Here is a 54,109-nt window from a genome sequence, read left to right as displayed (position 1 = left end):
GCGCTTGCACGGCGTTCTCGAACAGGGTGGCGCGCTGGCCCCGCAGCACGATGTCGAAGCGGTAGGCGCGGCTGTCCAGCTGCACGAAGGCGCTGGTGTCCTGCAGCGCAATCAGGCCGCGGATCTGCTCCTCGCTGGGCACGATGCGCAGGATCGGGCAGGTGGCGATCAGCGGGTCGCCCTCGAAGTACATCTGGGTGATCAGGCGCTGGACCCAGCCGCTGCCCGAGATCGCGTAGTGGATGTGGGCCGGGCGCCAGTCGTTGACGCGGTTGCGCCACGGGTAGGGGCCGGGGCGGATGGTGCGGTAGGCGTAGTAGCCGTGGGCGTCGGTGAGCATGCGCCCGCAGCCGCCGAAGTTGGGGTCGAGCGCGCCGATGTACTGGTCCTTCTTGTGGCGGTAGCGGCCGCTGGCGTTGGCCTGCCAGACCTCGACCAGCGCGTTCGGCACCGGGCGCCCGAGCTGGTCGTGGACGTAGCCGTGCACGACGATGCGCTCGCCGATCGGCAGGCCGTCCTTGGAGGCGTTGAGGATCAGGTCGTGGTCGAGGGGGCCGAAYTCCTCGGCGCGGAACACCGGGGCGGTCACTTCGGACAGCGACTGCTGCAGCGAGATCGGCGCCAGCCGCGGTGAGCGCAGCACGCTGGTCTTGTACGCCGGCGTCAGCGCCGGCGGGTGCGACGTCGTGTCGCGCATCAGGTATTCGGCGTCGGGCGCGGGGGCTCTCATGGTGGCCAAAAACTGCAGAAAGTAAAACTCGGTGAGCGCAGCACGCTGGTCTTGTACGCCGGCGTCAGCGCCGGCGGGTGCGACGTCGTGTCGCGCATCAGGTATTCGGCGTCGGGCGCGGGGGCTCTCATGGTGTTCTGCATGGGGGACTCTTCCAGGTCGATCATGCCGTCACGGCGGCGGGCAGGCCGAGCAGCGCGCGGGCTTCGGCCACGCTCGCGGGTCGGCGGTCGTACTCGGCGCACAGCTGGGCCACCTGCTTCACGAGCGCGGCGTTCGACGGGGCGAGCGTGTCCTTGTCCAGCCGCACGTTGTCTTCGAGGCCGGTGCGGCAGTGGCCGCCGAGTTCCAGCGACCACTGCGCCAGCGTGCGCTGCGCGCGGCCGATGCCGGCGCCGGTCCAGGTGGCGTCGGGCGCCAGGCGCTTCAGCGTCCTGACGTAGAACTCGAACACCTCGCGGTCCACCGGCATCGCGTTCTTGATGCCCATGATGAACTGGATGTGCAGCGGCCCGACGATCTGGCCGGCACGCTGCATCGCAACCGCCTGGAAGATCATCGACAGGTCGAAGGCCTCGACCTCCGGCTTCACGCCGTACTGCTTCATCTCGCCGGCGAGCCACTCGACCAGCTCGGGCGAGTTGTCGTACACGCGGGTCGGGAAGTTGACCGAGCCGGTCGCGAGCGACGCCATGTCGGGCCGCAGCGAGAGCATCGCGCCGCGCTCGTGCCCGGCGCCGGAGCGGCCGCCGGTCGAGACCTGCGTGATGATGCCCGGCGCATGCTTGCGGATGCCGTCGAGCACGGTCGCGAAACGCTCGGGCGCCGAGGTCGGCGTCTCGTCGTCGTTGCGCACGTGCAGGTGCACGAGCGTGGCGCCGGCCTCGTAGGCGGCCTGGGTCGACTCGATCTGCTCGCTGATGCTGATCGGCACCGCCGGGTTGTCTTTCTTCTTCGGCAGCGAGCCGGTGATCGCGACGGAGATGATGCAGGGTGGCGTCATGGTGGGAGGTTCTATGAAGGTCAATACGTGATCTGCGCGACCGCACGGAGCTCGTCCGGCGTGGCAGTGCCGAAGCCGAAGAACTCCAGGTAGGCGGGGATCATCTCGAACAGCATGTCGGTGCCGACCTGCACCGGGCAGCCCTTGGCGCGTGCGGCGGCGAGGAGTGGCGTGATCGCCTGCTTCATCACGACCTCGCCGACGAAGGTGCGCGCGGCGATGCGCGAGACGTCGAACGGCAGCGGGTCGCCGTCGGTCATGCCGAGCGGGGTCGCGTTGACGACGAGGTCGAAGCCGGCCGGGTCGTTGGAGCCGGTGCGCACGAGGAGGGCCGGGTAGTGCGCGCGCAGGCGCGCTGCCAGCGCCTCGGCGGACGACGGGAAGCTGTCGAACAGCGCGAGTTCCGCGACGCCGGCCGCGGCGAGCGACGCCGCGATCGCCGAGCCGACGCCGCCGCTGCCCGAGACCAGTGCGCGCGCGCCAGTCAGTTGCAGGCCCTTGCGTTGCGCGCCGCGGACGAAGCCGGTGCCGTCGAACTGGTCACCGAGCCACGAGCCGTCCGGCCGGCGCAGCAGCGCGTTGCAGGCGCCGGCGATCGTCGCGGTCGGTGTCACCTCGTCGGCCAGCGTCAGCGTGGTGACCTTGTGCGGCATCGTGACCAGCGCGCCGCGCAGGTTGGTCACGCGCGACAGCGCCGCCAGCGTGGCCGGGTAGTCGTCGGGCTTGACGCCCATCGGCACCACGACCGCGTCGATGCCCTGCGTCTCGAACCAGGGGTTGTAGATCATCGGCGCCTTGAACGCCTCGGTCGGGTAGCCGAGGTGGGCGATGAGCTGGGTCTTGCCGCTGATCATGGCGATCTCCGTCGACGGGTTCAGGCGAAGGCGGGAGACGACGGCGTGCGCTGGCCGAGCATTTCCATCGGCACGTTGCTGGTCTCGCGCGCCGACCAGGCCGCAAGCGCCGAGACGACGGCCGCCGCGGTCGTGAACGCCGCCACCGGCATCCAGCCGTTCGGCCCCGGTCCCATCACCGCGGCGCTGATCGCCGGTGCGAAGCCGCCCAGCGCAAAGCCGAGCTGCGTTCCGATCGCCATGCCCGACAGGCGCACGCGGGTCGAGAACATCTCGCCGTAGAACGCCGGCCACACGCCGTTGGCGGCACTGTAGACCACGCCCGACAGCAGCAGGCCGAGCGCGAAGATCATCGGAATGTTCGCGGTGCTCAGGGCCCACATGTACGGCCAGATCAGCGCGGCCGAGCCGAGCGCACCGAGCACGAACACCGGGCGGCGACCGATCCTGTCGGACAGCATCGCCCACAGCGGGATCGCGCCGAGTGCCACCAGGTTGGCCAGCACCAGCACCGTCAGCATCGTCGCCCGCGGGATGTGCACGGTGTTGACTGCATACGAGAGCGTGAACACGCTGAAGATCGTGCTGACCACGGAGACCAGCGCGGCGAAGACGACCCGCAGCACGTCCGGCCAGTGGCTGGCGAACAGCTCGACGATCGGCAGCTTCGGCGTGGCGTGGGCGTTCTCCTCGGCGGCGAAGGCCGGCGTCTCGGGCAGCGTGCGCCGCACCCAGACGCCAACGGCCACGACGACCGCGCTCAGGAAGAAGGGGATGCGCCAGCCCCAGGCGAGCAGGTCGGCTTCCGGCAACGCGGACACCGGGATGAACACCAGCGTCGCGAGGATCAGACCGGCCTGCGTGCCGGACAGCGTGAAGCTGGTGAAGAACGCGCGCTTGTTGTCGGGGGCGTGTTCCAGCGTCATCGAGTTGGCGCCGGCCTGTTCGCCGGACGCCGAGATGCCCTGCAGCAGGCGCAGGATGACCAGCATGATCGGCGAGGCGATGCCGATCTGGTCGTAGGTCGGCAGCGCGCCGACCAGGAAGGTCGAGATGCCCATCAGCAGCAGCGTGAAGGTCAGCACCTTCTTGCGCCCGAACTTGTCGCCGACGTGGCCCAGGATCACGGCGCCGAACGGCCGCGCGATGTAGGCGACGCCGAAGGTCGCGAACGCGGCGACGGTGGCGAGCTGCGGGTCGATCGACGGGAAGAAGATCTTGCCGAACACCAGCGCCGCGGCGGTGCCGTAGATGAAAAAGTCGTAGTACTCGACCGCGCTGCCGATCCAGCTGGCGATGGCCGCCTTGCGCGGGGAGCGCACCGGCTGCGCGGTGGATGACGAGGAAAGGGATGTCATGGATGTCTCCTGAAGCTCGGGTCATCGAACCGTGACCACGAAGCACAATGTACTAACTAGTTCGTTTTCTTTTATGCGGGGAAACCCGCATTTGCCAGTAAAAAGGCGTTTCAACCCGCGTGCTAGGCTTGCCAAATGAACCAAGTAGTACAGGAAACGACCGAGGCAGGCGCTGGTGCGGGCGCTCGTCCGAAACGCGCCTACGACGCCCAGGGCTCGATGGCGGACATCCTGGCGGTCGCCACCGCGGAGTTCGCCGAAAAGGGCCTGGCCGGCGCGCGGATCGACGAGATCGCCGCCGCCACTCGCACCAGCAAGCGGATGATCTACTACCACTTCGGCAGCAAGGAGGGCCTCTACCTCGCGGTGCTGGAAGAGTCCTACCGCCGCATCCGCGAGATCGAGTCGCAGCTCCATCTCGAGGACCTCGAGCCCGAGGACGCGCTGCGCAAGCTGGTCGCGTTCACGTTCGACTACCAGCAGGACAACGAGGACTTCATCCGCCTGGTGATGAACGAGAACATGCACCGCGGCGAATACCTCGCGCAGAGCAAGACGATCCACCAGCTGAACGTGCCGGCGATCAACGCCGTGAAGAGCATCTACGAACGCGGCGTGAAGGCCAAGGTGTTCCGCCGCGGGGTCGACCCGGTCGACCTGCACATGTCGATCTCGGCGCTGTGCTTCTTCAACGTCGCCAACCGCCACACCTTCAGCCTGATCTTCGCCGGCTCGCTGGACACGCCGGCCGCCTTGCGGGCGCGCCGCGACAACATCGTCGAGATGATCGTGCGCTTCGTCCGGAAGTAGCCGCGCGTCACCGCAGCAGCGGCGCGAAGACGAGCCGCGCGACCGTCTCGGAGCCGGCCGGCGTCAGGTGGCCGTAGTCGCGCACCAGCAGCCTCAGCGATTCGGCGGAGTCGGTCATCGCCAGGCAGCCCTGCGGGTTGCACAGGGCGTCGATCAGCGAGACGAAGCGCACGTCGCCGCCCTCGGGATAGGCGGCGCGCAGGCGCGCATCGGTCCGCAGGATGGTGGTGTCGAGACCGTCGCGCAGGTAGCGCGGCCGGGTGTCGAGCGCGTGCGCGTAGCGCAGCGGCAGGGATGGCAGCCACTGCGGCGACGGACCCACGAGCACCATCTCGCCGCCGTGGTCGCGCACGAAGCGCGCGATCGCCGCCCAGTCGGTGCGCTCGTGGCCCTCGCGTTGCGCCACGAAGACCCGCCGCGGCCGGTGGCTGCGGATGTAGTCGCGCGCGGCGCGGTTGCTGGCACGGCAGGCCGCGGGGTCGATCGCGCCGGGAGCGAGATCGTCCAGCCGCGGCGGGCACGCACTCGCCGCGACGAGGGCGATCGTGCCCGGCGTCGCGACCCGGTCGAAGCCGTACCAGAGCGACTGCGCGTGCGAGTCGCCCCACAGCAGGAAGAGGCCGTGCCCGGCGCCGGCGGGCAGGCAGTCGGCATCGATCGAGGCCCGCGCCGACTTGGTCCGGACGTCGTGGAAGTTGCAGGCCTCGCGCATCGTCGCGTCGGTGTCGAACGGATCGCCGTCGGCGTAGATGTCGGCGAAGCGCTTGTCCTGTGCCTGCGAGGTCGGTCGGTAGTCGGCCGTGGCCCATGCCGCGCCGGCCAGGACCAGCAGGCTCGCGAAGGCCGCGGCCACCCGTGTCACCGGTACGCGGCGCTGCAGCTGGATCGGCCGTTCGACGGCGACGTACGTCAGCGTCGCCAGCACGACCGTGAGGCCGAGCGCCGCGCCGATCTGCGGCGTGCTCAACGGGTCGTAGTCGTTCCAGATCAGCGCGAACGTGAGCACCGGCCAGTGCCAGAGGTACAGCGGATAGCTGATCCGACCGACCCAGACCGCGGCCGGATGCGCGAGCAGCCGGTTGAGCGCCGCCCCGCGGCCGGCCGCGATCAGCAGGGCCGCGCCCAGCGTCGGCGCGAGGGCGAACGCGCCGGGGTAGGCGAGGTCGCGGTGGTAGAGCACGCAGGCGGCACCGATCGCCAGCACACCGAGCCCCGACGCGGCGTGCCGCAGCCGGTCCGCCAGGCGCGGCAGCCACACGAGCATTGCGCCGGCGAGCAGCTCCCACGCGCGGGTGTGCGGGAGGAAGAACGCGGCGGAGGGCGACTCCCGCGACAGCAGGACACACGCGGCCAGGGACGCGACGACGATCGCGACCGTGAGTCCGACACGCCAGCGCCAGAGCGCGAGCAGGGCCAGCGGCCACACCAGGTAAAACTGCTCCTCGATCGCGAGCGACCACAGATGGAGCAGCGGCTTCAAGGCCGCGTCGGTGTCGAAGTAGCCCGACTCGCGCCACAGGACGACATTGGAGCTGAAGGTCACGCCGCCGATGACATGCCGGCACAGCGTCGCCAGCTGCCTCGGCGACAGGGTCAGCCAGCCGGCGAGAAGCGCGAACGCCAGCACGACCGCGAGCGCCGGCAGGATGCGGCGCGCCCGGCGTGCGTAGAACCGGGCGAGCGTGAAGCTGCCGGTCGCGATCTCGCGCGCGACGATGCCCGTGATCAGGTAGCCGGAGATCACGAAGAACACGTCGACCCCGACGAACCCGCCGGGCAGCGCGTGCGGAAACGCGTGGTACGCGATCACCGCGAGCACGGCGACGGCGCGCAACCCGTCGATGTCCGCCCGGTAGTGCTCGGTGCGTGTCGGCGCGATGAGGTTCTCCTGGAATGACGGCGCGCATGCGCCCTGCTCGCAGGGTCGCCGGATGGGGCTCGCGCGGCTGTAGGGCGCTGCCGCGCCCGCCCGTCAGTGGGGAGCGGTCGCGCCGGCGGGGCGGGCAGGCGGCTCCGCGTTCGTTTCGAGCTGCGGCGCGGGCCGCGGCATCCAGCCTTCGGCCAGCTCCTGGTACAGCTCGGGCCCGAAACGCCCGCTGACCGTCTTCGACAGGAACGCCACCGCCATCAGGCTGATCACCATCTGGTGGCCGTTCACCATCTCCATCACGATGATCGCGGCGGTGATCGGCGATTGCGTCACGGCCGCGAGGAACGCCGCCATGCACAGCGCGATCCACGCGTGCGCGTCGATGCCGAGGCCGACCCACTGCGACAGGTCGCTGCCCACGGCGGTGCCGACCGCCAGCGACGGCGCGAAGATGCCGCCGGGCATGCCGCTGAAGTAGGTCGCCAGCGTCGCCAGGAAGCGCGTGATCGGCGCGTGCCATTCCAGCGTGATCTGGCCGCCGATCGCCTGCGAAGCCGCGGCGTAGCCGCTGCCGAACGAAGTGCCGCCGCTGACCCAGCCCAGGCCCGCGACGACCAGCCCGCAACCCGCCGCGAACCACAGCGGGTGCGCGCGCCGCCAGGCCCACAGGCCGAACATCGGATGGCGCTGGGGCCACAGCACCAGCCAGCTGAACAGCCCGCCGCCAACGCCGCAGACGATGCCGGCGATCAGCGTCGGCAGCCACACCGCGGTGCCGAGATCGCGCACCGTCAACTGGCCGAAGTAGGTGTAGTTGCCCTTCAGCGCGATCGCCACCAGGCCCGAGATGATGATGGTGCTGACCAGCACGCCGCTGGTGCGGCTTTCCAGCCGGCGACCGAGTTCCTCGACCGCGAAGACGATGCCGGCCAGCGGCGTATTGAACGCCGCGGCGATGCCGGCCGCGCCGCCGGCCAGGATCAGGTCGGACTGGCGCAGCGTGCGGCCGTTCGGCAGGAAGCGGTTCGCGAACTGCAGCACCGACGCCGCGACCTGCACCGACGGCCCTTCGCGCCCCGCCGAGAACCCGCCCACCAGGGCCAGCGAACCGAGCGCCACCTTCGCGCTCGCGACGCGCCAGGACAGCAGCGCCGTCACCGGCCGGCCGATCGCCGCGAGCCGCGTCGCCGCGACCACCTGCGGAATGCCGCTGCCCGCGGCGCCGGGCACATAGCGGCGCGTCGCCCAGACGACGAACACGCCGAGGGCCGGGCTGAGCAGGAATGGCGACCACCACCAGCGCCGCTGCAGCATGTCGAACAACGCCAGCGCGTGTTCGGCGAGCGTGGCGAAGGCGACCACCGCGAGCCCGGCCGCGCCGGCCGCGATCCACAGGACGGCGCGCATCTGCCAGCGCTGGCGCAGCCGCCGGTTCGTCAGCCACGCCAGGCCGTCGCGCGCTCGCATCGATCGGCCCCGCCGCTCTCGTCAGCCCGACGCCGTGATCAGCGCTTCACGTAGCGGATGTCCGCGCGACGGTTCTCGGCCCACGCCGCTTCGTCGTGGCCCTCGGACTTGGGCCGCTCCTCGCCGTAGCTGACCGGCTCGATCTGCGCCGGCTTCGCGCCCATCAGTTCGAGTTGCTTGGCCACGATCTGGGCGCGCTTGTCGCCGAGCGCCAGGTTGTATTCACGTGAGCCGCGCTCGTCGGTGTTGCCCTCGATGCGGATCTGCACCTGCGCATGGCTTTGCAGGAAGCGGCCGTGCGCCTGCACCAGCGGCTGGTACTTGGGGTCGACCGTGAAGTCGTCGTAGGCGAAGTAGACGCTGCGCGCGGCCAGCTCGCTCTTCGGATCGTCGAGCGGATCGAGCGTGACGGTGGCGACCTTGCTCTGCGCGGTGCCGGCCGGCGGCGGCGCGGGCGGCATCGTCGCGGCGCTGGTCACCGGCGGTTTCGGGGTGTCGAGCGGCGTGCTGCTGCAGGCGGCCAACGCAGCGGCTGCGGCGAGCGTGAGGGTGAGGGTCTTGAAGGTCATCGAGTTTCTCCTTGGGGATGGCAGCGGACGATGCGCCCGCTATTCGGTAAAGGGCAACGGTGCGCCGGCGAGTGCCGGGTCGAAGCCGCCCATGCACTCCACCAGCACCGCAAGGCCGTCATGGACCTGCCGGCGCTGCGCCGGGCTCATGCCGTCGAGCACGTCCGGCAGCAAGCCGCGTGCCGGGCCGGCCGATCGCGCCAGCGCCTTGCGGCCCGCCGCCGCCAGGTGCACCTGGACGATGCGTTGATCGTCGGGCGAACGGCCCTTGCGCACCAGGCTCGCGGCCTCGAGGCGATTCAACAGGTTGCTCATCGTCGTCTGGTGCACGCGCAGGCGCTGCGCGAGTTCGCCGACACTGAGGCCATCGGCCTGCGCGACCTCGTGCAGCGTCCACATCTGCGCACCGGGCAGGCCGGTCGCGCGCTCGACCACTGCCGAATGGTTGCCGGCGAGCCGGAACACCACGCGCAGCAGTTCGAGCACGTCGAGCGCGTCCGGCGCGGCGCGGCGCCGGCGGGTCGGAGCGACGGGGGCTTTCATTTGCGCAAAGTATATTGCCGCAAATGTAATCTCCGGATGTTGCCAAGTTGTTTCCAAAGGCCACATTTGCGGGATTGGGGTGCGTCGCGTTAGTCTGCGCGCCCGCACACAACGACGAAGAGACAAGGATCGCATGGACCCGGACTTGCTCGGCCCGCTCGTGGCCTGGCCCTTGATGCTGCTGACCGCGTGGTCCGCCGGTGAATGGGTCTTCCGGCACTGGAACGTGCCGCGCGTGTGCGCCTACGGTGCGGTCGGGCTGCTGCTCGGCGGCATCGGCGTGTCGCAGAACGTCGCGTCGCACATGGCGCAGGGCTTCATGGCGAACGTGGCGCTGGCGCTGACGCTGTTCGAGCTCGGCTACCGCATCAACCCGCGCTGGTTCCGCCACAACCCCTGGGTGCTGGCGGCCGGGATCGCTCAGGCGCTGCTGACCTTCGGCGCGGTGTTCTGGGTCGGCGGGCTGTTCGCGCTGAACACCGACCACCGGCTGGTGCTGGCCGCGCTGTGCGTCGCGACCTCGCCGGCCGCGATCATGCGCGTGACCCACGAGTTGCGCAGCGCCGGGCAGGTGACCGAGCGGCTGCTGCACCTGTGCGCACTGAATTGCCTGGTGGCGGTGCTGCTGCTCAAGCTTGTCGTGGGTTACTGGCACCTGGAGACCAGCGGCGACTTCGGCCAGGCGGCCTTCAACAGCATCTACGTGATCGGCCTGTCGCTGGTCGCCGGCGCGGTGTTCGGCTTCGTCGCGCCGCTGCTGAACCGCATCGCGACCAGCAGCAACAGCACCACCGTGACCTTCGCGTTCCTGGTGCTGGTGCTGACCGGCCTCGCGCAGAGCCTGCACCTGTCGCCGCTGCTGGCCGCGCTGGCATTCGGCGTGGTGGCGCGCGAACGGCGCCTGATGCTGAGCCACGCGCAGCGCAACTTCGGCGCGCTCGGCGACGTGCTCGCGGTGTTCCTGTTCGTCTACATCGGCAGCCTGCTGTCGTGGAGCGGGCTGCTTGCCGGCCTGGTGCTCGGCGCCGCGGTGCTCACCGCGCGCAGTGCCGCGCACACGCTGGTCAACGTCAGCGTCGCGCGGGTCAGCGGCACCACGTTCCGCAAGGGCGCGCTGACCGGGCTGGCGCTGATGCCGATGTCGGCGTTCGCGCTGCTGCTGCTGGAGGAGAGCCGGCTCTACGGCTTCGACCTGGCGCGCGACAGCCTGCCGGTGATCGTCGGCCTGCTGGTGCTGCTCGACGTGATCGGTCCGCTGGTCACGCAGCGCGCGCTGATGCTGGCGGGCGAGGCCCACCCGGAGGAAGCCTGATGCCGCTCGGACCTTTCGGACAATCGCAGGCGCTGTCGCTCGGCGTCGAGCTCGAGCTGCAGCTCGTCAACACCGTCGACTACGACCTGACGTCGGGCGCCAACGACCTGCTGGAACTGCTCTCGCGCAAGCCGTTCCCGGGCACCGTGACGCCCGAAATGACGCAGAGCATGATCGAGATCGCCACCGGCATCCAGACGCAGCACGCCCCGCTGCTGGCCGAGCTGCGCGGCATGCGCGACACGCTGGTGGCGGCGTGCGATCGCCTCAACATGGGCATCGCCGGCGGCGGGACGCATCCGTTCCAGCGCTGGTCGGAGCAGCGCGTGTTCGAGAAGCCACGCTACCAGCAGCTTTCGCAGTTGTACGGCTACCTGGCAAAGCAGTTCACCGTGTTCGGCCAGCACGTGCACGTGGGCTGCGCGTCGGGCGACGATGCGTTGTTCCTGCTGCATTCGCTGAATCGCTACGTGCCGCACTTCATCGCGCTGTCCGGGTCGTCGCCGTTCTTCCAGGGCGTGGACACGCTGTTCGATTCGGCGCGGCTGAACTCGGTGTTCGCGTTCCCGCTGAGCGGGCGCGCGCCGTTCACGCTGAGCTGGGACGAATTCGCGAACGGCTATTTCACGAAGATGGAAGCGACCGGCGTCGTCAAGTCGATGAAGGACTTCTACTGGGACATCCGCCCGAAACCCGAGTACGGCACGATCGAGCTGCGCGTGTGCGACACGCCGCTGACCGTCGAACGCGCTGCCGCGCTCGCGTGCTACCTGCAGGCGATCTGCCGGCGCCTGCTCGAACGCGCCGAGCCGATGCCGCAGGAGGACGACTACCTGGTCTACACCTTCAACCGCTTCCAGGCCTGCCGCTTCGGCCTCGACGGCACGATGGTCGACCCGCAGACGCGCGAGAGCCGCACGATCCGCGAGGACATCCTCGCGACGCTGCGCCATGTCGAGACCCACGGCGCAGTGCTGCAGAGCCTGCCGGCGCTCGAGGAGATCGAGCGCTGCGCGGCCAGCGCCGGCAACCACGCGACGCACCTGCGCCAGGTGTTCGCACGCACGCGCAACGCGCAGAGCATGGTTCAGGAAAGCACGCGCGCATTGCGCGCCGGGCCGACGCTGTGAACCGCTTCGGTCAACGCACGCGCGACGGGGCGCCGAGCACCAGCGTCCAGTAGCGGCCGGTGCCGCTCTCGCTGACGGTGCCGTCGCTGCAGGCCAGGCCGAGTTCGGCGACCTTCGCGCTCATCAGATTGGCGCAGTGGGCTTCGCTGTCGAGCCAGGCATCGACGACCGCATCGAGCGACGCGTAACCGACCGCCACGTTCTCGACCGCGGTGCTGAAGCGGTAGCCCATCGCATCCAGGCGTTCACCGAGGTTGCGGTTGAGGCTGTCGCGGTGGCTCATCTGGTCGAGCTTCGCCATGTCCTGCGCCTGCGCCGCCGCGACGGCGGCCAGGCGCGGGTTCCACGCAAGCGGCGCGGCATGGGTCGGCGCGCCGCCGGGCCGGTGGCAGACGGCGCCGCGCACGCGCGTGGCGTTCAGTCGTTCCAGCACCACATCGGGCGACAAGGTGGCACTGCAACGCGTGGTCGCAGCAACTTCTGGATGGACCGGGCGCGGAAAGAGCAAGCCCGCGGTCACAATCAGGCCCGCGGCGACGACGAGGGCGGGCTTGAACACGGGAGACGTCATGGCAGTGGCATCGGATCGAAGGACACCGGTCTTGAGCAAAATCGACGCCGCGCGCCGGGTGCGTCGTCCACGATGCGACAAAGATTCGATCGCCGGCCCCCAGTCGTGACTTATTGACTCCCTGGATCCGGTGGCGGCCCCCCTGTTCCCGGGATCGGAAATCGGGCACGCCGAATTAGATTCATCCCATGTCGCAAATGGTTACCAAACTGCCATGAACCGATCACGCCGCTGCGCGATATCGATGCTGCTGAGCGCCCTCGCCGCCCTGCCGTTCATGGCGATGGCGACGGCGGTCACTTCGGCGCTGCCGACCCTCACGCTCGACCGCTGCAGCTGGGACCATCCGGGCGTGAACCCGTTCATGGGCGACGTCGTGGCCGCGGTGGACCGCTACGGCGACATCCCGGCCGACGTTCGGGCACGCCTCAAGGTGCGCATGGAAAAGCGCGAGTACGACGATCTGGTCGAGATCCGACGCGACAGCATGATCGGTCGTGGTGGCTACGACTACGGCAACAGCATCACCGACATGCACTTCGGCACGCACCAGGTCTGCCGCACGGTGACGCGCAATTCCTGGACGCCGCAGATGCTGGAACGCGGCCTCGTCTACTGCGAGAGCGGGCACTGCATCCTGGTGCCCACCGTGTGCCGCAACGTGAGCCGCGTGACGCGCCGCGGCGTGGGGCCGGCGATGGCCGAGAACACGCCGCTGCTCGGCAGCGAGCCGCCGGTCGCCGCGCTCGCACCGCCGCCGGCCATGGACGACGCGCTGCCGCCGATCGACTGGGACGGCCCGACCGGTGCGGGCCCGCTTGAAGCCGGCCCGATCGGCCATGCGGACGGCGTGCCCGCACTCGCGGGTCCGGAGTGGGCCGGGCTGCCGGGGTCCGGCTGGTATGGCTTGCCGGTGATCGTGCCGGGCCTGATCGGTGGTGGTGGTGGTGGCTCGACCGTCGCGACAGCCAGGCCGCCCTTCGGTTCGGACGGCAACCCGCTGCCGCCGGCGCCTCCGGTGACGACGCCCGTGCCCGAGCCGCAGACCTGGGCGCTGATGCTGGGCGGCCTGGCGGCCGGCGCGTTGGTCCGCCGCCGCGCGGCGATCAGGCGCTGAGCAGCGGCTTCAGGTAGCGCCCGGTGAAGCTCGCCGGGCTCGCGGCCACGTCTTCCGGCGTGCCGGTCACCAGCACCGTGCCACCGCCGGCGCCGCCTTCGGGGCCCATGTCGATGATCCAGTCGGCGGTCTTGATCACGTCGAGGTTGTGTTCGATCACGACGATCGTGTTGCCGGCGTCGCGCAGCTGGTGCAGCACCTTGAGCAGCAGGTCGATGTCGGCGAAGTGCAGGCCGGTGGTCGGCTCGTCGAGGATGTAGAGCGTGCGGCCGGTGTCGCGCTTGCTGAGCTCGAGCGCGAGCTTGACGCGCTGCGCCTCCCCGCCGGACAGCGTCGTCGCGCTCTGGCCGAGGCGGATGTAGCCCAGCCCCACGTCGAGCAGCGTCTGCAGCTTGCGGGCGATGTTGGGCACCGCGTTGAAGTAGGCGTGCGCATCCTCGACGGTCAGGTTCAGCACCTCGGTGATGTTCTTGCCCTTGTAGAGCACCTCGAGCGTCTCGCGGTTGTAGCGCTTGCCGTGGCACACGTCGCAGGGCACGTACACGTCGGGCAGGAAGTGCATCTCGACCTTGAGCACGCCGTCGCCCTGGCAGGCCTCGCAGCGCCCGCCGGCCACGTTGAAACTGAAGCGCCCCGGGCCGTAGCCGCGTTCCTTCGCGGTGTTCATCTCGGCGAAGAGTTCGCGGATCGGCGTGAACATGCCGGTGTAGGTCGCGGGGTTGCTGCGCGGCGTGCGGCCGATCGGGCTCTGGTCGACGTTGATCACCTTGTCGAACGCGTCGAGGCCCTCGATCGACTCGACCGGCTCGGACTCGGCGTGGCTGTTGTAGAGCTTGCGGGCGACGGTCGCGTACAGCGTGTCGTTGACCAGCGTGCTCTTGCCCGAGCCGGACACGCCGGTCACGCAGGTCAGCAGCCCGACCGGAATCTCGACGCTGACGTTCTTGAGGTTGTGACCGCGCGCGCCGACGATGCTCAGTTCGGTCGGGCCGTCGCCATGCGCGCCCCAGGCCTGGCCGCGACGCGGCACGCGGCGCTTCGGCACCTCGATGCGCAACGCCCGCGACAGGTACTGGCCGGTCAGCGACGCGGGGTTGGCCGCCACCTGCGCCGCGGTCCCTTGCGCCATCACGCGCCCGCCGTGCACGCCGGCGCCCGGGCCCATGTCGATCACATGGTCGGCGGCCATGATCGCGTCCTCGTCGTGCTCGACCACGAGCACGCTGTTGCCGATGTCGCGCAGGTGGCGCAGCGTGCCGATCAGGCGCTCGTTGTCGCGCTGGTGCAATCCGATGCTCGGTTCGTCGAGCACGTACATCACGCCGGTGAGGCCGGAGCCGATCTGCGACGCGAGCCGGATGCGCTGCGACTCGCCACCCGACAGCGAATCGGCATTGCGGTCCAGGCTGAGGTAGTTCAGCCCCACGTCGTTCAGGAACTTCAGGCGCGAGCGGATCTCGCGCACCACCTTGTCGGCGATCTCGGCCTTCGCGCCCTGCAGCGTCAACGACTCGAAGTAGGCGAGGCACTCGCGCAAGGTGAAGTGCTCGACGCGGAAGATGGGTTCCTTGTCGGCGCTGGTGGCGTCGACCAGGAACACGTTGCGCGCCTCGCGCCGCAGCCGCGAACCCTCGCAGTCGGGGCAGGGCTTGGCGCTCTGGTAGCGCATCAGGTCCTCGCGCACCGCGGCCGAGTCGGTCTCGCGGAAGCGCCGCTCCAGGTTCGGCAGGATGCCCTCGAACGGGTGCGAGCGCCTGACGACGCGTTGCTTGCCGCGGCCGCCCTCGGCCTCGTAGACGAACTCGATGTCGGTCGTGCCCGAGCCGTGCAGCAGCACTTTGCGCGCGTCGGGCGGCAGGTCCTCGAACGCGGTGTCGATGTCGAACGCGTAATGCTTCGCGACGCTCTCGAGCAGCGAGAAGGTGTAGCCGTTGCGCCGGTCCCAGCCCTTGACCGCACCGCTGGCCAGGCTCAGCGACGGGAAGGCGACGACGCGGTCCGGATCGAACACGGTGGTGTGGCCGAGGCCGTCGCAGGTGGGGCAGGCGCCGACCGGCGAATTGAACGAGAACAGCCGCGGCTCGAGTTCGCTGAGGCTGTAGCTGCACACCGGGCAGGCGAACTTGCTGGAGAACAGGTGCTCGCGGGGCGGCAGCGTCCGCCCCGCTTCGTCAACGCCACCGCTGTCCATCTCGAGCGCCATCGCGCGCCCCTCGGCGATGCGCAGCGCCGCCTCGAAGCTTTCGGCCAGGCGCTGCTGCAGGCCGGGCTGCACCTTGACGCGGTCGATCACGACATCGATGTCGTGCTTCTCGGCCTTCTTGAGCTTCGGCACGTCGGCCGCCTCGTACGCGGTGCCATCGACGCGGAAGCGCACGTAGCCCTGCGCCTGCATGTCGGCGAACAGCTCGGTGAACTCGCCCTTGCGGTCGCGCACCACTGGCGCCACGATCATCAGCCGCGTGCCCTCGGGCAGCGCCAGCGCTGCATCGACCATCTGGCTCACCGACTGCGCCTGCAGTGGCAGGTGGTGGTCGGGGCAGTACGGCGTGCCGGCGCGGGCGTAGAGCAGGCGCAGGTAGTCGTGGATCTCGGTGACGGTGCCGACGGTCGAGCGCGGGTTGTGCGAGGTCGCCTTCTGCTCGATGCTGATGGCCGGGCTCAGACCCTCGATCACGTCGACATCCGGCTTGTCCATCAGCTGCAGGAACTGCCGCGCGTATGCCGACAGGCTCTCGACATAGCGTCGCTGCCCCTCCGCATACAGCGTGTCGAAAGCCAGCGAACTCTTGCCCGAGCCCGACAACCCGGTGATCACCACGAGCTGGTTGCGCGGGATGTCGAGGTCGATGTTCTTCAGGTTGTGCGTGCGAGCCCCGCGCACGCGGATCGCGTTGGCGACCTCGGGCACGACGGCGGTCTCGGTGGGATGAGGCATCGGTGAGTTGCGCAAAACCGACCATGATAACGGCCCGGCCCTTCGCGGGTACCCACCGCCGCCGGGCGGCCACTCAGGGCGCGGCGCCGTCCAGGTCCTGGAGCAACTGGTCGACGGTGGCCGCCGGCAGCGCGGCGACGTGGGTGTCGGGCGTGGACCAGGCGTGCTCGGCGTCGAAGCGCAGGGTCGCCGTCGGCGCCCCGTCGCGGTACAGGCGAAGCACGCGGCCCGCCTGCGCCGGCGCGGCCTCGTCGGTACGCCGCCAGCGTCCTACCGTGGCCGCGTCGAACTGCGCCAGCCAGCGCTGCATCTTCGGCGTCATGGGTTGCGCCAGGCCGTTGCGCTGCCAGTGCCAGCGTTGCGGCTCGGCACGGATCGACGCCAGCACCTCGGCCCACGACGCGGAGCGGCTCACCGGCTGGGCACTGGACTCCGCAAGGCCCTTGCCCGCTGCCGCGCGGTTGTCGGCGCTCTCCAGGGCGGGCGAGGGAATCGGAGCCGGTGCCGGGGCCGCCATAGGGGCCGCGGGCGAGGGCGCCGGCGGCGCCGCTGGCGGTGCAGGTTTCGCCGGCGCCGGCTTCTTCGCCGGCGCGGGTTCGACGCTGCGCAATCGGGCATCCGCCGCGCCGGCGGGCGGCGCGTCGCGCGGGCCGGGCTCGGCGCTTGCCGCCGGTGCCGGGCGTGCGTGCGGGTCGATGGGCTGGTCCCACCACATCAAGCCCACCACGGTGGCGATCATCACGCTGGCGAACCCGGCCGCCACCGGCGGGCGGGCCAGCCAGGCCCACGCCTGGGCCCAGCGACCGCGCGCCGCCGCGGATGCTGCGGCGGGTGCGGCGCTCGCGGCGGCCCGCGCCTGGCGCAGGATGGCGTCGCTCACGGCCGTCGGCGGCGCGGCCTGCGCGTCCGGCGCGTGGCGCAGCGCCTCGCGCAGCCAGGCGTCGCGCTCGGGGTCGGCCCGGTCATCCGGGCGCGTGGGCGCGCTCATCGCGGTCCGCTTCCGAGCGGCGCAAGGTGCGCGCCCATGCAGGTGCGCAGCTTGCTCATCGCGTAGCGCAGGCGGGTCTTCGCGGTTTCGAAGCCGACGTCCAGCGCGCGCGCCACGTCGTCGAGCGCGAAACCGTCGTCGTGGTGCAGCAGGAACGTGCTGCGCTGCGGTAGCGGCAACTGATCGAGGCAGCCCAGCAGCTGCTCGCCGGCGCGGCGCCAGAACGCCAGCTCCTCGGTGTGCGCCGCCGCGCCGGCCGGCGCCGGCCAGTGCTGCCACGCGGCGGAGGCGTCGGCGGCGGGCTCCCACGGCGCGCCGTCGTCGCCCTCGAACGCGTCGAGCGCCACCTCGCGCCCGCTGCGGCGCAGCAGGTCGACGACCCGGTGATGGGCCAGCGTGAACAGCCACGTGCGGAAGCTCGCGCCGTCCGGCGCCCAGCGCGTGCGCGCCTGCACGACCCGCAGCCAGGTGTCCTGGAACACCTCGTCGGTCTGCGCGTTCAACGCACTGCCGAGCAGCCGCCGGATGAAGCGGTACAGGCCGGCGTGGTGGCGCGCATAGAGCTGCTCGAACGCCCGGGCGTCGCCTGCGGCATAGGCAGCCATCAAGGCGTCGTCGGCGGGATCGGGGCGGTGGGCGTTCACGCGTGAAGTTTGCCTGAACGCGTCAGTCGCCCAGGACGCGGAGGATCTCGCGCCCGTAGGCCTCGAGCTTCTTCGCGCCGACGCCGCTGATCGCGCCGAGCGCATCGAGCGAGTCGGGCATCGACTGTGCCATCTCGGCGAGCGTGGCGTCGTGGAAAACGATGTAGGCGGGCAGGTTGTGCTCGCGCGCCACCTCGGCACGCCAGTGCTTCAGTGCTTCGAAGCGCGCCGTGGCCGCGGCGTCGAGCGGGATCGGCGGTGCCTTGTCCTTGGTCCGCGCGCCGCGCGTGGTCTTGCCGGTGCCGCCGCGGCGCTTCGGCGCGTCGCTCGGCTGGCGCAGCAGCAGCTGCACGTCGCCGCGCAGCACGTCCCGGGCGGCGGCGGTCAGTTCGAGGGTGTTGTACTCGCCCTCGGTGCGCAGGTGGCCGAGCGCGATCAGCTGGCGCAGCACGACGCGCCACTGCGCCTCGCTGACGTCGGCGCCGATGCCGAAGGTGCTCAGGCTTTCGTGGCCGTTCTGTGCGACCTTGTCGGTGACCTTGCCGCGCAGCACGTCGATCAGGTGGCCGGCGCCGAAACGCTGGCCGCGGTTCTGGTGGAAGCGGTAGATGCAGGACAGCGCCTTGCGCGCCGCCTCGGTCGCATTCCAGGTGGCCGGCGGGTTCAGGCAGTTGTCGCAGGCGTTCTGGTACGCGGCGCACGGGCTGCTCTCTTCGCCGAAGTAGGCGAGCAGGCGCACGCGCCGGCAGTCGTGCGCCTCGGCCAGCGAGAGGAGCGCGTCGAGCTTGCCGCGTTGCCCGCGCTTGAACTCCTCGGCAGCCGGGCTCTCGTCGATCATGCGGCGCTGGTTGACCACGTCGGCCAGGCCGTACGCCATCCACGCGTCGGCGGGCAGGCCGTCGCGCCCGGCGCGGCCGGTCTCCTGGTAGTAGGCCTCGATGTTCTTCGGCAGGTCCATGTGGGCGACGAAGCGCACGTCCGGCTTGTCGATGCCCATGCCGAACGCGATGGTCGCGACCATCACGATCGCCTCCTCCCGCAGGAAGCGGTCCTGATGCTTGCGGCGCACGTCGGCGTCGAGCCCGGCGTGGTACGCGAGTGCGGTGAGGCCCTCGCTGCTGAGCCACGCCGCGGTCTCGTCGACCTTCTTGCGCGACTGGCAGTAGACGATGCCGGCCTCGCCCTCGTGCTCGTCCTGGATGAAGCGCAGCAGCTGCTTGCGCGCGTCGTCCTTCTCGACCACGGCGTAGCGGATGTTGGGGCGGTCGAAGCTGCTGATGAAGACGCGCGCCTCGTGCAGCGACAGGCGCTCGATGATGTCGGCACGGGTCAGGTCGTCGGCGGTCGCGGTCAGCGCGATCCGCGGCACGCCGGGGTAGCGCTCGTGCAGCACGTTCAGCGCGAGGTAGTCCTCGCGGAAGTCGTGGCCCCACTGGCTCACGCAATGCGCCTCGTCGATCGCGAACAGGCTGAGCAGACCGCGCTCCTCCAGCGAATCGAGCTGCGCGAGCATGCGCGGCGTCGTCAGGCGCTCGGGCGCGACGTACAGCAGCACGAGCCGGCCGCCCATCATCTCGCGCTCGATGCGCTGGACCTCGTCGAGCGTCAGCGACGAGTTCAGGAACGCCGCATGCACGCCGGCTTCCTCGAGCGCGCCGACCTGGTCGTGCATCAGCGCGATCAGCGGCGAGACGACCACCGCCACGCCCTGCTCGCGGCGGTGCCGGGCGATCGCCGGCACCTGGAAGCACAGGCTCTTGCCGCCGCCGGTGGGCATCAGCACCAGCGCGTCGCCGCCGGCGATGACGTGGTCGACGATCTCGGCCTGCGCGCCGCGGAACGCGCTGTAGCCGAACACGTCGTGCAGGATGGCGTCGGGCGCGGTGGAGGCGGGTGTGGTCACGGGGCGGGGGCGCGGTAAACCCTCGATGGTACGGGAGCGGTCCCCGCCACCTGCGAAAGAGTGTCGGACGTTTGACGATTGCGCCCGCGCCGACACGACCGTCGGCAGGTGAATCAGTAGAGTCGTCGATCGATGACGGCCATCCCACCACGCCCCGGGCGCCCGCAGGTGCCCGGCCGCGGCATCCCGGCGCGGGTCTACCAGTCCGCCTTCGCCCGACCGTTCAAGTCGGTGGCGCTCGAGCACGCCTTCCGCGCCGAATGCGCGCGCCGTTTCGCCGGCCAGCGCCAGGCCATGATCGTGCTCGGCGCGTTCGCCTGGGTCGTGTTCGCGTACTGGGACCGCGACACGCTGATTCGTGCGAACAGCCCGGACGCGGCGTTCTGGCTCCTGCTCGGCATCCGGCTCGGGGTGTTCGTGTTCCTGATCGGGATGCTGTTCGCCAGCACGGTCGGAAAGTGGTTCGAGAGCGACGAGCGCGTCGCCTCGGCAACCTGCGCGATCGGGTCGTACATCGTGTTCGCCTGCGCCTACTGGCAGATGCGGCTGGTGCCGAAGGCGGATGCCGAGGCGTACTACGGCCCCGGCGTGATGGTCGTCGTCAGCTACACGCTCGCGGCCTTCCGGCTGCCGGTCAAGGCGATGACGTTGCTGCTCGTGGCCTGCCTCGTGTCGCCGACGCTGTGGATCTCGATCGAGGTGCTGTTGAGCGCAGCTGATCTGACCGGCGACCGCTACTACGTCTTCCGCTTCAGCAACATCCTCTGCGCGGCCGGGCTGCTCAGCGCCAGCCTCGGCCATCAGCTGGAGCGGTCGCAGCGCCTCACCTTCCTGCGCGAGTACGAGCTCGCGCTGTCCAACGCCGCGTTCCGGCGCCAGAGCCAGGAACTGCAGCAACGCAACGAGGAAATCCGGCTGTCCAGCCAGCAGGCGGAGGAGAAGGCGTTGGCGCTGATCGACCTGAAGGAGAAGTTGCGCGCGAGCGCAGATCGGAAGAATCAGGAGAAATCGCAGTTCCTGGCCGGGGCCGTCCACGATCTGCGCCAGCCGCTCCAGGCCATCGGCAATGCGCTGGAGCCCGCCCGTCTCTGCGTCGCGGAAGGCGACGCCGCGGCTGCGGCGCAGATGCTCGAACTGGCGCAGCGCGCGTCGGTCCTGATGGCGGAGCAGCTGGGCGCAATGCTGGAGATGTCGCGCCTCGAATCCGGGTTCATGCGCGCGGAGATCGAGACGGTCGACCTGGTCGCGATTGCCGAAGCCGGCATCGTGCAGCTCGCGGAGGGCGCCGCGAAGGAGGGCGTGCGGCTGCGCATCGAGAAGCCCGCTGCCCGCGTCTGGGTCGAGAGCGATCGCCATTTCCTGGGCCGCATCCTGCGCAACCTGGTCGGCAACGGCGTCAAGTATTGCGATCCGTCCAAGAGCCCGGGCTGCGAGGTGTGCATCCGCGTGACCAACCTGCCGGCGTGCGTGCGGCTGGAGATCGAGGACAACGGCCTGGGCATCGCGCAGGAGCACCTGGCCGACGGCGCGATCTTCAAGCCGTTCTATCAGGTGGGCAATCGGCGGCCGCAGGCGGACAAGGGCGTCGGGCTCGGCCTGTCGATCGTCAGTGCGCTGCTCGCGCTGCTGCCGGAGCACCACCTGGACATCGAGTCCGTCCCGGGCCGCGGCAGCCGGATGATCCTCACGATGCCGCATGGGTCGGCGCGGTTCGTCGCCGCCGCCGCCGACGCCGAGGCGGTGGCGGTGGCGTCGATGGTGCAGCTCGCCGGGGTGTACGTGGTGATGGTCGAGGACGACGAGCTGGTCGCCACCTCGATGGCGTTGCTGCTGGAGGCGCACGGTGCCATTCACGAGACGGTGGCGTCGTTCGAAGCCTTCGAGCAACTGCTGCCGGTGCTGGAACGCACGCCCGACCTGGTTCTCTCGGACTTCCGACTGCCCAACCACCGCACGGCGATCGACGTCTGCCACGCTGCGCGCCGGTTCGACCACCAGATTCAGATCATGGTGCTGACCGGCGAAGTCCTGTCGCCCACCATGCTGACGGCGTTGGCGCCGGCCGCCGTGTTCTACAAGCCGCTTCCGGCCGTCGAGCTCATTCGGGCGATCGATGCGATGGTGGCGCAAGCGCCCCACGCGGCGGCGGAATCGTGATGCCGCGGCGTGCCACCTCGACGATCAGCTCGGTGCGCCGGGCCACCTTGAAGAAGCGCAGCAGGTCCGAGACGTAGTCGCGCCGCACCGTGCCCTCGCTGATGCCCAGGCGGTTGGCGATCGACTTGTTCGGCAAGCCCTGGCAGACGTAGTAGAGCACCTCGCACAGGCGCGGCGTGAGCCCGAGGTCGGTGGCGGCGCCGGCGCTGCCGAGGCGGTTGCTGCCGACGATCGACGACGGCAGGTAGACGCCGCCGTTGAAGATGGTGGCGAGGGCGCGCCCAAACACCGACTCGTCGCCCTGGCCCTTCGTGATGAAGCCGGAGGCCCCGGCGGAGATGCACTGCATCACCGTGACCGGGTCGTCCCGGCCGGACAGCATGACCACCTTGACCGGCCGGCCGGCATCGCGGATCGCGGCGAGGGTTTCGATACCGGACATCTCCGAACGCAGGTCGATGTCGAGGAACACCACTTCGAAGTCGTGCTCGGCCATGCGCTGGATCGCCTCCTCGTGCGACCCGGCCTCGACGATGTGGCAGCGCGGCTCGGCGATGTGCAACATCATCCGGATTCCTGTTCGAACGAGCTGCTGGTCCTCGACGAGAAGAACCTTTGTCACCATGGGAGCGGTCGCCGGAGATGGTGTCGAGGGTTCTCGACGCCGAGCCGAGACCATACGCCCGCGACGCTGGCGGCGCTACCCGTCAAAGGTCGGATCGACAACCTCCACCGGTCCGCGACGCCTGCATCACCTGTCGGGTGGTCACTCCGGGGCGGCGAGCGCACATTCGATTCCGAGCATCGAGGTCTGTGCTCACCGTGCTGTGCGGATGGAGACCGGAAGGGCGAGGAGCACATGGAAAAGCGACGCATGGAGGGGCCGGGTGCGTCCATCACCGGCAAGGTCGTGCTGTTGGCGGTCGTCGCGACACTGCTGATTGCCGTCGTGTCGATCGCGGTGCAGGCCGCCAGCGAATACCGACGAGGCCAGCGCAGCGTCGAGTCGATGCTCGATGGGGTCGCGAGCGAATCGCTGCCGGAGCTCCGGGCGGCGATCGGCGAGTCGCGCCATGTCGACGTCGAGAAGGCGCTGCGCCGGATCGCGGCGATGCCCAACATCGTCGGCGTGGCGCTGGTGGCCGCCGACGGCACGACCCAGGCGTCCGCCCCCAACGTGAATCCGGTCCGCGCCGGGCAGACCGAGCGGTTGCTGCGGTCGTTTCCGATCGACCACGCGATCGACGACGACATGATGCCGAGTGCCGGCACCGGCCGGCTGCAGCTCGAAGCGTCGCTCGATGCGGTGAACCAGCGCGTGCTCGACGCGGTCGGCGTCCTCGCATTGACGGAGCTGTTGCGTGCCGGCCTGCTCGGGGGCCTGCTGGCGCTGGGCCTGCGCACCTTGGTGGCGAGCCGGCTGCTGCACATCGCTCAGTACAGCGCGAGTCTCTCGATCGAGAACCTGGAGGGGGCCCTGGTGATGCCGGCGCCACGCGGGCGAGGGGGCGACGAAATCGACCGGCTGGCGGAGTCGATCGACAACATGCGCATGACCTTGCGCCACGAGATCGAACGGCGCCTGACCTCCGAGTCGCAGTCCGGTCAACTGCTGATCCAGAAGCAGGCGGCGGAACTCGCCAACGAGGCCAAGAGCGACTTCCTCGCCAACATGAGCCACGAGATCCGCACCCCGATGAACGCGATCCTGGGCCTGTCGAAGCTGACGCTGGATGGCCCGCTCGACCCGCGGCAGAAGAACTACATGGAGAAGGTCCTGGCCTCGGCGCGGCTGCTGCTGCGGATCATCAACGACATTCTCGACTATTCCAAGGTCGAGGCCGGCAAGCTCGACATCGAGGCGGTGGAATTCAGCATCGAGAGCGTGTTGGAGAGCGTCGCCGACATCGTCGGCCTGCGCGCCGAGGAGAAGGGCTTGGAGCTGATCTTCGATCAGCCCGTCAGCCTGCCGCCGATCGTCATCGGCGATCCGCTGCGGCTGCGCCAGGTGCTGCTCAACCTGTGCAACAACGCGGTCAAGTTCACCGACCGCGGCGAGGTGACGATCGGCGTCTCGCAGCTGGGCCGCACGGAGACGACCACGACGCTGCGGCTGTGGGTCACGGACACCGGCGTGGGCATCGACGAATCCAAGTTCGACACCCTGTTCGAGCCGTTCACACAGGCCCACACCCACAGCGCCCGCCGCTACGGCGGCAGCGGGCTGGGGCTTGCCATCACCAAGCAGTTGCTCGGGCTGATGAATTCCTCGATCCATGTCACCAGCCGGGTCGGCAAGGGCAGCACCTTCGAGTTCACGCTCGAACTCGGGCTGCCTCCCCAGAGCCGCCGCCTGCTGTGGTCGGACGCGTTGCCGATCGCCGGGCGCCTGCTGGTCGTCGACGACAACGTGCCGGCTCGCCAGATGCTGGCTTCGATGGCGCGCCGCCTCGGCTTCGATGTCGAGGAGGTCGAGGGCGGGGAGCGGGCGCTGATCCGGGTGGCGTCGGCCGAGGCACAGAAGCGCCGCTTCGACCTGGTGCTGTTCGACTGGCACATCCCGGGCACCAACGTGCTCGGCTGCATCCAGCGCATGGCGATCGAAGTGGCCCACCCGCCGTGCGTGCTGATGGTCACCGCGTTCAGTCGCGACGAGACGCTGAAGAAGGTGCGTTCGATGCACATCAGTCTCGGCGCCGTGTTGACCAAGCCGGTCACGCCGTCCTCGCTGTTCGAGGCCTACGAGACGGCGCTGAGCGGGAGTTCGTTGCGCATGCCGCGGGTGGCGGCACCGCCGAGCCAGATCGAGTCGTACCGCGCGCAGCTGAGCGGTCGCCGCGTGCTGCTCGCCGAAGACGACGAGCTCAGCCTGCTGCTCGCCACCGAGCTGCTGCGGCGGGTCGACATCGAGGTGCTGACGGCACGGGACGGCCGGGAGGCCATCGCCCAGCTCGAGCGCTTCAAGGTCGACGGCGTGCTGATGGATTGCCAGATGCCCGACATGGACGGTTTCGCCGCCACCCGGTCGATCCGCCAGGAGCCGCAGTGGGTCGACCTGCCGATCATCGCGATGACCGCCAACACCATGACGGGCGACCGCGAGGCCGTGCTCGCCGCCGGGATGAACGACCACATCGCCAAGCCGCTGGACTTCGATACGTTCTACCGCATCCTGCTGCTGTGGCTGACCGATTCGCGCGAGCTGCCGGTCATGCCGCCGCCGCCGGCGGCGTGCCTGCCGATCGGACCGTCGCGCGCCAGCTGAACGGGCGGGTGCCCCCGCTCAGCTCGCAGCGCGATCGGGCTCGGGCGCCACCCGGCGCGCGAGCGCGCCCATCACGGCGCCGTGCAGCTCGTGCATCTCGAACGGCTTGCCGAGGCAACCGTCGAACCCGGCCGCGCGCGCGATCATCGCGTCCCCGGCCAGCGTGTTCGCACTGACCGCGATCACCGGCAGGTGCCGGCACGCCGGATTGAGGCGGAGCCGGCGCAGGACCTCGAAGCCGTCGATGCCGGGCAGCTGGATGTCGAGCAGGATCAGATCCGGCGCCTCGTCGACCGCCATGCGCAGGCCGACTTCGGGCAGCTCGGCGCACACCATCGTCACCGCGTTCGCCGCGGGCAGGCGCGCCAGCATCGCCTCCATCAGCAGGATGTTGACCGGGTTGTCCTCGATGTAGAGCACCTTGCGCCGCCGTTGCGCGGCGGCGGGCGTGGCGGGGGCGGAGCCGGCGGCGCCGATGCCGGGCCGGCTCGACGGCGGCCGATCGGCCGCCGGCAGCGAGATCCGGAACGTGCTGCCCCGACCCACCGCGCTGTCCACCGCGATCGCGCCGCCCATCGCGCGCATCAGCACGCGGCTCAGCGCCAGGCCCAGCCCGGCACCTTCGATCGTCGTCTTGCCGGCGTCGAGCCGCTCGAAGGCCTCGAACAACCGGGCGCGCTGCGACTCGCTCAGTCCCGGACCGTCGTCGACGACCTCGACCTCGACCTCGCCCGCGCGCAGCGCGCAGCGGATGCGCACGCTGCCATCGCGCGCGTTGTACTTGATCGCATTCGAGATCAGGTTCAGCAGCACCTGCGTCAGGCGTGTCCGGTCGCCCAGTCCATGGACCTCCGGGGCGCCGGCGTCGAGGGCCACGAGGCGGATGCCGGCCGTGTCGGCCAGCGGCCGCAGCAGGGCCACGCACTCGTCGATCACGCCGCGCATCGGCACCGGCGCGAGCGTGATCTTCAGCTGGCCCTGCTCGGCGATCGACAGGTCGAGCAGCTCGTTGATCAGCGCGAGCAGGTGCCGCGCCCCGTGCCGGATTTCGCCGATCTGCAGGCGCTGCTTGTCGGACAGCGGCGAGTCCCGGTCGGACAGCAGCAGCTCACCGAAACCCGCGATGGCGTTCATCGGCGTGCGCAGCTCGTGCGAGATGTTGCGCAGGAAATCGGATTTCGCGCGACTGGCACGCTCGGCCTGTTCCTTCGCGGCGATCAGCGCTTCTTCGGCCTCCTTGCGAGCGGTGATGTCCAGCGCGAACGCATAGCACTTGCGCTTGCCGGGCCGCGCATCCGCGCCCATCACCTGGGTGACCTGGAGCCAGCGCGTGTCGTAGGCGCTCTCGACGGTCAGTTGGGCGCCAGTGGTGGCCTGGTGCATGAAGTCGAGGATGTCGGCGGCGCGCTGGACGCTCAGGTGCGGCCGCGCCGAGCGGCCGATCAGCTCGGCACGCGGATGGCCGATCCACGCGGCCGCGCGGTCGTTGACGTAGACGTAGTTCAGCTCGTCGTCGCAGACCACCATCAGCCCCGGGAAGCCATCGAGCATCGTGCGCATTTCCCGTTCGGAATTGCGCAGCGCCTGCTGGGTGCGGACGTAGGGTGTCACGTCGACATAGGTGCGCACGAAGCCGCCGTCCGCGGTCGGCATCGTGCGCACCTCCATGTAGCCGCCGGAGCGCGTGCGCCGCACGTACTGGCCCTCCCGCGCGCCGGACCCGGTTCCGTGGCCCAGCGACGGGTCGGCACCCTGCGCGAGCACGGTCGATGCGTTGAAGTCGCCGCGTTCCACCTGGAAGCGCAGGATGTCCTCGAAGTGGGCCCCGCCCTCGAACAGCGCGGCCGGCAGATCGAGCAGTTCGAGCACACGCGTGTTGTAGATGTTGATCACGCCATTCCGGTCGACGCTGACGATGCCGTGCAGCATGCTCTCCAGCGTCAGCTCGAGCGCACGCTCCTTCTCGGCCAACGCGGCGTGGGCACCGGTCCGGGACGCGCCGCGCCGCCGCTGCTGCGCCCGGGCCAGCGGGTGCGAGGGGCGCGACGGGTTCGCTTTCGCGCGGCGGGCGGCTTTCGCAGGCGAGTTCAACCCGGACCCTTGCTTGCCGACGGGCTCATCGCGCATCCGCCACGCAGACCCGGTTGCGGCCGCTGCGCTTGGCCTCGTAGACCGCGACGTCGCAGCACTTGGCCACGTCGGCGGGCGTCTGCTGGCCGCGCTGCTCGGCCACGCCGATCGAGACTGTCGCGTGCAGCAGCGGATCGACCAGCAGCGGCTGGGCGGCGACGGCTTCGCAGATGCGCCGCGCGATCGCGGTGGCCTGGCTGACCGAGGCGTCCCGCAACAACACGGTGAACTCTTCGCCGCCGGTGCGGGCCAGCAGGTCGAAGGGGCGCAGGCAGTCGGACACCCGGCGCGAAAAGGCCTGCAGGGTCCGGTCGCCGACGTCGTGGCCGAAGCGGTCGTTGATCTGCTTGAAGTGGTCGATGTCCAGCATCAGCAACGAGTAGGTGCCGCCGACCGAGCGCCGGCGCCGGTCGACCTCGAGCAGCACGCGGTCCATCTCGCGTCGATTGGCCTGCTCGGTCAGCGGATCGGTCGCCGCCTCGCGCACCACGTGTTCGAGCGACTGCTGCAACTGCGCCGAGAGTTCCGCGTTATGCAGGCGCAGCAGGATGTTGTGGCTCATCACCCGTTCCACGCGGCGCACATAGAGCATCAGGACGCCCTGGAACACCGCCACTGCCACGACCATCTGGAGCGAGCCGGGCGTGTGGAAGTGCGCGATGCCGAATGCCGCGATCGGCAGCCACATCGCGAACAGCTGCGCGCCGTACGCGGTCAGCACCAGCGCCCGTGGCGGCGCGTTGACCGCCGCCACGCCGCACAGCGTCGTCACCAGCCAGGTGTCGAGGACGCCGTCGACGCCGAAGACGAACAGCGCCAAGCTGCCCCAGGCGAGCCCGTCGAGGAAAGCCGCGACATGCAGCCAGGCGAGCTTGCGCGTCAGCGAACAGCGCTCGGAGCGCACACGCCAGAGCCGCTCGAGGATGAACGCGAGCACCACGGCGAAGCAGCCGATCCAGTAGAGGGTCGGGCCCACCGGTGCGCGGGTCGAGACCAGGCCCAGCACGACGAGCCAGCCGAGCGGCGTGGTGGCCTGCGTGGTGAAGACCTGCTCGATCGTGTGCTGCACCTTCTCGCGGTGCGCATGATCGAGCAGATCCTTCGAAAGGGGCGGGGCTTGCGCTGAAAGAGCCATGTCGACGCGTCTGTGGGTCGAAGGGTGCGCGGGCGCTTCGGCCTCGTCAACGGACGGGCGGGCAGACATAGTCGCAGCGCCGACAATCAAGTCGACCGCGGCCCCTGCCCGACATCGAACACCGCCACCGAGGTGACGAGCTGGCGCGCATGGTCGCGCAGACTCTCGGCGGCCGCGGCGCTCTGCTCGACCAGCGCGGCATTCTGTTGCGTGGCCTGGTCCATGCTCGCGACGGCTTCGCCGACCTGACCGACGCCGGCGCTCTGCTCTGCGCTGGCCGCACTGATCTCGGCGACGATGTCGCTGACGCGCCGGATCGACGCGACGATCTCGCTCATCGTGGCGCCGGCCCGGTCGACCAGCGTCGTGCCCTGGTGGACCCGGTCGACGCTCGACGAGATCAGGTCCTTGATCTCCTTGGCCGAGTCGGCGCTGCGCTGGGCCAGGCTGCGGACCTCGTTGGCGACGACGGCGAACCCGCGCCCCTGTTCTCCGGCGCGTGCCGCCTCCACGGCTGCGTTGAGCGCGAGGATGTTGGTCTGGAAGGCGATGCTGTCCATCACGCCGATGATGTCCGCGATGCGCTTGGAGCTTGCGTTGATGTCGCGCATCGTCTCGACCACCTGCCGCACCACCTCGCCGCCCTGGATCGCGACCGCGCTGGCGCCGAGCGCCAGCTGATTCGCCTGCTTGGAGTTGTCGGCGTTCTGGCGGACCGTGGCGGCCAGCTGCTCCATCGATGCGGCCGTCTGTTCCAGGGCCGAGGCCTGGCGCTCGGTGCGTTCGCTCAGGTCGAGATTGCCCTGCGCGATCTGCGCGCTCGCGGTCGCGACGTGGTCCGAACTGCCGAGCACCGAGCCGACGATGCGCTGCAACGACGCCTGCATGCGCGCCATCGCTGCCATCACGCTGGTGGTGTCGCCGGGCCTCACGGCGATCGTGCCGCCGAGGTTCGAGCCGGCGATCCGGTTCGCCAGGGCGGCCACGTCGGACGGCTCGCCGCCCAGGTCGCGGTCCAGCCTGCGCACCACCAGAAGGCACAGCAGTCCGGCACAGCCCAGGCCGAGCGCGGCGGCGGCGAGCATCGCGACCCGCGCACGCGTGTTGGCAGCGTCGCTGGCCAGTCCTGCGGTCACGGCGCCGGCATGGTTGAACGCGATCACCTTGATCAGCGACTCGGTCGCTGCGTTGTATTGATCGAGCGAGCTGCCGAACACGAGGCGGCGCGCGCCCTCGGCATCGTGCTGCTTCGACAGCGCGACCGCCTGCTCGCTGGTGACCAGGTAGCCCTTCCACCGGGCCATGAAGCCCTCGTAGAGCTGGCGTTCCTCGACGCTGCCGATCAGCGAATGCGAGTAGTTCGTTCGCGCCTTGTCGAACTGGGCCAGCGTCTTGGCGATGCGGATCTCCACCTCGGCGCGCTCGCGGTCGTCCGTCATCAGCAGGTGGCGCAGCTCGAGCACCCGCAGGTCCGACTTCGCCACGTGCATCTGGCCCAGCGTCTCGACGCTGGGCAGCCAGTTCGCGTTGATCGCGACCGCCGATGCGCGCATGCTGCTCATGCCCCACAGCGCGATGCCGGCGGTCCCGAGCAGCATGGCCCCCAGCACCGCGAAGGCGAGCGTCAGGCGCTGGCCGATCTTCATCTTGGCGAACATCTCTTTCCTTCCGGATTGAACGGTTGAGTCTCGGTATCGGCGCGGGGGCGGGGCAGACAAACGCCGCGGGCCCTGTTTTGTCGGGTGGCCGACATTGAAGGGAGCGTGGCCGACAAATGTCGTCAGATTGACAAAAGGCGACCGCCCGATGGTCCGGACACGCGGCGGGCGGCCGATATGGGGGCATGGCGGACGCCGTCCACCGACCCTGCGCATGTCCTTCACCCCGCACCCGATCCGTACCGAATCGCCGGAGGTCGTCCGGCGCACGCCACGGCACCAGGGCGTGGCCCGGCTCGTCCTGCTGATCCTGGCCGTGACGACGCTGGCGGCGGCGGTCGTGTTGACGTTGCGGCAGGACCGACAGGCGGCGATCGCCCAGGACCAGGCCCGCGCCGTGAAGGTGGCCGAAGGCGTGCAACTCTTCGCCAGCGAGGTGATCGGCCAGGCCGTCGACAGCCTGCGCGAGCTCCGACACGCACTGGCGGCGCGGGCGGACGACGAGGCGGACCGCAGCGCCGCGCGGCTGATCGCGAGCGCGTCGCGCCACGACCCTGGATCGCTCGCGCTTGGCCTGCGCAGCGCGCCCGGCACCTGGCTGGTGGCGGGTCGCGACGGACCGCTGGCGCTCGAGTCCCTGGTCCATGCGGCCGGCGACACCATCCTGCGCGCCCTGGCCGAGCGGTTGACGCAGCGCTTCGGCAGCGGCGGATTCATCGCCCGCCTGGGCGGCGACCAGATTGCGCTGTGCGTCGCGCTGCCCGCGCGCGAGAACGTGATCGGGACGCTGTGCGTCGACCTCTACGACACGATCGCCGAGCCGCTCACGATCAGCGGCGTGTCGCTGACGATGACGGCCAGCCTGGGCAGCGCGGTGTATCCCGACGACTCGACCGCGCCGGCAGAACTCCTGCGCTATGCGGAAATGGCGATGTTCGAAGCCAAGCGGGAGTTGCGCCCGCACGAGCGCTACAGCCCGGCACTGGACCGCTTCTCGGCCGATTCGCTGGCATTGCTGCGACTTCGCGCACGCGTTGCGGCTCCGTGCGCTGTCGCTGGTCTATCAGCCGAAGGTGGCCACGGCCACCGGCCGCCTGGTCGGCGTCGAGGCGCTCGCGCGCTGGAAGCATCCGGTCAAGGGGGTCGTCTCGCCATCCGAGTTCGTGCCCCTGGCGGAGACGACCGAACTGATCCATCCGTTCACCGAGTTCGTGCTGCGCTCGGCGCTGGCACAAGGCCGGGACTGGGCCGGGGCGGGCACTGCGTCCCGGTGGCCGTCAACGTCAGCGTCAACAACCTGATGGACGCGAACTTCGTGGCCCTGGTGCGCGACCTCCTCGCCGAGCACGAGGTCCCGCCGGGCAAACTGGAGCTCGAAGTCACCGAGAGTTCGCTGGCGCGCAACCCCGAGCTCGCGCTGATGCGTCTGGAGGAGTTGCGGCGGCTCGGGGTCTGCCAACTCGATCGACGACTTCGGCACCGGCTATTCCTCGCTCGCGTACCTGAAGCGCCTGCCCGTCGACGCGCTGAAGCTCGACCGCTCGTTCACGCGTCAGCTGGCGACCGACGAAGGCGACCGCGCATCGTCGAGTCCACCATCCGGCTGGGGCACGGCTTCGGCATGAAGGTGGTGGCGGAGGGGGTCGAAACGGCCGAGATCGCCGGGCTGCTGACGCGCATGGGCTGCGATGTTTCCCAGGGCTACTTCCATGCGCGGCCGATGCCGCCCGAGGAGCTCGAGGCGAAATGGCTCGCGCGCGGCGGGGCGTCGTGAGGCGGTCGAAGGCAGCGTGGGGCCCGGCGTGCCGGATCGGGCTGGGGTAAGCTTCGGCTCGAAAACAGTGTTCGGAGCGCTCCATGGCATCAGTCAACAAGGTCATCGTCCTCGGCAATCTCGGCCGTGATCCCGAGGTGCGCTATACGCCCAGCGGCGCGGCCGTCTGCAATCTGCGCATCGCGACGACGCGCAACTGGAAGAGCAAGGATTCCGGCGAGAAGATGGAAGAGACCGAGTGGCACTCGGTCGTCCTGTACGACCGCCAGGCCGAGATCGCCGGCGAGTACCTGAAGAAGGGCCGCCCGGTCTACATCGAGGGCCGCCTGAAGACCCGCAAGTGGCAGGACAAGGAAGGCGTCGACCGCTACACCACCGAGATCGTCGCCGACTCGATGCAGCTGCTCGGCGGCCGTGACGACAGCGGCGGCGGTCGCGCCAGCGGCGGCGACGACGAAGGCGGTGGCTACAGCGAGCGCAGCGCCCCGGCGCGCTCGGCGCCGGCGGCGCGCCCGCAGGCGGCGCCGCAGCGTCCGGCACCGAAGTCGGCCTCGACCGGCTTCGACAACATGGACGACGACATCCCGTTCTAGTTGCTACTTGCGGTCTTTTTCGTTGATTCAGGCCCGTTCTCCATTGGAGAGCGGGCCTTTTTTCTTTACCCACAGTTTATTTTTGTGTGTTAGTCTCTATTGGACTAAACCACTACTATGAACGGACGGTGGGTACATGCCGCAGTTTGTTGCACAGCGCCTTCGCTTCCAGAACGGTGAACGTCACTCCCTTCTGCAGGTCCCTTGCGGGCTTCCAGTCCACGAAGTCACGTTGTACTTGGACAAGTACCGAAGGCGGGGGCGCGCGGCCAACACGATTCATTCCGTCTGCGCAACCCTAGCGTTGCTGTATCGGCAGTTGGATGCGGCGGAGGTCAATCTGCTCGAGCTTCTAGCCGAGGGTCGCTTCCTCTCCATCACGGAACTCGACCGCGTGGCGGCCGCCGCCCAGTACCGGGTCGACGACTTGGAGGAGGACCAGAGCACTGTTCGCAAATCAAATGTCGTCAATATCGCGCGCATCGCGATGCGCAGGAGCAAACACAGGCCTGAGCGCCGGGCGGTCGACATCCAGACCCAAGCCTCTCGGTTGCGGTACATCGCTGACTACCTGCAGTTCATTTCGGCCTACGTTGGCGACGGCCTCCCGCGGGACAAGCGGCAAGACCTCGAGGTCGATACGGCACGAGCCCTTGCTGCCCTTCGAACGCACATCCCGGAGGTCCCGAGGCGAGCCAAGCTGGGCGCCCGCGTGGGCCTAAGCGTCGATGAGCAGGCTCGAGTGATTTCGGTCGTGCATCCGGACTCGCCCGACAACCCTTGGAAGCGTGGCTTCGTGCGCAGGCGGAACTGGCTCATCGTCGTTCTTTTGCTGGCAACCGGCATGCGTCGCGGTGAGCTACTTGGCATGCAGATTGGCGACATCCATCCGAACCAGCCGAAGTTGCGCATCGTGCGTCGGGCGGATGCAGCGGTGGACACGCGCACGACGCAGCCGAACACCAAGACCGGCGACCGAGAAATCGAACTGCTGCCCGGCATCATGCGCATGCTCCAGGCCTATCTTAAGGAACGAAGAGGCATCAAGGCTGCGCGTGCCATTCCTCAAGTCATCGTGTCCGACGAAGGCGACGCGCTATCAATGCAGTCCATCGACAAGCTCTTTCGCCAGTTGCGCGAAGCCTGTCCCGGTCTCCCGGTAACGCTTACAGGCCACGTACTGCGACACACGTGGAACGAGCGCTTCTCCGAGGAGGCCGACGCAATGGGCCTGTCAGAAGTCACAGAGCAACGAGCCCGCAACACCCAGCAAGGCTGGGCGGACAACTCCGAGACGAGCGCCACCTATACCCGGCGACATGTCGCGAAGAAGGGACAGGAACTCGCACTGAAGCTGCAGGAGAAGCTGGATGTCACGCTTGACGACAAAGGCTAGTCAAGGAGCACTCGGGTCTACGCGCGTATTACCTGAGGTTGCGTTCACTCGCAGCGGCGTGGCGTTCCGACCCAACGACGACGTATGGGAGTGGCTCGACGGTCCATTCGAGGTGAGGCTGGACTTTCGGCGCTTTGAGCTGCCAGCGACAGTACCGGTCTTTTCCCTCAAATACACGCTGCACGTCTTCGCCAAGAAAAGCTCTGCGTCGCATGTGCAAAACCTGCACAACGCCTTCGTTCACTTTCTGACGGGGCGAGAGCGTGACTCGCCTCTTGTGACTATCACAGCAATTGAAGTCTCAAACTACTTTGCGAGGCTGGACGCGCACCAGAAGTGGCGTCTTGGAACCTTGAACGTATTGCTTCAAAAGTGGCAAGCGCTTGAACTACCGGGCGTCGATGCGGAGTGCGCGCGGTACCTGCGAGAACGACGCAAGCCGGGCAATGAAAAAGGGGCCGCTGTCAGACAGCGAGACCCCGTTGAGGGGCCCTTCACTGAGGAAGAGTACACCGCCTTGTACAAGGCGGTGGACGTGGCTTATGGGTCGGGCGACCTACCGCGCTGGGCTGCGGTTCTGACACGTCTGCTCTTCGCATGCGGGGGACGAATCTCACAGTACGCTTCACTCAAGGCGAAAGACCTCGAGGTCCGCGACGGCGCTTACATCCTTAACCTCCCTCAAGCAAAGACGCGCTTAGAGCATGCCCGCGCTTCATTCGTCAGCTTTCGACTAAGTCCTCAGACTGGTCGACTTGTCCTGGAGCATATCGACAACCACCGTGCGATGGGTCATAACGATGAAGCACCGCTCTTCCTTGACAGCGAAGTCGCCCCGGGGAGTGCACGCGGTCAGCTCCGGCAGGAAGGTGACCCGTTCAAGGGGCACTGCACCCGGGACATGCTGTCTGCTGCGTTTACTCGGGTTGTGGGAAAGGTTGCGCCCCAAAGCTCACGATTGGACTTTGCCCCCGTTCCTGTCAATTCCAAGCGGTTTCGGTCGACCTTCGGGACACGCCTTGCCGAAGAAGGCGCCGGACGAGCCGAAATCGCGGAGAGGTTGGGCCACGTAGACCTCCAGCACGTGGACGTCTACTTCGAGGCATCGCCTACCATTGTTGACAACATTGACAAGGCGATGGGGCGCCAGCTCGCACCACTCGCGCGTGCATTCACGGGCCGCCTGGTCGAGGACGAAGCCCACTCTACGCACAAGGGAGAGCTGGGCAGTCGAATCATCGACTTCCGTGTGTCCGTCAAGCCCCTCGCAAGCTGCGCTGGCAAGGGACAAGAATGCGCCTTTAACAAGCCCGTCGCCTGTTACTCGTGCTTTAGGTTCGAGCCATGGCTCGACGGACCTCACGAAGCAGTTCTGGAGCGCCTCGAAGCGGACCGAGCGAAGTGGCCCAACGACGAGCGAATGGCCGCCATCAACGATGCTGCGATTGAAGCAGTCCGCGAGGTCATTGCTGAGTGTGCTCAGGCCCGCGCTTCGAAGGCCGCTAGAGACGCTGCATGAAAGCAGACGTTCTTCACTTCACTCCACGGATTGAACTCGGCGGGCAGGCCAACCTGGACGCCTTTATTGAGCTATGTCGACAGTCCGATGTCCTCGGTGCTCGAACGCAGTTTGACCAAGACGTATGGGACCTTGGGCGCGTCAAAGGGCATAACAAGATGCTGAGGGCAGTGTTCAGCACGATGGAGGCTGCACAGAGCCGTCTTAACCGACCATTGCTACCCCAACCTTTCCTGGACTTTGGCAAGGCCACGCTTGTCTACCTGCAAGACCGACGGCCGGTGGCGTCCCACATGAGCAGGGTCATGGCGTTGCGGTTTCTCGAGGCGGCCTTGCGCGAAAGAACGGATAGCTCTCGACCCACCGCTGTGACCCACGAAGTCTTGGACGGCGCCGTGGAACTCGCCCGCCGAGGCATGAGCGTAACCACTACGTACAACATCGCGGGGCAGCTGGAACTCATCGCTGAAATGATGAGGAAGAGCGGCTTCATTTCGATGCGCCAGCCATGGGCAAGTACTGCTGCGAGGCCCAAGCCGCTCGGCTCACGGATATCGAAGGAGGCACTCAAGGCAAGACAGGACAGGCTACCTTCGGCTGCCGCTTTGCGTGCTTTGGCGGGCATCTTTCATTCCGCAGTTGAGCCGCGCGACGTTCTGGTGTCGAGCTATACAGCGCTCATGACGTGCGCGCCTGAGCGCATCAATGAGGTCTTGCGTCTAGTGCGCAATTGCGTCGTCAAAGGTGACGGTCGATTCGTCGGAAAAATGGGGCTTAGATGGCCGGGCTCGAAGGGGGCAAATGACACAGTGAAGTGGTTGCCAACGGAGATGGTTCCCATTGCCGAGCGAGCTGTTAACAACCTGCTCAAGCTCAGCACGCCAGCGCAACAACTGGCCGATTGGTACACCGAGAACCCAGGCACGCTGTACCTGCATCGGGACGCGGAGCATCTTCGAGGTCACGACATCCTCACCCGTCAAGAGCTCAGCCTCATCCTGTACGGCGAGACAAGTGTAGATGCAGCAAGGACTGCCTACGAATGGGCGACCATCACCAAAAAGTTGAGCAGGGTCTCACTTGACGGGTGGCGAGTCGGGTTTCGCTACTCCGATGTAGAAGCAGCTGTCATTTCGATGCTGCCGGCGACCTTCCCATACATGCCTGGTGCTCCTGAGTTGCTCTGCAAGAATGCAATCGCCATATCCCGCACCCACGAACTTGACTCCGTCCGGAGGTCGCTTCTTTGTATGTTCGTCTGCGTGGACTACGGCGCAGTCACCTACAACCTGACGCGACCAGAGGGACAACCCAGCATCTTCGACAAGTTCAACTACACCGAAGATGATGGCTCGCCGATTGAAATTGCCAGCCACTGTCTGCGTCACTACCTCAACATGCTTGCGCAGATGGGCGGCATGAGCAGTGCGGAGATTGCACTGTTCTCCGGACGAAAGGACGTTTCTCAGAACCGAGCGTATGACCACATGACCTCGGATGAGGTGCAGGAGCCCATCAGCCGTGCCCTGAGGGCAGGCATGAACGGAGCGCTCGTCGCGAAGGAACCGAGGCAGCTGATTCGTCGCAGCGACTTTCCTCTCGCGAACCCGACCGCTGCGCACTCCACGGAGTACGGCTCATGCATGCACGACTTCGCGAGTGAGCCATGTCAGATGTACTCCGACTGCGTCAACTGCGAGGAGCAGGAGTGCATCAAAGGTGACGAACAAAAAGAGCGCAACCTTCGCAGCCTTAAGGCCGAAACGGCGCTTCTGCTTATGGAGGCCAGAAAGGCCGTGACAGAGGAGGAATACGGTGCCGACATCTGGGTTGCCCATCAACTCAAAACACTTGAGCGAGTCAATGCGCTGCTGAAGATTCTGGCTGACCCCAACGTGCCAGTCGGTGCACGGATTCGGCTCAATATCGCGAATGCCTCACTCATCACCAATGCCGATGCGAAGCCCATCCACGTTATTAGAGGCAACAAGAAGGTGCGGCTGAAATGAAGAAGACACGCGCCCCGGACCTGACTCCGGAACTTATCCAGGCTGTCCTCGAAACGCTCGACAACTGGAAGGGCAAGCTGACCTGGGACCTACTTCTGGCGGCGGTCGAGAAGGCATCCGGCATTGCATATTCGCGCTTCACGCTTGCTGAGTATTCCGAGGTCGCCAATGCCTTCTCCCTCAAGAAGGAAGTACTTCGAAGTGCAAGCAAGAGCGAACTTGCGTCGCCTCGCGACGAGCGTGTACGTGCCGCGCTCGAGCAGGCGACCCGTCTTCAATCGAAGGTAGACCGCCTCAAGCAGGAGAACGCGCTCCTCAAGGAGCAGTTCGTGACCTGGGCGCTGAACGCGGAGCGCAAGGGCGTCACCATGACGATGCTTAACGCGCCTCTTGCAAAGCCACAGCGCGACCGAACCAAGGGGGAAGACTGATGGCAAACGGACAGCAGGTGGCAGAAGAGAACGTCCGCAGATTTACGACCTGGGTGGCCTCGAAGACCGACGATGACTTCCGGTCGTTGGTGTCGCGAGGCGTGCTCTCTCGAACCGACATCGCTGCAGAGTGCGGATTCGCAAAGTCAGTCCTAAGCCAGAACCCACGCGTCCGCGTCACCCTCAAAGAACTCGAGGTAGTCCTGCGGGAGCGTGGCGTCCTTCCAAAGCTCGCCATTGACGCCACGGGAACCCCGTTGGAGGTCCGAACTCGACAGGCTGAGGGGGTTGGTGGCGCCCGCGACGCGGAGCGGCTCAAACGTCTCGAACAGGAAAACGCTAGCCTGCGCGCCGAACTTGTCGAGGTCAAGCGTGCCCTGTCGCGCTATGCATTGCTTCAGGAAGCCCTGGCGGAAACCGGGAGGTTGCCGCGTTGAGCTCGTCAATCACCGTTCGGGTATCAGGCGTCCGGTCTCAGAACCCCCGCGGATTCGGCGGGGCCATTTTCACCGGCGTGCCAGTCGACAGCAACGGTCTCGCCACTGACGCGGGCGCCTACATTGTCGTTCGAGCATCCGGAGCTGTCATTGGCGCAGTGCGCGTCGAGCGTGGTCAATGGTGGCACGTGCGGGGGCCCTTCGTGGAACGGCAGGTTTCTGCCAATGGGTTCCAGATGACAGAGTGCCAGGTCGAGGCCGAAGAGGCTGCGCTCGCGCGTCCGTCAGGCGAACACATCATTGCCTTTCTGTCCGACAACCCGGCGTTCGAGGGCATTGGCACCGTCAAGGCGCGCCGGCTCTGGGACACGTTCGGTGAGCGGCTGTACGAGTTGCTGGACGCGGCGGATGAGGGGGCATTGTCTGCGGCATTAACGGTAGAGATTGCTCAGCGTCTTGTGTTGGCATGGTCACTACAGGGCGTGTCCCGCACGTTGCAGTGGCTTCAGGCCCAAGGGTTCGAGGCGCGAGTGGGCCGCAAGGTGCTGACTTTCTTCGGCGGCGATGCGGCGCAGCGCATCGAAGAGGACCCCTACCGGTTGTTGTCATTCTGTGCTGGATGGAAGGAGGTCGACCGCCTCGCCGTTGCGCAATTCGGTGTCGAGCCGGACGACCCGCGTCGATTGCAGGGCGCTGCCGAAGAGGCTTGCTACCGCCTGTTTGCCGAGGGTCACACAGCAATGCTTTCGGCAGACCTCCTGGACCGGATTGGCCCCTTGCTAGGCAAGCCACCTCAAGGGGTGCGGTGGCGGGACCAGCTGTCGGCGGTTTTGTCGGCTGGGTTGAGCAACGGCAGCTTCGTCAAGGGCTACCACGGCCTGCAGCCGCTGGGTGCCATGGTGATGGAGCGGCAGATTGCGCAGACCGTGCATGAGCGGTTGGCGCGGAAACTCACCCCACTGCTGCCGCCCGACTCCGTGGACCAACTGATTGCGGAAGTCCGTGCCGTTGACGGTATCGAACTCAACGACGAGCAGCGTGCAGCCATCCATGCTGCAGCTCGCCACGAGTTCCTCTGCATCACGGGTGGCGCTGGCGTTGGCAAGACCACGGTGCTACGTGCGCTGTATCGGCTCTACGACCGAGCGGGGCTGCGCGTGGTCCAAGTGGCACTGGCCGGCCGAGCCGCCAAACGCATGCAAGAGGCGACAGGTCGGAGTGCGGCCACCATCGCTAGCTTCCTTAGGAGCTACGACGAAGCCCCACTCGATGGTCCCGCGGTACTGGTGATTGACGAGGCCAGCATGGTGGACGTCATCTCGATGAGTCGCATTTGCGCGGGGTTGCCACGCCATGTGAGGCTCGTACTGGTCGGTGACCCCCACCAGCTAATGCCGGTGGGCCCGGGCCTGGTGCTGCATGCGCTTAGCGGCGTGCCCGGCGTGCCCGGCATCGAGCTGAGAACGGTTAAGCGCTACGGTGGCAGCATCGCCGCTGCGGCCACTGATATTCGCGCAGGGCGCTGGCCCTCGTTCGCCGAAGACGAGACCGCCGAGGTGGCGTTCTTGCCTTGTGCTCCAGAGTTGATTGGCGGCACTGTTGTCGAGTTGCTTGCGCTCGACCGCGGCAACAGTCAAGTGCTTGGCGCAGTGCGCAATGGGCCGGCGGGCACGAAGAATCTGAATGCGCTCTGCCAAGAACGGTTCACGGCTGGCGCGGCCGAAGTCAAGTGCTGGAACGTCGAGTTTGACTGCGAGGAGTGCGTTGGCCTGCGGCTGGGTGACACCGTGCTCTGCACTCGCAACCTGTGGTCGCTGGGTCTACAGAACGGCTCGCTAGGCACCGTCGTAGAGGTCGAGGACACACCGTGCGTCCTGCATGACGATGCCGGACAAGAGACCAGCCTGGGACTGGCGTGGGTCGAATGGGACGATGGTCAGCGCCGACCGCTCACCGTTGACATGCTAGAAGACATTGAGCTGGGCTACGCGGTCACGGTGCACAAGGCACAGGGTTCACAGTGGAAGCGTGTCATCGTCCCTGTGACAGGCTCCAAGCTGTTGGACCGTACCCTGCTCTACACGGCCCTCACACGGGCCCAGACCCAGGTGCTTCTAGTAGGAGACGTTGATGCCGCGCGAGCAGCGACGCTTGCCCCGCCGCGAGCTGCATCGAGGCACATCGCGCTCGACTTGCACTTGGCGGCGCTGATGCGTGCGTCGGTGGGTGGCTCGTGTGACTAAGTTGATATGGCCTCGCACTCTCACCGCAGTCTCACAGGCATCACCATTCTTTGCTACGGAGTCGAGGGACGGGGCAGGGCTGGAGCAGGTGGCTTGTCCGCGGCGGGCGTGAGTTGCTGGCAGTCAGGGTGGGTGAGAGGGTAAGTGGCCAGTTGGTCTTTTTCAGGGACCAAAACGCCGTCACTCCCACGAAGAATTGCTATGGCTCATTCCATGAGCTACCGAGGTGCCAAGATTGTCTTCAGCTAGGGGTGTGAGGTACAGTCTACCCATTGTAAAGGCAATGGGTAGGCAAACCAGATGTCTGAGCGTAAGACTGAAGTCGTCAACCTGCGGATGTCGCCCAGGGTGAAGAAGCTTCTCAGGGTAGCCGCAGCTCACGAACGACGAACGCTTTCCAACATGTTGGAGGTCCTCATCGAGGACTACTGCCATGCTAAGGGCCTAGCCCCGGCGGACTCCAAGGCCGGTCGCGCGGCTAAGGAAGCAGTGTCGACACCCCACTAAAAAGACTCAACTCGAGGGCAGCGAAAGCGACATGAGCGAATCTGAAGTACTGACCGTGCGGCGACCAGTGCGCGCAGCAAAACAGGCAGCGCTCCCGTTCAACGAGGGCGTCGAGACAGAACGGACCCTGCAAGGCAAACCATTCTTGCGATGGGCGGGCGGCAAGACGCGCCTGCTCGGGGCCCTCCTGCCATTTGTGCCCGAGAAGTTTCGGAACTACCACGAACCGTTCCTGGGGTCGGGGGCTATGTTCTTTGCCCTTCGACATCGAGCCCAAACCTGCTATCTGGCCGATTTGAACTCTGAGTTGGTCAACCTTTGGCGAGTCATCCAGTCGGAGCCAAAGGCCTTCTATGAGCACCTTCGACCCTACCAGCAACGGCAGGGGGAAGACGAGTACTACGTCGTACGCGACGAGTCGCCGGACCACCATCTTGAACGAGCCGCCCGATTCTTCTACCTCAACCAGACATCCTGGAACGGCCTGTGGCGCGAAAACAAGTGGGGCGTCTTTAATGTGCCGTGGGGCGCCAGACAGTTCAGAGGAATCGACGCCGACGTACTGGCTAACGCAAGCTTAGTGCTTGAGAACGTCGAGATTCGTGAACTGGACTTCCGGGAAGCCGCCAAGGACGCCCAAAAGGGTGATTTCATCTACTTCGACCCGCCGTACTTGCCTATCTCCGATACAAGCAAATTCGCCGGCTACAACGGCACGCGCTTTCGGAAACACGACCTTGAAGAACTTGCAGACTTGTGCAAGCACCTTACCAAACGGAGCGTGCACTGGATGGTGTCCAATCGAGACAACGAGCACATTCGAGAAATCTTTTCGCATGCGACCGTTGTTCCGTTCACCACTCGGCGCTCGGTAGCTGCGCAGAACAAGCGCCACGTACAGCCAAAGGATTCGCCAGAAGTCGTGGTGGTAGGAGGACCAAGAAAATGACCATTAAAGCGGTTGAGGCCGTCTTCTTTGCCCGGTACTCCATCTCAAACTGGCGGTCGCTCTACGAGCGAGTCGACAACAACGCCTACACCAAAGACGCACTTCAGCTTGGCACCAACCGAGGTGACGTCCTCGCCAATCTGTTCGGGCTCAGCCGGGGTCAGGGCCAGTCGAAAGCTATCCAATATGTATGGCCTAACGGTCAGTGCGACGGGACGATTCGATGGTCTTCAGACAGGTGGCAGCTAGCTTGGCTGGCTGCCTCAAAGCCGGTTCCCTGGACGGTAGCGCCCGCCATCACTGCCGCTACCTCCATAGTGGGGAACCCGAGCCTTGGCAACCCGACCGATGCGGATGCCGAGTACGCTCAAATTGTCGGTACGAACGTCGGACCGTGGTTGCTCGCGGTCAAGCTATTCGGTGAGGACGACCGCCTGCACGTTCGAACTTTCTTTGAGACTCCCCAGCAAGGACTGGAAGCGAAGGCGACGTCACGGCTACCACATGTCATCGCAGCGGCGATTGCTGCGCTACCGATTGCAGACGATTCGGCCACCCTTGCGCTGCCGCCTGTCACGACATTCCGCCCTCGTCAGCCGCCGCGCACGCCCAAGCTAGTCACGCGCATTCAAGAGGCGCTGGAGCGCGAGCCCAATGTCCTCATTGTCGGACCGCCGGGGACGGGCAAGACGGTTGCTCTTGAGGACCTGCAAGCCATCTACGACGACCCAACACCCAAGGGCACCGTTTTCTTTGACACCTCGAAGTGGGATGACAACTGGTCGGTGAAAGGGGCTAAGACGCGGAGCGAAGTACTCGTCTTTCACCCGTCCTATAGCTACGAGAATTTTGTGGCTGGGCTGTACCCAATCTCGGCCAACCAAGGCATCTCGCTCGAGGCGAAGCCAGGTCCACTGCTGTGCTTAGGCCACTGGGTGAGCAATGCCGAGCGCCAGGCGCTCCTAGTCATCGACGAGTTCAACCGAGGCCCAGCTGCAGCAATCTTCGGCGACTGCCTGAGCTTGCTGGACAAGGACAAGCGGAGCACGCCTACGAATCCGGGGGCGAGGATTACACGGCCGTACTTTGGCCAATCCATGCCCGTGCCTGACCCGTACGTCGAGAATCCGGGCACGCCTGAGTCCATTGCGAACGAGGTTCGCCTACCCGCAGGCGTGCACATCGTGGCCGCGATGAACAGCACAGACCGTTCGGTTGCCCCACTGGACGCGGCCATGCGTCGCCGCTTCACTGTCATCCGCGTCGGGCCCGACTACGACGCGCTCGCCGCGCATCTGGAACTCGATGCGTCGCAGCCGCTCCCTGCCCTGCCTGCGGACCCGGACCCGGCGAACTGGTCTGACCAACAAGTGTCGTCGCTGGCGGTGCAGTTACTGAAGAGCCTCAACGACCGCATTGAATACTGCCTGGGTGAGGACTTCCTGCTTGGGCACGCGTTGGTCTGGGGTCTGGCCGCTGCCACTGCAGTTGAAAAGCTGCGCAGACTGGCCAATGCTGTCGATGCCAAGATTGTTCCCACGCTGCGAATGACGTTCCTCGACCAGGATGAGGTTCTGGCAGCAGTGCTCGGCGTTCCCGACAGCCTGCAAGTTAACCACGGTGTTCCGGCACCGGTGGGCGCCGTTGCCTACTGGCGAGCCGCGCCATCGGCGCTCTCTCAGATTGCTCCAAAGCGCTTGATGCTGCAAACGCTCCACGCCATGCCCGACGCGGCGAAGATTGCTGCGTTGGTGGCTCTCTCTCGTGTTTGACAACGGATGCACTGCATAGACGTCATTGAGGGTGAAGATTTCCCCCTCAAAGGAAACGAGGCAGAGCGTTTGCGAGAGGCCGTTGCACGGCTGCGCGTGCAGCTCAAGCCATCGTTTTCCTTACTGTCAGAACGACCCGGCACTTTTCGTCTTACTAACGTCGTCGGCACTGTGGACCTCGGGGCCGGGCTGGTGCTTCAAGTTGCACCAAAGGTCGAAGGCGCGGCAGACTGGGTAACGGCCGTAGTTGCCCTATTGACCGGCAAGGAAGGCATCGACGTCGCCGGCGAGCGCCGAGCCGGGTTCTCCAAGAGTCACAACAGACTGCTAGACGCAATTGCAAGGACTTACCTGCGGCGCCTTGAGCGCGCGTTCCGTCAGGAGGGGCCAATTGTCCTGATGGAGCGTCGGAGCGTCGAGCTCCCGGGCCTGAGCGGTCGGCTAGATGTCACGCGTTGGGCGCGGACCGCGCTCTGGCGCCCGCATGTCTTTCCGGTGGTGCGGACAGAGTTCGCTCAGGACAACCCCTTCACACGAGGCTTGGTGCATGTAGCCGACACGCTGGCGCACATCAGCACCGACCAGAAGACCCGCAGCGGCCTTCGGGCGCTTGCCCGAGACCTCTCCGTTGGCACTCCGATGAACGCGCCGCCGCCAAACGGCATCGGCAATCGCGCGCTCCCGGAGCAGTGGAGCGCCTACAAGCCCGCGTGGTCACTCGCCATGGCCGTTCTCCGCAAGACCTCCCTGTTCGGGCCAACGGGCGGCCACGCGGGGGTGGGCCTGGCCATCGAGGCGTGGCCACTTTTGGAGACGCTGTTGGAGCGGACTCTGCAGGCGGTTCAACGAGTCGGCAATGCAAAGGGGCGCGCTCTGTCGTACCGAGTGCAAGGCGATATTCCGCTACTTACCCCGCGCGGCGGCCTGCCTCAAGAGCCGTTCTCGCCAAAACCAGACGGTCGACTCTACGAGAACGGCAAGCTGGTGGCGACCTTCGAGGCGAAGTACTCCGCCTACTCCGGCTCGATACCGCAAAGGGGACACATCTATCAAGCGCTGACGACCGCGGCAGCGTGCGGCGCAACAACCGCCGTCTTGGTGTATCCGGAGACTTTTGACCCGCAACTGTGGGACGTCACTGGCCTCTCCGGCCAGCCCATGGTGCTCGCTGCTGTCGGCCTTGGCCTGTACAAATGGCTGCCACCGAACGAAGCAGATGCTCGCGCAGAAATGCTGTTGGCTCTTGTTGACCGGCTCAACGCACCGGCCTTTGCTCCAAAGCTCATGGCAGTCGCATGAGCGCAGTTTGGGACGCAACGTACGTAGTCGCCAAGGTCATCTGTCCGACTGAGGGGTCGCGACTCGCGAACTTGACTATCGCGTCGGCTGCGCACTACGAAAGCAAGGACCGTCGCAAGAGCGCATGGTCGCCTGCAACCCTGCGCTCGTTGGTGGAGCAATTTGCCCTCGCGCCGCTGCCTGAACTGGACCCGGATGAGCGTCTGTGGCAGCGGCTCGCGGAGCTTGCAAAGGATGGCGCTCACCTTGGGCAGTCTCCCGAAGGAATGCATTCCTGGGCTGCAGCCTACCAGCGCGCGTCGGCTACGCAGAAGGCGATGGGCGCCTATGCTACTCACAACGCTTTCGCATCGGCCCTGGCCCGAATTACGTTCGAGCCTCTCGACAAACACCGCATTCATCGGATGGTGGACCCAAGCGTAGGCGCAGGCAATCTGCTGCTCGCGGCAATCGAACTCTATGGCCGCGGCAGCACGGACGCACATCTGAAGAAGTTCATACTGTCGCTGCATGGCGTGGAACTTGACCCACGCGCTCGCGAGCTTTGCTGTCTGCTCATCTGGCTGATGGGCGCCCCAGTCGGCGTGACACTCAAGCAGGTCGCAAAGAACATCCACCACGCCAACGCTCTTACGCTTGACTGGTGGAGCGGCCAGGACCTGTATGAAGTCCTGCTGATGAACCCGCCGTGGGAGTCGTTGCGTCACTCCGTGGAGGAAGACCCGGATGGAGAGCGCGCATTGACCGTCGCGCGGCTGTCGACTCTGGCCGTGGGCGCGCATGGGCTGCCGCCGCTGTTTTCTGCCCAAGGAGGTGGCGACAAGAACCTGTTTAAGGCGTTCGTTGAGCTCGTGCCTCACTTGCTTGTGCAAGGAGGCCGGCTCGGAGCTCTCGTGCCTGCGGCGTTTGCGTCGGACGCTGGTTTGACCGAGCTGAGAGAACGGTACTTTCAGCAATTCGAGATTGCTCGGTGGACCAGCTTCGAGAACCGTGGCGGCTACTTCCCCATCGACAGTCGGTACAAGTTCGGCCTGCTGGCGGCCACTCGTTCGGATGTCGGCACGCGTCAACTCTCCGTTCGAAGCTTTGCAGTTGAGCCTGACGAGGTGGATGCACCGCACATTTCGCTCGACCGAGAGGACATACGGCTAATTGGCCGGCGGTATCACATCATTCCGGAGCTGTTCCAAGAGCGCGAACTCGAAATTCTTCGGACAGCGCTCCGAACAGGCAGCCCCCTGTTCGAACAAGGACCTCTCGGCAGAGTCGTATACCGGCGCGAGGTCGACCTCAGCCTTGGTAAGGCCCAGTTCCACCACATCGCGAGCAAGAAGCTTCAAAGCTACGGTGACGCGACATTCATAGACGCGAGGGGTCAACGATTCGTTCCCCTCTTGGAAGGTCGGTGCGTCGGTGCATACGACTGCTTCCAGAAGACTTGGGTCTCCGGGAGCGGTCGCACTGCGGTCTGGCGCGAGAACGCTGACCAGCCGTTGTCGCAATGCAGCCCTCAATATGTGATTTCCCCGCTGCCCGACCTTCCGCCACGAGTTGCCTTGTGCGACGTCACCGCCTCGACGAACACTCGTACAGTGATTGCAACTTGGGTGCCGCGAACCTGGCGGTGCGGCAACACCGCCCCCGTCCTTCAATACGAGAGCGACATGCTCGCATTCGCGGGACTCGGGGTGATGAACACCCTGGTCTTCGACTGGGTAGCACGGCGACTTGCAAGTGGCCTTCACCTAAACAAGTTCATCCTTGAGGGCTTGGTTTGGCCCCAACTCGACACCGAAGGTGTCACTGCCGCTGCTCACGCGGCGTGGAGCGTTTGCCTCTCAAAGCCGCGGGCTGGGCTCCCGGAAGGTGGAGCTGCCTCGCCACCTTGGCAAGCGTCAACGTCCTCGAAGCCGCGCCGCGCACTGCAGCCCGTAGCGGCGGCCGCGAGCCTGGAGGTACTGGTTGCGAAGGGCCTGGGGCTCAACCGCGCCCAATTGGAAGCCGTATTCGACGAAGACCGAAGTGACCGACGTGGCTTCTGGCGCTACTATGACTCAGATTCGCAGGCTCGCCGTGTCGTCGAGAAGGCTCTGAGTAGTTGGTAGCTGTCGTCCTTGCTTCCGCCCTCCGGCCATCGTTCGGGCGGTAGAGCAGCGGGCTTATGTGTTGGGTACGTTCGGACGCACTTGCCGGTGCACCCACATGGAGGGCCCCCGCACGCTCCACACCGACCGCAGCGGGCAGTTTCCGATTTCTTGCTTCTCTTGCGACTTAGTCATGCAGGGGGGCATCCCCGAGATTCCGGACTGGACGGGGGGTGTTCGCATGACCAATGGGAAACGAAGATGTCAAAACAAGAGCCCGACTCGGCCATAGAGAGCCTCGATGACTCGGCGTTGCGCGCCAGGCTGGCACGCAGCGATTGGGAACACGACCCCCTGTTCGTATCGGACGAGCAGGTCTTTCGCCTCTTTCGACGCGCGCGAGCGGCCCAAGACAAGACTCGCACCGGCCTCTTCTCTGAAGCGTTTTCGCATCGTCTGCTCGAGCGGTCGAGGAGGTTCGTCCTCAAGGCAAAGATTTTTCCGGGGCTCATCGACGACCTGTCCCGCGCGTCGCACGAACTCGCCTCCTGCATGTGGGGCCACCTTCTCTCGAGCGCCAGTGACGCTGCTTACGCCGAGAAGGCGTTCGGCGACTTGTTCAAGTTGCGGGCCATCAGCTTCCAGCGAAGCATGCTGGCGAAGAAGCGCAAGCTGCAGCAGAGCCTGGATGAGTTGGACGTAGACGCAGACGACGGCGCCTCCGCGACTGAAGAAATCGAAGAACTGCAAGACCACAACACACCGGACCTTCTGGCTGCACGCCGGCAGGAGTTCGAGCGCGCCAACGGCCGCCTGCTCGAAATCCTCACGCAGAAGGAGTACGCCACCTTTGTATGGCTCTACGGCGCCGACTGGCAAGTCCAGGAAGTAGCTGCTGCCCTCAAGGTGACCGTCAAGAGCGTCAACAACTACAAGAACAGCGCTCTCGACAAAATCCGCAAGGAGTTCCAGCAATGACAAAGCCCAACCGTAGGCTGTCGCTCGAAGAAGTGCTTGACGAGTTCTTCTTCTCGGCCGGCAAGCCAAGCCCCGACGCAGTGCTTCGCGCGTGCGAAGCACACCCGGAGTACCGAGACGATATCGTGGAGTTCGCAGCGCTGTGGACCTGCTACGAGGCCTCACCGGAGCCCATCGAAGACAAGTCCCGGTCCCCCGTGACCGCACAAGATGTCTCACGCCTGCAGAGCGTCGTTCTCAACCAACTTCATGAACTGGACTCGAGAGCCGCACCTGACGCGGATGTACAGGCCGCACGCGCTGCCATCAAGACCCTGGTCGGAGGCAAGTTGCCTCGAGCTGCAGCTGCCCTGGATTTCGGGAACTGCGTGCTGCTGCTCACAAAGGTACTCACAACCATCACGGATGTACCTCCGAAGGTGCTTCGGGACCTGGCACAACACCTGAAGGTTTCTCCAGCAGGCATCAAACCGTGCCTGGGGCCGCAACTAGCGGGCTCAAGGAGCTACAAGTCTGCGCAGGCGCCGGATGCACCGGCCTTGGAAACTTGGAAGAGCGCTGTCCTTTCACTCCCAGTGAGCGAAGAAGAGAAGAGGCGCCTGCTTGCCTTTCAGACGGAGGAGGCACCTTGACTCCCTTTCACAGAGCTCGCGACGCCGCGCGGCACCTGCGTCAGCGCATCTTGAACGAAGCTGCGTCATCAACGATTCCTTCGAAGAAGGTTATCGAAGCGGTAGCGCATGAAGACGCCGAAAACCTCAACATCGCTGATGCGCTTCCGAGTGACAAGACACTGGGTGGAGCCGATGCGGTCCTCCTTCGAGAGCTGCAGCAAATCATCGTCCGGAACGATGTCTCGAGCGCAGAGCGCGCCTTCCTCATAGCTCACGAGTTCGGCCACTGGAAGCTCCACCTTGAGAGTCACGACGGTTGCCACAAGGTTGTTGAGTCAACCTTGAAGCCGGAGGAAGGTGACACGTTCGGCGCCCAGAGGATTGAAGCGTATGGTGCACGTGAGCGTGCAGAGCTTCAGGCCAACATCTTCGCCCGCGAATTGCTACTGCCTCGAAACGTCGCGCGGGAGCTGTTCCTTGCGGGCAAGACCGCTCAGCAACTGGTGAAGGAACTCGACCTTCCCCTTGAGCTGGTTCGACAGCAGCTCCTTGACGGAATGCTACTTCCGACTTCTCAAGAAGAGGCCGCCGACGCACCAGAGGCCATCAATCCAACCAAGGAGCAGACGGCGGCCGCCACGTCAGAAGCCCTGACCTCGTTGGTCGTTGCCGGTCCTGGCACCGGCAAGACTGCCACCTTGCTCATGCGCGTGCAGCACCTACTTGCTAACGGTGCCAAGCCCGAGGAGCTTCTCCTACTGACGTTCTCCAACCGGGCCGCTCGCGAGCTCGTCGACCGGCTTCAAGAACTCGGCGTCGAGGACGCCCACGACATCTGGGTCGGAACGTTCCACGCTTTTGGTCTGGAATTCCTTCGCAAGAACCACGAACAGTTCGGTTTGCGCTCGCGCTTCGGTGTCGCCGACAAGATGGCCCAGATTGCGATGCTGGAGCCGCACATCTATGGCCTTGGTCTGACTGCGTTCAATCCGCTCGGCGACCCACTCGACTGGCTGAACGAGGTCGTCAAAGCCATCCAGCGAGCCAAGGACGAGCTAGCCGGCGCCGACGCTTTCGCCAAGGCGGTCAACGAGTCCGCCCTCGATACGGGCGCGGAAACTCTCGCAAGGCAGCGCGACGTCGTCAAGCTGTACAAGTGCTACGAGTCGAAGCTGCGCGCAAACGGTGCCTTGGTCGACATGGGCGACCTCGTGATGCTTCCAGCGTTGGCCCTTACGGAGGGCTTTGCAAAGTACACGGCGAGCGTCGGTCGCTTCAAGCACATCCTTGTTGACGAGTACCAAGATGTGAACCGAGCAAGTGCACAGCTGGTGAAGTCGCTGGCGGCCCACTCGAAGAGCCTCTGGGTAGTGGGAGACGCGCGCCAGGCAATCTACCGGTTCCGCGGCGCGTCGATGCGCAACATCGTCAACTTCGGTGACGATTTCCCGAAGCACAAGCCATTCCCTCTCAACGAGAACCGCCGTAGTTACGAAGAAGTCATTCGCGTATTCGAGCACACCGGGCGCGAAGCGAACCCTCTCCAGATGGTGCTTCCACTCGATGACGTGGAGCCCGTGCGGGGCACAAGCGGAGTGAGGCCGCGCCACGTCCAGTGCGCCGACGATGACATCGTCCAAGGCGAACTCGCGGCGAACGTTCGTCGAATTCACAAGCTCGGCGTCCCCTTCCGGGACCAAGTTGTCTTGGCGAGCAAGCACGAGACCTGCGGCGATGCGGCCGACGCCTTGAATGCCGCCGGCGTTCCCGCGCTGCACCTCGGCGACATCTTCCAGCGCTCGGAGGTGAAGGACCTGCTGGCCCTGCTGCAGCTGTTCATCGACCGGTCAGGGAGCGGCCTTTTGCGGGTCGCTCTCCTCCCTGGCATGGAACTACCCCCTGCCGATGTTGAACTTTTGCTTGGCTGGCTGAAGGCCAATCGACCTGAGCCGTTGTCATGGCTGGCAAAGCCGCCTGCCGGGCTGTCCGTCAAAGGCGTCGCCGCCATCCAGAAGTGGGCTTCAACCTTCAAGGGTCTGTCGTCGACGGACTTCCCGTGGGAGGTCGCCTGCACGCTGCTTCTTGACCGCACGTCGGTGCTTCGACCGCATCTGGCCGGAGACGGCATCCTTGACATCACTCGGCGCATCGCGTTGTGGCAGCTCATCTACTACCTCCGTGTGCCTGATGGCGGCCGCGCGTACCAAACGGTTGGCAGCTTCATCACACGTCTGCGCCGTCGTCTGCGCATAGGCGACGACCGCGAGCTGCGCATACCGCCGCCCGAAGCCGACACCCTGGACGCGGTGGCCGTCATGACCATCCACGGAAGCAAGGGGTTGGAGTACGAAGCGGTCCATCTGGTAGACATCGACGCCAAACACTTCCGCATGGCTTCGGACTCGGACCTAGTCCCTAGCTCTTTGCTCAAGTCGCTCGCCCCGGTCGACAACTTCGAGAGACAGACCGAAGCCTCGAACAAGCTCTACGTGGCGCTGTCTCGAGCCCGCGAGCACCTAGTCCTGTATGAGACCAGGCAGATGTACAACGCAGAGTGCGTGGCCGCCATCACCGACGCCGCGCATCTGCTTGAGCGGGTGACCGGGAAAGCCATAGTGCCGAAGGTGCCTGCGCCGCCTGCTGCTGTCGTCGCAGTAGTCCAACCTGCGTCCTACGAGCTCTCCGGCTTCCTGACCTACCGCGTCTGCCCAAGGCGTTACTACTACGACTTCATCCGGGAGCTAAGTCCCGCGGCAGGTCTGCATCCTGCCGCACTTATCGAAGGCGCGGTAATGCGGGAGCTCTTCGCGCCGTTTGGCGAGACCTTGGGCAAGGCGCCGGCAGAGGTCGACCGCGTACTCGCATCGTTGGCCCCCGCCTACAAGGAGTCACTGCCGTATATGAAGGCCTATGCGGACCAGCTACTCGTCACCGGTCGTGGATGGCTGGGGGCACAACGCTCGCTGATGGCGACGCCGTTTGACATCACGTGCGCAGGCATTTCGCTTCGCGTATCACCACACCGAACCACCAAGTCGGGCTCCCAGGTCACCGTGGAGTTCGTCCGCATTCGACCCTCTGGCATGTATTCGCGGCAGCACAAGACCCTCCGATGGGTCTTGAAGTACCTCGGCGAAGCCCACCGCCAATACTCGTTCACGGGCAGCATCTTCGTACTAAGCACTGGGGTCGCCGAGTCGGTGTCGCCCTATGGGAGGCTGCCCGACGACTTCTTCCTCATCCCGATTGCGAAGTCGCTGATGGCTGGCAACTTCGAGGCGAAACCGAATTCCTGGGAGTGCCCGAAGTGCCGGCACTTCATGCACTGTCCTGCCTAGGCGAAGCAGGGCGCCGGACGAGTGTCGGGCGTTGAGCGTGCAGCGAAGGGCGCCACTCGCTTCGGGCTGCCAACACTACTTCCGATTTCTCTGTCGTCCTGCGACTTACCCAGCAAGAGCAACGCACTCCGCGCGGCTCGCCAAGCTAAGTAAGGAGCGCAGGAATGCCTACCCGTGTCTACATCCAGTCGGAACACTTCCCCGACATCAAGCTCGTTGAAGTCAACGACGACGCGACCATCGACGAACTCAAGCGCGCCGTCCTTGCGCTGCTGCCGCCCGGCACCGACGCGACAGAGCTGACGCTCTCGGTCGAAGACGACGATGACGACGCCCACGCCGGGGCGACGCATGTCAAGGACCTGAAGAAGGAGCACGGCGTCCGCGTGCACCTGCACCGCTGCAAGCACTTGGATGTCCACGTCCGCTTCGGCGCCGAGGTCGTGCTCCGCCAGTTCCGCCCGGCAGCGACCGTGGGCCGAGTGCGCCTGTGGGCCGGCCACAAGCTGGGCATGGCTCCCGGAGACATCGCGGAGCACGTGCTGCAGATTGCTGGCACCAACGAGCAGCCCGATGTCGACATCCACATCGGCACGCTGACCAAGTGCCCGCAGTGCTCGGTGACCTTCGACCTGGTGCCGGCCCACCGCATCAACGGCTGAATCGGAGGCGGCATGGCACCGGACGAACAAGCCCTGCGTGCCGACCTCGCGTCGGCACGCTTTCTAGCGGGGGAGGACCGCAGCCGCTGGCAGTTCAAGAAGCTGGAGTGGCCTTTCCTCTACGTCAGCGTGACGGCCCGCGACGGACGCCAGTACACGGTCCGCCTGAGCTGCACCGGGTTCCCTGCGACCGCGCCTACTGGCACGTTCTGGGACATGTCGACGAACAGCCGGCTCTCCTTCGACAAGTGGCCAACCGGTGGCGAGCGGCTGCGCTTGGCATTCCGCCCGGACTGGAAGAACGGCGACGCACTCTATATCCCGTGCGACCGCGATAGCTTTGCCGGCCACGACGGCTGGGTGGCCCAGTACCCGCAGCTCATCTGGAAGCCCACCAAGGGCATCAGCCACTACCTGGAGGTGGTCCATGACCTTCTTCAAAGCCGCGACTATGTCTGCGCACCTGCTTGAAGCGCCTGCGCCTCTTTGGGCGCAGCTCATCGAGCACCTGCGCCTCCAGGGCGATGGCGTTCGAGAAAGCGGCGCATTCCTTCTTGGACGCAAGACCGAGGTCGGCCGCGTGATGACGCGCTTTCTTCCCTACGAGCAGCTGCAGGTCGACGCACTGCATGACGACTACGTTGCGCTCACGGCGGCCAGTTTCGCGAAGCTCTGGGAGCTGTGTCGGGCCGAATGCTTGACCGTCGTCGCCGACGTGCACACCCACCGCTTCGGCGCCGGGCAGAGCCGCTCCGACCGCACCAACCCCATGGTTGCGCTCGCCGGCCACGTAGCGTTCATCGTGCCGCGATTCGCTCAGGGCAAGGTTCGCCCGCACGACCTGGGCATGTACGTGTACGAAGGCAACCACAAGTGGGCGACCTTTTCGGGTTGCGAGGTAGCTCGCCTCTTGCGACTTACTGACGCTGGAGATGGCAAGTGACAAGTCTTGACTCTGAATCCATGCATCGCCTGGCCAAGCTGGCCTTGGACTCCGGCGAGGTCTCGTCGCCGGAAGAGGCGCTTGCCCTGTTCTCGCGCTACCGAGTGCGCATTTATCTCGGCGCTGGCTGGGCCGAAACCTTGGCCGGGCAGGCGTGCTTTCTGACGGCGCTGAACACCGCGGCGCGCGCCTTCCTCGGCGGCGTCGAGGTGTTCGGCGACCTCGAACACATACTGCGCGTGCCCTTGTTCGAGGGCCGCAAAGCCCACGGGGTGGTCAAGGAGCTTGGCGGCGCGGTCACCGTTGACCCGAAGACCGACTCGCCGACCTTGGTGCTGGGCCGTGCGCCGACGGGCTCGACGGCGGCGTTTTGCGTTCGCATGACCTGGGATGCCTGGTGTGCATCAAT

44 protein-coding genes and 1 pseudogene (1 of these 45 cut by a window edge) are annotated in these 54,109 nt (G+C 66.5%); 27 read left to right on the top strand and 18 right to left on the bottom strand.

Features of this window, described 5'->3' with window-relative positions; all coding sequences use genetic code 11:
• The 5 genes from pcaH to ASC76_RS14085 form a co-directional block, all read right to left on the bottom strand.
• Positions 1–730, bottom strand: a 730-nt coding sequence (pcaH, locus tag ASC76_RS25745) for a protocatechuate 3,4-dioxygenase subunit beta (RefSeq protein ID WP_082549134.1), incomplete at its 3' end; no start/stop codon positions are given.
• Positions 727–897: a hypothetical protein gene (locus tag ASC76_RS24755; protein ID WP_082549132.1), complete on the bottom strand. Its 171-nt coding sequence runs from the start codon at positions 895–897 to the stop codon at positions 727–729. The genes ASC76_RS24755 and pcaH, both read right to left, overlap by 4 nt.
• Positions 894–1,733 (bottom strand): 3-keto-5-aminohexanoate cleavage protein, encoded by an 840-nt coding sequence (locus ASC76_RS14095; protein WP_056466839.1) that lies wholly within the window; start codon positions 1,731–1,733, stop codon positions 894–896. The genes ASC76_RS24755 and ASC76_RS14095 overlap by 4 nt, the downstream gene beginning before the upstream one ends.
• 20 nt (positions 1,734–1,753) lie before the next feature.
• A complete protein-coding gene (locus ASC76_RS14090) occupies positions 1,754–2,587 on the bottom strand; it encodes a shikimate dehydrogenase (RefSeq protein WP_056466836.1) in 834 nt (277 codons plus the stop codon).
• 20 nt (positions 2,588–2,607) lie between these two features.
• Positions 2,608–3,945 (bottom strand): MFS transporter, encoded by a 1,338-nt coding sequence (locus tag ASC76_RS14085; protein ID WP_056466833.1) that lies wholly within the window; start codon positions 3,943–3,945, stop codon positions 2,608–2,610.
• Positions 3,946–4,080: 135 nt separating this feature from the next.
• On the opposite strand from ASC76_RS14085, the gene ASC76_RS14080 reads away from it, so the two are divergent.
• On the top strand, positions 4,081–4,755 hold the full coding sequence (locus ASC76_RS14080; RefSeq protein WP_056466829.1) for a TetR/AcrR family transcriptional regulator: 675 nt from the start codon (positions 4,081–4,083) through the stop codon (positions 4,753–4,755).
• Between the two features lie 7 nt (positions 4,756–4,762).
• On the opposite strand, the gene ASC76_RS14075 is transcribed toward ASC76_RS14080, so the two are convergent.
• The 4 genes from ASC76_RS14075 to ASC76_RS14060 form a co-directional block, all read right to left on the bottom strand.
• Positions 4,763–6,598 (bottom strand): acyltransferase family protein, encoded by a 1,836-nt coding sequence (locus tag ASC76_RS14075; RefSeq protein ID WP_256364459.1) that lies wholly within the window; start codon positions 6,596–6,598, stop codon positions 4,763–4,765.
• A gap of 129 nt (positions 6,599–6,727) precedes the next feature.
• Complete coding sequence (locus tag ASC76_RS14070) at positions 6,728–8,092, bottom strand: chloride channel protein (protein WP_082549129.1); 1,365 nt, start codon at positions 8,090–8,092, stop codon at positions 6,728–6,730.
• 38 nt (positions 8,093–8,130) lie between these two features.
• On the bottom strand, positions 8,131–8,661 hold the full coding sequence (pal, locus tag ASC76_RS14065) for a peptidoglycan-associated lipoprotein Pal (RefSeq protein ID WP_056466823.1): 531 nt from the start codon (positions 8,659–8,661) through the stop codon (positions 8,131–8,133).
• Positions 8,662–8,700: 39 nt separating this feature from the next.
• On the bottom strand, positions 8,701–9,204 hold the full coding sequence (locus ASC76_RS14060; RefSeq protein WP_056466821.1) for a MarR family winged helix-turn-helix transcriptional regulator: 504 nt from the start codon (positions 9,202–9,204) through the stop codon (positions 8,701–8,703).
• 133 nt (positions 9,205–9,337) lie between these two features.
• Here ASC76_RS14060 and ASC76_RS14055 point away from each other — a divergent pair, with 133 nt between their 5' ends.
• Both ASC76_RS14055 and ASC76_RS14050 read left to right on the top strand, forming a co-directional pair.
• Entirely contained in the window at positions 9,338–10,516 is a 1,179-nt protein-coding gene (locus ASC76_RS14055) for a cation:proton antiporter (RefSeq protein WP_056466818.1), read from the top strand.
• Complete coding sequence (locus ASC76_RS14050; protein ID WP_056466814.1) at positions 10,516–11,646, top strand: YbdK family carboxylate-amine ligase; 1,131 nt, start codon at positions 10,516–10,518, stop codon at positions 11,644–11,646. Before ASC76_RS14055 ends, ASC76_RS14050 begins: the two co-directional genes overlap by 1 nt.
• 10 nt (positions 11,647–11,656) lie before the next feature.
• Here the strand turns inward: ASC76_RS14050 and ASC76_RS14045 are convergent, their stop codons facing one another.
• On the bottom strand, positions 11,657–12,217 hold the full coding sequence (locus ASC76_RS14045; protein ID WP_082549126.1) for a CAP domain-containing protein: 561 nt from the start codon (positions 12,215–12,217) through the stop codon (positions 11,657–11,659).
• A 214-nt stretch (positions 12,218–12,431) separates the two neighbouring features.
• Between ASC76_RS14045 and ASC76_RS14040 the strand changes: the two genes are divergently transcribed.
• Entirely contained in the window at positions 12,432–13,334 is a 903-nt protein-coding gene (locus tag ASC76_RS14040) for an MHFG family PEP-CTERM protein (protein WP_082549125.1), read from the top strand.
• Here ASC76_RS14040 and uvrA read toward each other — a convergent pair.
• From uvrA to recQ, 4 genes are all read right to left on the bottom strand, one after another.
• Positions 13,324–16,272, bottom strand: coding sequence for an excinuclease ABC subunit UvrA (uvrA, locus tag ASC76_RS14035; RefSeq protein ID WP_056466806.1), 2,949 nt, complete (start codon positions 16,270–16,272; stop codon positions 13,324–13,326). The two genes, ASC76_RS14040 and uvrA, sit on opposite strands and share 11 nt — an antisense overlap.
• A 73-nt stretch (positions 16,273–16,345) precedes the next feature.
• Positions 16,346–17,260, bottom strand: a complete 915-nt coding sequence (locus tag ASC76_RS14030; RefSeq protein ID WP_056466803.1) for a hypothetical protein — start codon at positions 17,258–17,260, stop codon at positions 16,346–16,348.
• Positions 17,257–17,904, bottom strand: coding sequence for a sigma-70 family RNA polymerase sigma factor (locus ASC76_RS14025; protein WP_056466800.1), 648 nt, complete (start codon positions 17,902–17,904; stop codon positions 17,257–17,259). The genes ASC76_RS14030 and ASC76_RS14025 overlap by 4 nt, the downstream gene beginning before the upstream one ends.
• 22 nt (positions 17,905–17,926) lie before the next feature.
• Positions 17,927–19,807, bottom strand: coding sequence for a DNA helicase RecQ (recQ, locus tag ASC76_RS14020; protein ID WP_157615631.1), 1,881 nt, complete (start codon positions 19,805–19,807; stop codon positions 17,927–17,929).
• A gap of 132 nt (positions 19,808–19,939) precedes the next feature.
• On the opposite strand from recQ, the gene ASC76_RS14015 reads away from it, so the two are divergent.
• A complete protein-coding gene (locus tag ASC76_RS14015; protein WP_082549122.1) occupies positions 19,940–21,964 on the top strand; it encodes a hybrid sensor histidine kinase/response regulator in 2,025 nt (674 codons plus the stop codon).
• Here the strand turns inward: ASC76_RS14015 and ASC76_RS14010 are convergent.
• Positions 21,906–22,589, bottom strand: a complete 684-nt coding sequence (locus tag ASC76_RS14010; protein WP_162247122.1) for a response regulator transcription factor — start codon at positions 22,587–22,589, stop codon at positions 21,906–21,908. The genes ASC76_RS14015 and ASC76_RS14010 overlap by 59 nt on opposite strands.
• Positions 22,590–22,823: 234 nt before the next feature.
• Here ASC76_RS14010 and ASC76_RS14005 point away from each other — a divergent pair, with 234 nt between their 5' ends.
• Positions 22,824–25,229 (top strand): response regulator, encoded by a 2,406-nt coding sequence (locus ASC76_RS14005; protein WP_157615629.1) that lies wholly within the window; start codon positions 22,824–22,826, stop codon positions 25,227–25,229.
• 18 nt (positions 25,230–25,247) lie between these two features.
• Here the strand turns inward: ASC76_RS14005 and ASC76_RS14000 are convergent, their stop codons facing one another.
• From ASC76_RS14000 to ASC76_RS26450, 3 genes are all read right to left on the bottom strand, one after another.
• Complete coding sequence (locus ASC76_RS14000) at positions 25,248–27,320, bottom strand: ATP-binding protein (RefSeq protein ID WP_162247121.1); 2,073 nt, start codon at positions 27,318–27,320, stop codon at positions 25,248–25,250.
• 25 nt (positions 27,321–27,345) lie between these two features.
• Positions 27,346–28,494 (bottom strand): diguanylate cyclase, encoded by a 1,149-nt coding sequence (locus ASC76_RS13995; RefSeq protein ID WP_056466785.1) that lies wholly within the window; start codon positions 28,492–28,494, stop codon positions 27,346–27,348.
• A gap of 86 nt (positions 28,495–28,580) precedes the next feature.
• Entirely contained in the window at positions 28,581–30,152 is a 1,572-nt protein-coding gene (locus ASC76_RS26450) for a methyl-accepting chemotaxis protein (RefSeq protein ID WP_056466782.1), read from the bottom strand.
• A 148-nt stretch (positions 30,153–30,300) separates the two neighbouring features.
• Between ASC76_RS26450 and ASC76_RS26625 the strand changes: the two are divergent.
• From ASC76_RS26625 to ASC76_RS13900, 21 genes and pseudogenes are all read left to right on the top strand, one after another.
• A pseudogene (locus tag ASC76_RS26625) lies at positions 30,301–31,098 on the top strand (diguanylate cyclase domain-containing protein); the annotation flags it as partial.
• On the top strand, positions 31,070–31,453 hold the full coding sequence (locus ASC76_RS26620) for an EAL domain-containing protein (RefSeq protein ID WP_157615625.1): 384 nt from the start codon (positions 31,070–31,072) through the stop codon (positions 31,451–31,453). The pseudogene ASC76_RS26625 and the gene ASC76_RS26620, both read left to right, overlap by 29 nt.
• The gene (locus tag ASC76_RS26615) at positions 31,423–31,926 is read left to right on the top strand and encodes an EAL domain-containing protein (RefSeq protein WP_371262129.1); all 504 of its coding nucleotides are present in this window, start codon (positions 31,423–31,425) and stop codon (positions 31,924–31,926) included. Before ASC76_RS26620 ends, ASC76_RS26615 begins: the two co-directional genes overlap by 31 nt.
• An 83-nt stretch (positions 31,927–32,009) precedes the next feature.
• Positions 32,010–32,519, top strand: a complete 510-nt coding sequence (locus ASC76_RS13980; protein WP_056466777.1) for a single-stranded DNA-binding protein — start codon at positions 32,010–32,012, stop codon at positions 32,517–32,519.
• Between the two features lie 238 nt (positions 32,520–32,757).
• Positions 32,758–33,915, top strand: a complete 1,158-nt coding sequence (locus tag ASC76_RS13975; RefSeq protein WP_235580432.1) for a site-specific integrase — start codon at positions 32,758–32,760, stop codon at positions 33,913–33,915.
• Positions 33,890–35,434 carry a site-specific integrase gene (locus tag ASC76_RS13970; protein WP_056466772.1) on the top strand — a complete coding sequence of 515 codons (1,545 nt, stop codon included), beginning with the start codon at positions 33,890–33,892 and terminating at the stop codon, positions 35,432–35,434. The genes ASC76_RS13975 and ASC76_RS13970 overlap by 26 nt, the downstream gene beginning before the upstream one ends.
• Complete coding sequence (locus ASC76_RS13965) at positions 35,431–37,443, top strand: hypothetical protein (RefSeq protein ID WP_056466770.1); 2,013 nt, start codon at positions 35,431–35,433, stop codon at positions 37,441–37,443. Before ASC76_RS13970 ends, ASC76_RS13965 begins: the two co-directional genes overlap by 4 nt.
• Positions 37,440–37,874: a hypothetical protein gene (locus ASC76_RS13960; protein ID WP_056466768.1), complete on the top strand. Its 435-nt coding sequence runs from the start codon at positions 37,440–37,442 to the stop codon at positions 37,872–37,874. The genes ASC76_RS13965 and ASC76_RS13960 overlap by 4 nt, the downstream gene beginning before the upstream one ends.
• Positions 37,874–38,311 carry a VPA1267 family protein gene (locus ASC76_RS13955; protein ID WP_056466765.1) on the top strand — a complete coding sequence of 146 codons (438 nt, stop codon included), beginning with the start codon at positions 37,874–37,876 and terminating at the stop codon, positions 38,309–38,311. Before ASC76_RS13960 ends, ASC76_RS13955 begins: the two co-directional genes overlap by 1 nt.
• Before the next feature lie 77 nt (positions 38,312–38,388).
• A complete protein-coding gene (locus ASC76_RS13950) occupies positions 38,389–40,554 on the top strand; it encodes an ATP-dependent RecD-like DNA helicase (RefSeq protein ID WP_235580431.1) in 2,166 nt (721 codons plus the stop codon).
• A 538-nt stretch (positions 40,555–41,092) separates the two neighbouring features.
• Positions 41,093–42,010 carry a DNA adenine methylase gene (locus tag ASC76_RS24745; RefSeq protein WP_082549112.1) on the top strand — a complete coding sequence of 306 codons (918 nt, stop codon included), beginning with the start codon at positions 41,093–41,095 and terminating at the stop codon, positions 42,008–42,010.
• A complete protein-coding gene (locus ASC76_RS13945; protein WP_056466759.1) occupies positions 42,007–43,782 on the top strand; it encodes an McrB family protein in 1,776 nt (591 codons plus the stop codon). The genes ASC76_RS24745 and ASC76_RS13945 overlap by 4 nt, the downstream gene beginning before the upstream one ends.
• Before the next feature lie 6 nt (positions 43,783–43,788).
• The gene (locus tag ASC76_RS13940; RefSeq protein ID WP_082549110.1) at positions 43,789–45,081 is read left to right on the top strand and encodes a hypothetical protein; all 1,293 of its coding nucleotides are present in this window, start codon (positions 43,789–43,791) and stop codon (positions 45,079–45,081) included.
• A 71-nt stretch (positions 45,082–45,152) separates the two neighbouring features.
• Positions 45,153–47,186 carry an N-6 DNA methylase gene (locus ASC76_RS13935; protein WP_162247120.1) on the top strand — a complete coding sequence of 678 codons (2,034 nt, stop codon included), beginning with the start codon at positions 45,153–45,155 and terminating at the stop codon, positions 47,184–47,186.
• 240 nt (positions 47,187–47,426) lie between these two features.
• Positions 47,427–48,143, top strand: coding sequence for a hypothetical protein (locus ASC76_RS13930; protein ID WP_056466750.1), 717 nt, complete (start codon positions 47,427–47,429; stop codon positions 48,141–48,143).
• Positions 48,140–48,775, top strand: coding sequence for a hypothetical protein (locus ASC76_RS24740; protein ID WP_082549109.1), 636 nt, complete (start codon positions 48,140–48,142; stop codon positions 48,773–48,775). Before ASC76_RS13930 ends, ASC76_RS24740 begins: the two co-directional genes overlap by 4 nt.
• Positions 48,772–52,095 (top strand): UvrD-helicase domain-containing protein, encoded by a 3,324-nt coding sequence (locus tag ASC76_RS13920; RefSeq protein ID WP_056466745.1) that lies wholly within the window; start codon positions 48,772–48,774, stop codon positions 52,093–52,095. The genes ASC76_RS24740 and ASC76_RS13920 overlap by 4 nt, the downstream gene beginning before the upstream one ends.
• Before the next feature lie 164 nt (positions 52,096–52,259).
• Positions 52,260–52,757 (top strand): hypothetical protein, encoded by a 498-nt coding sequence (locus ASC76_RS13915; RefSeq protein ID WP_056466742.1) that lies wholly within the window; start codon positions 52,260–52,262, stop codon positions 52,755–52,757.
• Positions 52,758–52,769: 12 nt separating this feature from the next.
• The gene (locus ASC76_RS13910) at positions 52,770–53,228 is read left to right on the top strand and encodes a hypothetical protein (protein ID WP_056466739.1); all 459 of its coding nucleotides are present in this window, start codon (positions 52,770–52,772) and stop codon (positions 53,226–53,228) included.
• Positions 53,185–53,700 (top strand): hypothetical protein, encoded by a 516-nt coding sequence (locus ASC76_RS13905; RefSeq protein ID WP_200947134.1) that lies wholly within the window; start codon positions 53,185–53,187, stop codon positions 53,698–53,700. The genes ASC76_RS13910 and ASC76_RS13905 overlap by 44 nt, the downstream gene beginning before the upstream one ends.
• A 20-nt stretch (positions 53,701–53,720) precedes the next feature.
• On the top strand, positions 53,721–54,109 hold the beginning of the coding sequence (locus ASC76_RS13900) for a ThiF family adenylyltransferase (RefSeq protein WP_200947133.1). Its footprint extends 1,012 nt past the window's final position; the window shows 389 of its 1,401 coding nt (coding positions 1–389); it begins with the start codon at positions 53,721–53,723; its stop codon lies beyond the right edge, outside the window.

The sequence above is a fragment of the Rhizobacter sp. Root404 genome, assembly GCF_001425865.1.
Lineage (GTDB): Bacteria > Pseudomonadota > Gammaproteobacteria > Burkholderiales > Burkholderiaceae_C > LMDS01.
This window is presented reverse-complemented; position numbering and strand designations above follow the sequence as displayed.

Bases quoted from the DNA above. Each gene is read 5' to 3' on its own strand.
- ASC76_RS24755 (WP_082549132.1), bottom strand. From the start codon at position 897: ATGATCGACCTGGAAGAGTCCCCCATGCAGAACACCATGAGAGCCCCC.
- ASC76_RS14095 (WP_056466839.1), bottom strand. From the start codon at position 1,733: ATGACGCCACCCTGCATCATCTCCGTCGCGATCACCGGCTCGCTGCCG.
- ASC76_RS14090 (WP_056466836.1), bottom strand. From the start codon at position 2,587: ATGATCAGCGGCAAGACCCAGCTCATCGCCCACCTCGGCTACCCGACC.
- ASC76_RS14085 (WP_056466833.1), bottom strand. From the start codon at position 3,945: ATGACATCCCTTTCCTCGTCATCCACCGCGCAGCCGGTGCGCTCCCCG.
- ASC76_RS14080 (WP_056466829.1), top strand. From the start codon at position 4,081: ATGAACCAAGTAGTACAGGAAACGACCGAGGCAGGCGCTGGTGCGGGC.
- ASC76_RS14070 (WP_082549129.1), bottom strand. From the start codon at position 8,092: ATGCGAGCGCGCGACGGCCTGGCGTGGCTGACGAACCGGCGGCTGCGC.
- pal (WP_056466823.1), bottom strand. From the start codon at position 8,661: ATGACCTTCAAGACCCTCACCCTCACGCTCGCCGCAGCCGCTGCGTTG.
- ASC76_RS14060 (WP_056466821.1), bottom strand. From the start codon at position 9,204: ATGAAAGCCCCCGTCGCTCCGACCCGCCGGCGCCGCGCCGCGCCGGAC.
- ASC76_RS14055 (WP_056466818.1), top strand. From the start codon at position 9,338: ATGGACCCGGACTTGCTCGGCCCGCTCGTGGCCTGGCCCTTGATGCTG.
- ASC76_RS14050 (WP_056466814.1), top strand. From the start codon at position 10,516: ATGCCGCTCGGACCTTTCGGACAATCGCAGGCGCTGTCGCTCGGCGTC.
- ASC76_RS14045 (WP_082549126.1), bottom strand. From the start codon at position 12,217: ATGACGTCTCCCGTGTTCAAGCCCGCCCTCGTCGTCGCCGCGGGCCTG.
- ASC76_RS14040 (WP_082549125.1), top strand. From the start codon at position 12,432: ATGAACCGATCACGCCGCTGCGCGATATCGATGCTGCTGAGCGCCCTC.
- uvrA (WP_056466806.1), bottom strand. From the start codon at position 16,272: ATGCCTCATCCCACCGAGACCGCCGTCGTGCCCGAGGTCGCCAACGCG.
- ASC76_RS14030 (WP_056466803.1), bottom strand. From the start codon at position 17,260: ATGAGCGCGCCCACGCGCCCGGATGACCGGGCCGACCCCGAGCGCGAC.
- ASC76_RS14015 (WP_082549122.1), top strand. From the start codon at position 19,940: ATGACGGCCATCCCACCACGCCCCGGGCGCCCGCAGGTGCCCGGCCGC.
- ASC76_RS14010 (WP_162247122.1), bottom strand. From the start codon at position 22,589: ATGGTGACAAAGGTTCTTCTCGTCGAGGACCAGCAGCTCGTTCGAACA.
- ASC76_RS14005 (WP_157615629.1), top strand. From the start codon at position 22,824: ATGGAAAAGCGACGCATGGAGGGGCCGGGTGCGTCCATCACCGGCAAG.
- ASC76_RS13995 (WP_056466785.1), bottom strand. From the start codon at position 28,494: ATGGCTCTTTCAGCGCAAGCCCCGCCCCTTTCGAAGGATCTGCTCGAT.
- ASC76_RS26450 (WP_056466782.1), bottom strand. From the start codon at position 30,152: ATGTTCGCCAAGATGAAGATCGGCCAGCGCCTGACGCTCGCCTTCGCG.
- ASC76_RS26620 (WP_157615625.1), top strand. From the start codon at position 31,070: ATGCGGAAATGGCGATGTTCGAAGCCAAGCGGGAGTTGCGCCCGCACG.
- ASC76_RS13980 (WP_056466777.1), top strand. From the start codon at position 32,010: ATGGCATCAGTCAACAAGGTCATCGTCCTCGGCAATCTCGGCCGTGAT.
- ASC76_RS13970 (WP_056466772.1), top strand. From the start codon at position 33,890: ATGTCACGCTTGACGACAAAGGCTAGTCAAGGAGCACTCGGGTCTACG.
- ASC76_RS13965 (WP_056466770.1), top strand. From the start codon at position 35,431: ATGAAAGCAGACGTTCTTCACTTCACTCCACGGATTGAACTCGGCGGG.
- ASC76_RS13960 (WP_056466768.1), top strand. From the start codon at position 37,440: ATGAAGAAGACACGCGCCCCGGACCTGACTCCGGAACTTATCCAGGCT.
- ASC76_RS13955 (WP_056466765.1), top strand. From the start codon at position 37,874: ATGGCAAACGGACAGCAGGTGGCAGAAGAGAACGTCCGCAGATTTACG.
- ASC76_RS24745 (WP_082549112.1), top strand. From the start codon at position 41,093: ATGAGCGAATCTGAAGTACTGACCGTGCGGCGACCAGTGCGCGCAGCA.
- ASC76_RS13945 (WP_056466759.1), top strand. From the start codon at position 42,007: ATGACCATTAAAGCGGTTGAGGCCGTCTTCTTTGCCCGGTACTCCATC.
- ASC76_RS13940 (WP_082549110.1), top strand. From the start codon at position 43,789: ATGCACTGCATAGACGTCATTGAGGGTGAAGATTTCCCCCTCAAAGGA.
- ASC76_RS13930 (WP_056466750.1), top strand. From the start codon at position 47,427: ATGTCAAAACAAGAGCCCGACTCGGCCATAGAGAGCCTCGATGACTCG.
- ASC76_RS24740 (WP_082549109.1), top strand. From the start codon at position 48,140: ATGACAAAGCCCAACCGTAGGCTGTCGCTCGAAGAAGTGCTTGACGAG.
- ASC76_RS13915 (WP_056466742.1), top strand. From the start codon at position 52,260: ATGCCTACCCGTGTCTACATCCAGTCGGAACACTTCCCCGACATCAAG.
- ASC76_RS13910 (WP_056466739.1), top strand. From the start codon at position 52,770: ATGGCACCGGACGAACAAGCCCTGCGTGCCGACCTCGCGTCGGCACGC.
- ASC76_RS13905 (WP_200947134.1), top strand. From the start codon at position 53,185: ATGACCTTCTTCAAAGCCGCGACTATGTCTGCGCACCTGCTTGAAGCG.